This is a genomic window from Liquorilactobacillus mali KCTC 3596 = DSM 20444 (genome assembly GCF_000260415.1).
Taxonomy (GTDB): Bacteria; Bacillota; Bacilli; order Lactobacillales; family Lactobacillaceae; genus Liquorilactobacillus; species Liquorilactobacillus mali.
This window is the reverse complement of sequence record NZ_BACP01000031.1, coordinates 57672-101109: the sequence shown is the minus strand read 5'-3', so window position 1 is coordinate 101109 and position 43438 is coordinate 57672. Positions and strand designations below refer to the sequence as shown.

Below are 43438 nucleotides of genomic sequence, written 5' to 3'. Positions count from 1 at the left end.
AGTCAAAATTTTGACCTAGCTTTTTTTATTTATCCAAATGGCTGAGGTAATTAACATTGATTAAATTATTATAACTAACATTGCAACTCTATTGAAATCAGTATAAAATAACAGAGTGATTTAGGAAAAGGTAGGAAAACAAATGGTAAATAGGTCACTTGACGAATCGGGGTATTCTAATACCAAGGGTGAGAAGATTTTAGAGAAGAAAAATGAAACTGCGAAGGCAAAAATGTTACGTGGTTCCGCATGGATGACAATGGGGAGTATTTTCTCTAGAATATTAGGAGCGCTTTATATCATTCCGTGGTATGCATGGTTTGGAAAAGAAAATTTAGCGGCCAATAATTTATATACGCAAGGCTATACCGTGTATAGTGTCTTCTTGATGATTTCAATTGCAGGTATTCCATCTGCCGTTTCTAAGCAAATATCCAATTATAATGGACAAAATGAATATGCTTTAGGTCAAAGGCTTTATAAGAAATTATTATTGATTATGTTGGGGCTGGGAATCATCTCTGCTATTGTAATGTGGTTTGTTGCTCCGTTTTTATCACAGAACGATAAGAATGTTATTCCGGTGTATCGTTCACTTGCAATTGCACTGACAATTATCCCAACAATGAGTTTAACCAGAGGATTCTTTCAAGGATATCAGGATATGTTTCCATCCGCTATGTCGCAGTTAGTTGAACAAATTGCGCGTATTATATACATGTTGGGAACCACTTTCATAATTATGAAGGTTATTCATGGGAAATATGTTTCAGGAGTTGTTCAGTCAACATTTGCAGCTTTTATAGGTGCAGTTGCCGGCTTATTGTTTCTAGCGTGGTTTTATTTTAAGAAGAAAGATGAATTTACAATATTGGCGGAACAAAGTGCAAATAAGCTTGATATCTCTGATGCACAAGTTATTAAGACTTTGTTACTTGAGGCAATACCTTTTGTTGTTATCAGTATTTCAACTACGGTATACAACTTAATTGATCAATTTACCTTTAAGCAAGCAATGTTGCACTTTACTAACTACGGCGTAACCACAATTAACGATCTCTACACAATTTTTGCTGGTAACTCAAATAAATTAATAATGATTATTATTTCGTTAGCATCCGCAATGTCGGCTACAGCAATCCCGTTGCTTGCACAAGCATATTCAAAGCATAATCAGGAAGAGACTGCGACACAGTTAGCTGATGCAATTGAATTATTTTTCTTTGTGATGTTGCCTTGTTCATTAGGTATGGCTGCAGTTGCGAAGCCACTATACGTTGTTTTTTATCAATATAATTTTACCGGGGTCTATGTTTTAAGCTTCTCTGCATATGTAGCACTGCCAATTGGTTTGTTTATGGTCTTAGCCTCTCTATTACAGGGTGTTTACCAGAATGTAAAGGCAATTAAGTTTTTCTTAATTGGATTAGTAATTAAGATCGTATTACAGGTTCCGTTGATACTTCTTTTCCATCCATTTGGTCCGTTAATGGCAACGGGAATAGGCATGGCAGTTTCAAGTTGTTTGATGCTTAGATACTTTTATTACAACCTACAGGTTAATATGGGCAAAATTATCAAAAGATTTGATCAATTATTGCTTTTCTCAATGATTGTGTTTGCTGTTGCACTGGGAGTAATCCAATTAAGTGATCTCTTCTTAAATCTGCAATATCGGGTAACTGCATTTATAGTACTAATTGTTGCTGTGATTGCTGGCGGATTGGTCTATGTATATTTAACATTGAAAACAAGAGTAGCCGATAAGATAGTAGGAGATCGAGCTGCCGCACTTAGATCGAAGTTGAGGATAAAATGAGACTCGATAAATTTATTGCTGATGCGAACGGATTGACACGTTCGCAGGCAAAAAAACTAATCAAGGATGGATCGGTTAGTGTAAATCAAAAAAATATTAAACAAACAAAATATCAAGTCGATGCAAAATCGGATGTTGTACAGCTGGAAGGTACAACGGTGATATATCAGAAATACAGTTACTATATGATGAATAAACCTAAGAATGTAGTTTCAGCTACTAGTGATGATTCCGAGAAAACTGTGGTTGATTTGATTGCGGAAACTAAAAGAAAAGGTTTATTTCCAGTTGGCAGACTAGATAAAGATACAACTGGGCTACTGCTTTTAACGAATGATGGTGAGCTGGCACATAAACTATTATCACCTAAAAAGCACGTTACAAAAATATATCGGGCTTTGATTGCTGGTGAGGTTACAGAAAAGACGATTCAAATCTTTGCAAAAGGAATTACATTAAGAGATGGTGAAACAACAAAACCGGCAATATTAAAGATATTAGCCACTAATAGTAAGAAAAAAGAAACAAAAGTAGAAATAAGTATTACTGAAGGCAAGTATCATCAGATTAAGCGGATGTTTGGTGCAGTTTCAATGAAGGTTCAAGAATTAAAGAGAGTTCAAATGGGTAATTTGAAGCTTGACGAAAAAGTTAATCTTGGGGAATATCGTGAATTGACATCTGAAGAATTGAGTAATTTAGTTAAGAAAATTGATTAATTTTCTTAAAAAAGAATGTATTGATGAAACGAATCAAAGTAACTTAAAGCTTAGGCACAAAGAAAATTAAGAATTGGATTGTAAATCAAAAAGGAAGACAAGTCGAGAGTTAACTTTTGACCTGTCTTCCTCTATTTATTTCGGATAAAATATAACTCAAGTCTTTTTCTTTAACACGAATTATTCACCGAGGTACGCGTTACATTCGTAATTTCGCGTGTTAGTACTCAAACTTTGCTAATTTATGTCGTACTGCCTATTTTTGAGAATCTTCATTTAATCATGGTGCAACCGAAAGTTTCATAAACGACTGAATTTCTGTAATGATATTGGTAGGTAAAACAACATATTTTGTTGTACTAATTTTGTCAGCAATCGCACTGTGGGCATAGACAGCTGCATCTACGACATAGTCATAGTTTTTTAATTTGAATTGTGCAAGAAATCCTGCAATCATGCCTGCAAGTGTATCACCCATACCACCAGTTGCCATATATGGTCCACCAATTGCTAGTTGTGAAATTGAGCCATCTCTATGGTAGATTGTCGTGTGATACTTTTTTAGAACAACAGTGGATTGTAGTTTTTGCTGATACAACGTATTTTTAATATCATCTTGCTCAGAAATCTTAATATTACTTAAACGCTGCCATTCCATTTGATGTGGAGTAAGAATCGGATGCAATTCTTTAAGAAACGGTAAGAATTCATGATGTTCAGCAATCATTGTAATCGCTGAACCGTCAATGATTAATTGTTGTTCTGGGATTGCATGTTGTAGTACAATCTGTAAAATTTTCAAAGAATCCTCATTAGTTCCAAGACCAGGTCCAACAAGGATCACATCTGCATTGGTTAGTGCATCAATCAGCTTATACTCAGAATCAAACGGAATGAACATTGCTTCTGGAACAATGGTATGAAGAGCTGTTAAGTTATCAACTGATGTAGCACAAGTGGATAATCCGGCACCACAGTGGATGACTGCAGAGGTTGCTAAGATTATTGCACCACCAAATTGACTATTGCCGCCAACAGTTAGTACACGACCATAATTACCCTTGTGACTTTCGGATGGTCTGGTAGTAATAATCTGATTCAAGATATTTTTACTAAGTACATGCATATAGGAATCCTCCTTAGAAAGAAAGTTCTACCTTATTATACAGCAAATCATTTTTATGTTTGTAGTATTTAATAATAATATCTGGATATCATGTGATAAACTTGTTGAATAGGACGCATTAAGGAGGAGAAGTAATGCAAATTGATTGGCAAAAAGAAATTGATCAAAGAAAAGATGCATTGTTAGCGGATTTGACTACAATGTTAAAAATTGAAAGTGTAAGAGATGAAAAGCTTGGGTCAAAAAATGCACCTTTTGGACCTGGGCCACGAGAAGCACTAGACAAGTTTTTAGAAATTGGAAAACGTGATGGCTTTGAAGTACTTGATGTAGACGGAATTGCGGGGCATCTTGAATACGGTACTGGTGCCGAAACAATGGGTATTTTAGCTCATGTCGATGTAATGCCGGCAGGAAAAGGTTGGAATACTAATCCCTTTGAACCGGTAATCAAGGATGGAAAGTTGTTTGCGAGAGGTTCTTCAGATGATAAAGGACCTGGAATGGCTGCATACTATGGATTAAAAATTATCAAAGAATTAGGGTTGCCAATAAGTAAAAAAGTTCGCTTGATTATCGGAACAGATGAAGAAAGCGGCTGGAGATGTATGACCCATTATTTTGGGAAAATGCCACTTCCTGATTTTGGCTTTTCCCCAGATGCCTTTTTTCCTTTAATCAACGGTGAAAAAGGAAATGTTAGTTTTAATGTTGATTTCCAAGGTGGAAATGGTACAGGAGCCAAACTGTTGGATTTTTCTGCAGGTTTGCGTGAAAATATGGTGCCACGTGATGCAGTAGCACATATTAGCGGCATAGAGTTTAAAAAAGTTAAAGAACTACTTGATAGATTTGCAAATAACAAGCCAATTGAAGCCAAGACTGTAGAACAAGATGAAAGAATTGAAATATCAGTTGTTGGAAAGGCAGCTCATGCTCAAGAACCAAAAAATGGTGAAAATGCAGGGACATATCTTGCATTGTTTCTAAAGCAGGTCGAATTAGGGGCAGGTGCTAAACAATTTATTGACTTTGCTGCTGACTACCTGCATGAAGATTCAAGAATGGATAATTTTGATTTACATTTCTCTGATGAAATTATGGGTGATTTGACCATGAATGCAGGTATTTTTAGCTTTGCTGCTGCCCAAGGAGGACGTGTAACTCTGAACTTCCGTTTTCCCAAAGGAATTGGTGCAAGTCAGATTGAGGAAGCATTGACTAGGGTAGCAAAAGGGGTGAATGCACAAGTTAACACGACTGGTAAAATGCAAGAGCCACACTATGTTTCACCTGAAGATCCATTAGTTAAAACTTTGTTGGATGTTTACGAACGTCAAACAGGCAATGAGGGGTATGGAATGGTCGTTGGTGGCGGGACCTATGGTCGCTTGCTGAAGCGAGGAGTTGCCTTTGGTGCGATGTTTCCTGGAACACCAGACACAATGCACCAGGCGAATGAATATATGTTAGTTGAAGATATCTTAAAAGCGGCTGCAATATATGCCGAAGCAATCTATGAATTAATAAAATAAGAAATATTAGCTGAATTGACCTTCACTAAATGTAAATTTTCTTATTTTCTGTCAGAAAATAAGGGATAGATCAAGTAGTGGGGGTTTTTATGTTTTACGACCTTTGAATTACCATGAAATAAGGGGTAAACTTAGGTTATGAAAAGGGGGATTTGGCATGCAAAAAGAATTTATGCATGAAATTGAAGCAAATATTTTGGATGAAGACGATACTACGAAGACTTTTTCTGTACCTAGCAAAAGAGAAAATTTACTAATCAGAGTAGATAAAGAAGTTATTTCTAAGTTGGAAAATGATTCAAAGTTTGAAAGAATGTTAAAAAACTTGCTTAAAATGAGTTCGAAAAATACGAAGAAGGAAGTAATAAACATAAACAAGCGTAATTATCGAATTTTTCTTTAATAATTATGCAAGTCCTTTGATTTATACTAGAGGACGACTATGATTAAAGTAAGTTAATTGTAGTTACAAAGGAGGATACCAATGTTTTTGACAACCGGAGAAATAAATCGAGCTTACATGATCGTAGGAATTGTTAACGCCACGGCAAAAAGAACTTTAACGCCAGACGAAATTGATGATGTTGATAATTTTGATGACTTATATGAGAAAGTTAAGACAAAGTTGATTGAACGAACAGTTGCTAGGGATGGTGATGGAATTATTGCCGTGCATTTTAACCCAGAAATAGTTAGCATGGGTGTTGGCCCCAAATACATGGTTCTGCACGGTTATGGGACAGCGATTAGTTTTCCTAAAAAATGATTTTAGATGAGTTGATTCTAACGAACCGTTAAGATATCACAAGTTGCGTACTTGGTCACATAAGCATAGACAGAACCTGTTAAAGCTCTGTGCAGTTGATTGAATTGTGGTTGACCAAGAACAATTAGATCATCACGATATTCTTCAAGAAAGTTCTCACAAATTATTTTTCGTGGATCCCCAAAACGGATGTGTGAGTGAACTTGATACATGGACGAACCTTCAGCCAAGATTTCTTGGACGAGGTTCGCCATTTTTTTTTCATAAATTTCCTTTAGTTGTCTTTTTTGTTGAGACGACATTTCAGGTTGAAAATTACCAAAAGCAAGTATCGTACTGTCAATAACATAGAGAATATCAAGCTGAATATTATGATTACGTGTATAATTTGCAGTTTTTTTAAGTGCATTCATTGAGTTATTACTCCATGATATTGGGCATAAGATTCGTTGATAATTACTAGACATCAAAAGCACTTCCTTTACATAACATTCAATCTGAATATAAGCATATCACATTTGAAGAAATATGGTATCTTTACTTCGGAATATGAAGTTACAAATATAAATGCAAAGAATTATTTTTTTATTTTTTGCCATATAAACATTATTACTTCTATCCTAGTTACACGCATCAATGATAATCATAAAATGTAGGTAGATTAAAAAGTATGCAAAAAGCAAGAAAGAAATGAAAAAACACAATTAATGTTTTATGAAAGTCACTGTGAAACAAGGCAAAAGAGCCGAGCAATTTAAGACTAACATCATGTTATGTATGATTTAGTGTATCTCAATGGGTACATGGAAAATACGGCTTCAACTAAAGTGCAATGAATAGCGATGAACAATCACCGTTAGAGAGTTTACGTGCAAGTATAATTCCCTCGGATGTTAGTGTCCCTGGAGTAAAGTTAACAAATCTATCTTCAATCCTATTAGGACAGCGGGTGATGAAATTTGCTTGGAATAGAAGCAATTCGATGTTACCAAGTTCTTGTTTTGAAACATTCTTTTTAGCTGCGTAAGTAATAACTACACGCTCATTTAGACTAGCATTACCCATATCAGAATATGTAAGGAAAAAAATTAACAAATCACTTATGAAACTATAATTCAACACTTTATCCACCCCAAGATTAAGAAAACTAAAATAAAAGCATACTGTACAAACTGTATAAAATATTAGTTAATAAAAATTAAAAAAGCATGCTTAAAACGTCTATAAATAAAAACCACGGCACGTTTCATTCTAGTATACGTGTTTAGTATTTGTCCATTATTTAGACTTAAAGAGTAGACTAAATTAGAAAGTTTGTGCTAGCCTAAATATGTACAGTAATGAATTTTTTAGGAGATGAGATTGTGTCTATGAAGAAAGTTTTACTTACGACTTTAGCAGCATCAGCTGCATATTTGAAGTATCAGAGTGTAAGACAAAAGCGTAGTGTGCAAAGTTTAATGGTTGAACAGGGGTTAAAGAGTTTTTTGCATGGACGTGATCCAAGAAAAGCTTTGAATTTTGCAAGATTTAATCATGTTAATTCTGGAACATATAGTATTCCCAATAAAGTTCAAAATTACCTTGACTTTAAATGGTTAGATATCGAAATGCAAGTTTTAAAGAGAGACAGCATTGTCACACCAGAAAAGAAAGTTATTTTTTACTTGCATGGTGGATCTTACTGGTACCAGCCATTCGATTTACAGTACCGTTTTATAGCCAGATTGGCTGACCGAGTCGGGGCGAGTGTTGTTATGCCTATCTATCCCAAGGCCCCAGCACATGATGCTAATGATGCTTTATCAATGGTCATGAAAAGCTATCAAGAATTACTTGCTACCAATGGTGTTGAAGCAGAAAATATCATCTTGTTTGGTGATTCTGCAGGTGGTGGGTTAGCCGTTTCGTTAGTTGAACAATTGAGAAATGCTCAAATTGATCTTCCAAAACAAGTTATATTGCTTTCACCATGGTTAGATGTTTCCTTGGAAAATTCAGAAATTAAAAAAATTGCAAAGAAGGATCCACTTTTAAAATTGGAGGAATTACGATTTGAGGGAGAATATTATGCTGGAAGTGAAAGCTTAAAGAATCCAATTGTTAGTCCTATTTACGGTGACTTAGCAGATTTGCCGCCAATAACCATTTTTGGTGGAACAAATGATATTTTATATCCTGATATGAAGTTGTTTACAGAAAAGGCAAAGCAAAATGTAAGATTGATAACATATGAAGGAATGTTCCATGTATTCCCATTTTTCCCACTGCCAGAATCGAAGAGGGCGTACGAGCAAATTCTTGATATTATCGTGTCTCTTTAATTAAATTAAGTGTTTACTCAAAATTAAATGGAAAAGTTTTGGAACACTTCAGCGTTTACATGGTAAATCAAAAGGAGTTTAAGCCGCATGTTGGCTTAAACTCCTTTTGATTTACGTTAACTTATTTTATTACTAACTCTAGTTGCTGGAACTTGAACTTGAGCTACTTGATAAGTAACTTGAAAGAATGTCCTTCAAGTCGCTATCCTTGATTGATACATTTCCTTTTTTAAGAACCTTACCAATAACCTTTTGTAAAAGCGTGGAATTGTTCATATCGCTAGCAATAATTTGTGTCTTAAGTTCGCTAATATGTGAACTCATCTTACCCTTAGCAGGTCTCTTAATTGATTTAATAACGTGGTAACCGTAGCTTGTCTTAACAGGTGTTGTTGTATATTCGCCTTGTTTCAAAGCAAAAGCAGCTTTTTTAAAGGCAGAAGCTAAAGAAGTATCGGTGTTATCAAATGCAGATAACTTGCCACCCTTACTCTTTGTGGCAGTATCAGTTGAATACTTCTTAGCAAGTTTTGTGAAGCTCTCACCAGCTTGTAATTTCTTGATGATTTCTTCAGCCGTAGACTTTTTAGATACTAAGATATGTGCAACTGTAGTTTTAGGTTGATAACTCTTCCACTGTTTCTTCAATTGCTTTTCAGTAATAGTTGTATGATCTTTTACAGCTTCACGAAGCAACAAATTTGAACGAAGTTGTTTTTTAAAGCTAGACTTTGTCAAGCTATTCTCTGAAAGTACTGTAGAAAATGAAGAACCATATTCACTCGCATACGTATTATATTGAGCATTAACTTGTTTGGTTGTAACCTTACTACCGTATTGTTTCTCAAGAACCTTGTCAAGAATCATCTGTTGTAAAATTTGTTTACCTGATGATGTTTTTTTCATACTGTCATAATATGCACTTTCGGTAATTTTACCGCCAGAAGTAGTCGCAACTGTCTTAGAACAAGCAGCCAAGCTGACAGTCATAAGAATACCTGCTAGTGCGAGAAGCCATTTTTTCATTATAAAATACACATCCATTCGTTTATTTTGCTTGTATTAAGATACAAATCAACGATACTAACTATAACACAATAGTTAATGATGTTGAAAGAAAAGATAAAACTTACAAAAAAATTCATTATTTATTCACTTTGTTTTATGACTAGCAACTACTTCATATTTTTTTCCTGAATTTGAGAAATCTTATCAAGATTATTCTGGATTTTGAATTGATATTCAGATACAAGTGAAGCTATTTCATCAATTGTCTGCTGTGAATTAGGCAATTCATTTTTAAGTTTTTCAACATTTTTTGTCAGCTTACCATACGCCTTTTTAACATTATTGGCTGATTCATATAGCTCTTTTGCTTTTTCGTTATTGGGCAGAACAGTTTTTCGTCGAGACAAATATGCAATTGCTGAGACAATTCCAATTGCTCCTAAACAAACTAAGGTTTTTTTTCCGCTCATAGATTATTCCTCCATATTTTCATGAATGCGATCAGCAATTTCTTGTAATTCATCCGAAGAATATTTTTCTGAATTATCTTTAAAAGTCATTGCAAATGAATCAGTATCAGCAAATCTTGGGATGAAATGGAAATGTGAATGGAAGACAGATTGATATGCAATTGCCCCATTATTATTCACGATATTAAGTCCTAAGATTTTTGGATTGCTTTTCTTAATGGCTCGAGCAATTACGGGTATTTTTGGCAAAATTGTTTGAGCCAGTGAATCATCATATTCAAAAATATTAGCAACATGCTTTTTTGGTACGAGTAGAGTATGGCCTGGCGTTGTTTGCGAAATGTCTAGAAATACTTTAATATCATCATCTTCATACACGGAAACACTTGGAATTGTACCATCAATTATTTTACAAAAAATGCAATCGTTCATTATAAAAGAACCTTCTTTCAACTAATATTTATTTTAGTATACAATAACACACCTTTATGATGGAAATTTTAAAATAATTTGAAATTAGCAGTTTATGTTATAATTTTCAATAATTGAAGTGAAAGGAATTATAAATCTATGACTTTAAAAATAAATGGACTCGTGGGCGGATATTCGCGAATACCAGTGCTGAAGGATATATCATTTGAGGTTAATTCGGGCCAGTTGGTTGGACTAATAGGATTGAATGGTGCTGGAAAGTCAACGACGATTAATCATATTATTGGATTACTTGAGCCACAAAAAGGAAATATTACAATTGATGATATCAAGTTAAAAGATGATCCCAAAGCATACAAAGGAAAGTTGGCTTATATGCCGGAAATGCCAGTTTTATATCAAGAACTGACATTAAAAGAACATTTAGAATTGACTATTATGGCTTACAATTTGGATCGAGCAGATACTTGGAAAAGGGCAAACGAGTTGTTGAAAACTTTTCGTCTGGATAATAAGTTGGATTGGTTTCCTGCGAACTTTTCAAAGGGAATGCGGCAAAAGGTTATGATTGTGTGTGCTTTTATGACAAAAGCACAAGTTTATGTTATCGATGAACCATTCTTAGGACTAGATCCATTGGCAACTCGAGATTTGTTGAACTTGGTGGATACTGAGAAAAAAAGGGGAGCGGCCATTTTAATGTCTACACATGTTCTCAGTACTGCACAAGAATATTGTGATTACTTTGTCTTACTTCATCAGGGCAAGATTAGAGCCCAAGGCGATCTTGAGGAACTAAGAAGTATTTTCAACGACAAGCAAGCATCGTTGACCGATATTTATCTTGGAATGACGCAGGATGGGCATGCTAATGAATGAGATTTGGAATAGAAGATTAAAAAAATATCAAAGTATGCTATTGCGCTATTCAAAATATATTTTGAATGATCATTTTGTCTTAGCTTTGCTATTCTTTGCTGGCGGCATAGGACTTGCATACTCGAATTTTGTGAAGAATTTGCCGCAAAAGGCTTTTTGGTGGGAACAACCGATTCTTATCATAATTCTTTTCCTGTTGCTGTATGTTGGTAAGTTAGCAAGTTTACTGGAGGAAGCAGATAAAATCTTTCTTTTACCCAAGGATTACCAGATGAAGGATTATCTTAAGCTGGTCTTGAAACATTCTACGTTAGTATCCTGTGCCACACAGTTAATATGCATGCTAGTGTTAGCACCGTTTATTCTGCGAGGCTTGCATTGGAGTTTTGGGATGTGGGGCATTCTTCTGGTAGTACAATGCTTGCTGAAGTTGAGTTGCTTGATTCTTGTGGCGACAAGTGCCTATGACACCAAGGCAAAGCAGGTTTTACAACAGTTTTGTTTTCGACTGACTTTGTTAATAGTGTTAGCAGTTGGTCTGTACCTAAATTTAATACTTAGCTTGCTCTTATCATTGATTTTGGTAGTAGTAACTAATTATTTTTTCAACAAGGCATCTCAGCAACATGTTTTCAAATGGAACGATGTTGTTGTATATGAAAAGGGAAGATTAATGACTTTGTACCGTTTTATAAATATGTTCACTGATGTGCCACAGATAGTTGGTCAAACTAAGCGTCGTAAAATTTTTGATTTTTTATTACGTGGTACATCTGGAAATATTTACCTTTTCTTGTATAGCAGAAGTTTTATTAGACAAAGCAGTTTTAGTGGACTATTTTTACGTCTATTATTTTTAGCAAGCATTATTATTTTTTTCTCACCGAATTACCTATTTAGCTTGTTGATAGCTTGCTTGTTTCTTTATCTAATAGGAATTCAATTGTTTGGTTTATATCTTACTTTCGAAGATAATGTTTTTACCCATATTTATCCAGTTGATGAAAGTCAACAGAGCTTTGCATTCAGAAAATTGCTGCGTAAAATCTTGCTGCTTGCATGGATAATATTGAATGTTATAGCTGTAGCAAAGCCACTTTTCAAGGTAGAATATTTGCTGATTCCAGTTATTTCGCTGGGTGAGATATATTTAATAACGGGTATTTTTTTGAGAAATTATATCAAAAAAAATACTTGACACTTGTGACATGAATTTGTATCCTTGTTTAAGAATTATGGACTTGTAGAGGAGACTTGCCAATATGGATTTCAGATTGGATGACGGTTGGCAGATTCATCCGCTCGGGGGTAATACTGGGACTGCTTATATGGGCGTTAAGGAGCAGGAAAAGTTATTTATTAAGAGAAATACTTCACCTTTTCTTGCAGCACTGTCATTGGAAGAAATCACACCAAGGCTGGTATGGACAAAGCACATTTCGACCGGTGATACGCTGACTGCACAAGAATGGTTAAATGGAAGATGTCTTTCTAAGGAAGAGATGGGACAGAAAAATGTTGCATGTTTGTTGGCCAGGGTTCATCGGTCTAAAATTCTTAGGAAGATGTTGCGTCAAGTAGGTGGAAGATATGTGTTTCCTGAAGAAATGCTCAGCAGCTATTTTCGAGGTTTGAGTTTGGAACTACGAACGCATCCCTTGCTTAAACAAGTTGCAAACCGGTTGCGGATGCATCAGCCAAAGCTAGATCATAGAGAATTTAAGGTTTCACATGGTGATTTGAATCATAAAAATTGGTTATTGTCAGATAGTGACAGATTATATTTAGTTGATTGGGAATCGGCAAGATTAGCAGACAGTGCACTGGATATTAGCATGTTAATGTGTCAATATGTCCCACGCGCGGAATGGAAACAATGGTTAACCGAGAAGTATGGAATTTCAATCACAGTAGGATTGAAACAAAGAATTAGTTGGTATTACATGGTTAATTTGCTTCTTTCTATAAAGAATGAGCATCAGCGTGGTCGTTTTTTTGAAATGAACCGAGACATATTACAATTGGCAGACTTTTTTGAGAAACAAGGCTTTATTTAAGTCAAAATAAAGAACAGCCATAAATAGATGGTGAACATGTTTATACGAAATAAATAAGGGAGCTGGTTCAAAGTATAACTTTTGACCCAGCCCCTTTATTTGAACGGTTGATTCTGTTCAGCTTGAAAGGAATGAAGAAATGCGTTTAAGAAATAAACCATGGGCAAAGCCGCTTATTGATAGCAACCCTGAGTTGATAGTAACTAAACCAGTAGAATATCGTGGTAAATGGGAAACAAGATTTGAGAAGAAAGCCCCACTATTTATCGAAATTGGAATGGGTAAGGGTGGCTTTATAATGGAATTAGCGAGCAGGCACCCTGAAAACAACTATATTGGAATTGAGATCCAGACAACCGTTGCTGCGATTGTTCTGCGAAAACAGATAGAGGCGAAGTTGCCAAATTTACAATTAGTCTGTGCTAACGGTAGTGGTCTGAGCGAATATTTTGAAGAAAATGAAGTAAACGGAATTTATTTGAATTTTTCTGATCCATGGCCTAAAACAAGGCAAGAGAAAAGAAGATTGACTTATAAGTCATTTTTAAAGCAATATCAGAATGTATTGAATGCTAAGGGAAGTTTAGAATTCAAGACTGATAATCGAGGCTTGTTTGAATATTCTTTAGTCAGTCTGAATAATTACGGAATGATATTCAATCAAATCTTTTTAGATTTGCACAAAGATGAAGAGGCAATGATTGATAACGTAATGACTGAGTATGAAGATAAATTCAGTAAAAAAGGACAACCAATTTATAAAATTTCTGCTAGTTTCAAAAATTAACAAAAATCTTTTGGTTGTCCTAAAATAAGGGAGATACAGATTATAGATCAATTCTTTTCAGATTGAGGATGCTTCCGGTTTTAGCATCAGCCTGAAATTCATAACGAACAATCTGATTATCTTCGAATCGCGAAATCCCACCTTGATAGATATCTGTCGTCAAGGCGAATTTTCGAATTTTTATGGGGTTAACAGATATCCAAGAATCTTGAACAGGCGTTTCATTTTGAAACGAGTTTTTGATGTTGTTTAAAATCTGTTGGGGAGTGAGTTGTTCATTCTTTTTAAGAATGTTGCTGGCCTGTATGCCACCAACAAAACCAGTTAGCACACCAAACATCAACGGTAGAAACTTATTAAAAGTATTTGTCATAGCTAAACTCCTTACCAAATTTCTTATGATAAGTAATTATATCACCAATAAGAATATTTAAACCACTAATTGCTTAACAAAATTAAAACAAATCGCTTTTTTTTGAGAATAAATAGTCTATAATGATGTTATCTGAAGAATATTAAGGTAATTGAGGAGGAATGAAAAATGGAACAATTTGGAAAAATGAATTTGGAAACATTAACGAACAAGCTTAAAAAGGGTTCTTATGTCCTATTTTTTTCTGCTGACTGGTGTTCAGACTGTAATTTTATTAAGCCGGCTCTTCCTACGATTGAAGCAGAATATCCAGATTACAAATTTATTCACATTGATCGCGACGAAAACATTGATCTTTGTCAGGAAATGATGGTTATGGGAATTCCTAGCTTTATCGTTTATAAAAACGGTGAAGAGATCGCAAGATTTGTCAATAAAGATCGTAAAACAAAAGAAGAAGTTGAAACATTTTTAAATGAAGTCGCATAATTTTAAATGATGATGGGACTGTGTACTTACGCAGTTCTTTTTTTGTGTAAAGGAGAAAAGGTATGTTAATCGCGAGCTATAATAAGGCACAGATTGGGGACATTCTTATAGTAATGCTTCATGAGGATGCACCTAGTCAGACAGTAGAAAAAAAAGATTCAATCGTTGAAATAAGCGATTCAAGTAATGGTACTAAACTTGGCTATAATTTTTTGGGAGTGGGAGAAAAGCTTGGGCTTACTGAGGCAGGTCAAGTCAAACTTAGTAATGAACAGGTAAATTTGTTGAATGGAATGCTCCAAAAGGCTGGATTTGAAGCTATTCTTGAGATTGATGAAACACCAAAGTTTGTAGTTGGACTAGTTGAAGAAATGACCGAACATCCAGACTCAGACCATTTGCATATCACGAAAACCAATATTGGCAGTGAAACTCTGCAAATTGTTTGCGGTGCACCTAATATTGCACAAAATCAGTTAGTGGTAGTTGCACGAGTTGGGGCCATGATGCCAAATGGCGAAGTAATCTGGCCGGGCAAGCTTCGCGGCGTTGAGAGTGATGGAATGATTTGTTCAGCCCGTGAATTACACTTACCAAATGCACCAAAAAAACGAGGGATTCTCGTTCTCCCAGCAGGTAAATTCCATCAAGGACAACCATTCTCAATTGATTAAATTTTTGCTGATTGAAATAAATGTATGGTAATATGCTCTCATGAGGGTATTGACATTTTAAAGATTAGATATAGTAATAGTTGTCTTTAGCTCATGCGAACTGAAGACAACTTTTTTTTAGAACAAAGTATTGTAAAAGTAAGGAAGAATAGCAATGCAACATTACGATGGACCAGCCTTTTATAGAAAACAAAATAAAAAAGTGAAGCCAAAAGTGCAAGAAGAGCTGCCAAAAAGTGCTGATAAAATAAATAATAAAAAAAGCCAAGTTTTTCATCCTTCATATGTGCCACCTTCTTTTGGCACCTGGCAGTATCCTGCAAAAAAAAGAAAGCAAAAATATCAAAATCTATTTGAGCGGCTGCAAAAAAAGGCAAATGACTATCTGCTTTTTGACGAGAGTGAGACTGTTGAGAAAAGTAAAATAAAGATTATCGCGGAGAGTGAATTTGATGCGCTGAATCAGAAAAGGGAAACAAGCAAAACGCATGTATCAAAAGAGGCATCAGCACTTGAAAGTAAGCCAACAACTGTTGATAATTTCGACAAAGATGAGAAGGACCATGTAGATAGTGCCATGGATAATGTCTTAAATAGACAGTATTTGTCTGAAAATAAGCCAGTTCAGGAAAAACCAGTCCAGGAAAAATCAGTTCAAGAAAAGTCTGAAGAAACTATCAAAGATAATGGAGAACCGGACATAGTTAAAAGTACATCTATCTCTGAAGAAAATGAGTTGAACAAAGCTGCGAGTGATGAAATAAAAGAGAAGCAAATTAACTTAAATGACAGAAAAAAATCACAGGGAATTGGTGATAAACAGGATACAAGTACAGAAATAACAGAAAAGTTTGATTTGATTGATGATGTACCAGCGGGCATTCAGAAAGATGATACAGAAAAATCCATAGTAAATGTTAGAGAAAAGCTGGAAGGAGCTATGGTCGTCAGTGGATATGAATTTCCAGACATGAATTTACTTCCAAAACCGGTTCAAGTAAATGATGATGTCCAAGATGAGTGGGTACTGGAACAAATCGATACACTCAATGAGACACTGGAAGCTTTTCATGTTGATGCAACGGTCAAGGATTGGACCATTGGACCTGCTGTTACACAATTTGAATTAACACTTGGAAGAGGTGTTAAGGTCAATAAGATTACTAACTTGATTGATGATCTAAAGTTAGCATTAGCGGCTAAAGATATTCGAATTGAGGCACCAATTCCTGGACGAAGTAGTGTGGGGATTGAAATTCCAAATTTAAAGCCAAGACCGGTGATGTTGTCCGAAGTTTTAAATGCTACCGCTTTTGCAAGTAAAAGCTCACCACTGACGGTGGCACTAGGAGTTAATCTGTCTGGAGAATCTATTGTGACTGATTTAAGAAAGATGCCCCACGGATTAATAGCAGGTGCGACTGGTTCTGGAAAATCGGTTTTTATAAATAGTATCCTGATTTCTTTACTGTATAAAGCTACACCGCAGCAAGTCAAGCTATTATTAATTGACCCTAAGGCTGTTGAAATGGCACCTTACCATGATATTCCACATCTTTTGGCACCAGTCATTTCTGATCCGGTTGCTGCGTCGGCAGCATTAAAATGGGTAGTTGAAGAAATGGAAGAAAGATATCAAAAACTGGCCGCCGCAGGTGTTAGAAATATTGAAGGATTCAATAAAAAAGTGATTGAACATGAGGATTATGGACTGCAAATGCCGTATATTGTGATAATTATTGATGAACTGGCTGATTTAATGATGATAGCTTCATCAGAGGTGCAAGACTATATTGCCAGAATTACACAAAAAGCCCGAGCAGCAGGGATTCACCTGCTAATTGCAACTCAACGTCCAAGTGTCGATGTGATAACTGGAACAATTAAAAATAATATTCCAACAAGGGTAGCCTTTATGGTTTCCAGCCAGATTGATTCAAGAACTATCATTGATACAGCTGGAGCAGAACGACTTCTTGGAAGAGGGGATATGCTATACCTTGGCAATGGGGCAAGTCAGCCTATAAGGCTACAAGGAACTTATGTCCAAAATGAAGTAGAGAAAATCACGGATTTTGTACGTACTCAAGGACAGCCTCAGTACGCTTTTGATCCAGATGGGTTAAAAAAACAAAACATTCAAAATAAACAAGAAGATGAAATTTTGCCTGAAGTTCTCGACTGCCTTGTAAATGAAGATAGTATTTCCACATCAAAGTTGCAACGAATATTTGCAATTGGTTATAATAGAGCTGCCAATATTATTGATACATTGGAGGAGCGAAGATACATCTCTCCAGCAAGAGGATCTAAACCAAGAGACGTCTACCTTACACAGGAAGGATTAGACAAGCTTAGGGAAAATAATGATTATTGAAAAGAAATCACGCCTGTTTTGTGGTAAACTAAAGCGGTGGTTTTATTTAATTAAAGAAAAGAGAGGACAATAATATGGATACAGAAACCACCTATTATTTTGTAGGAATCAAGGGAACGGGAATGAGTTCGTTAGCCTTACTTTTACATGATAAAGGATTAAAAGTTATTGGTTCTGATATTGAAAAATATACTTTTACACAACGAGGACTAGAATTAGCGGGAATAAAAATATTGCCCTTTGATGAAAAAAATATTCGAAAAGGTTTGACAATTATTCAAGGCAATGCTTTTGGTGATGATCATCCTGAAATTAAAAAGGCCAAGGAAATTGGTATTGAAGTTATTACATATCCTGATTTTTTGGAGAAAATCGTAGAAAATACAACAAGTATCGGAATTGCAGGGGCACACGGAAAGACAAGTACTACAGGATTATTAGCACATGTCTTGGGTGGAGTTGCACCAACTAGTTATTTAATTGGTGACGGTTCTGGCAAGGGCGTACCTGATGCACGTTTCTTTGTTTTTGAAGCTGATGAGTATCGTCGCCATTTTGTTGCGTATCATCCCGATTATGTGGTTATGACCAACGTAGATTTTGATCATCCTGATTATTTCACAGGAATTGAAGATGTTTTTGATGCTTTTGAAACTTTGGCTAAGCAGACCAAAAAGGGAATCTTCGCCTGGGGAGAAGACAAATATTTAAGGAATCTAAAGGCGGATGTTCCAGTTCATTACTATGGAACTTCTGCAGATAATGAGTTCAGAGCAACGAATATCAAGCGTGCAACAACAGGTTCGACTTTTGATGTATATCATTACGATGAATATTTAGGTACTTACGAGATTCCGATTTTTGGTGAGCACAATGTGTTAAACAGTCTTGCTGTGATTGCAGTATCCTATTTTGAAAAGGTGTCACAAGATGAAGTTAAACGTGAGTTATTAACTTATCAGGGCGTGAAGAGACGCTTCACTGAGAAATTTGTTGCGGATATGACAATCATTGATGACTATGCTCATCATCCTTCAGAAATCAAGGCAACAATTGATGCTGCACGTCAAAAATATCCAAATAAGAAAATTATTGCGGTTTTTCAGCCACACACGTTCAGCAGGACAATTGCTTTGATGGACGATTTTGCAACTAGTCTAAATCTTGCTGATAAAGTATACTTGACTGAAATCTTCAGCTCAATTCGCGAACATGGAGGAAATGTTTCAAGTACTGATCTAGGCAATAGGATTACAAAAGGTGGAGAAGTTTTGAAGGTTGATAATATGTCTCCATTACTTGATTTTCATGATGCTGTTGTCGTATTTATGGGTGCTGGTGATATTCAAAAATATGAATATGCTTATGAAAAGTTATTAAGTAGCTTAAGTCTCAAAAATAATTAGAATTGTAAAAAACATTTTTATTATAAACAATGCTGGAGCAGGGTCAAAAGTTAATTTTTGCCTTGGCTCCTTTATTTATTCCAAATAAATGTGTTCCATAAGTCAAGCTTCTCCGCTTAAACTTAAAGCACTCGTACTAACTATGTCTGTGTTCGAAATTTTGTCGTAGTAATCAAAGTTTACTAATCTTAACCATATTTCATTTTTATTTTTATATCAGATGGATTGAGGCAATTCAAAGTATATGCTAGAATACTCTTAAGACTATATGGAGGTGTCGATATTAATGTCAGAAGATACTCATAGGCAGGGGAAAACGATTGATGATTTGAATGAAGGAGATTCGTTGACGGTTAATGAGAGTGTTTCGGATCGAGATATTTTGTTGTATTTAGGGATGACTAATGACAATAATCCGCTGTACATTCAGGATGAATATGCAAGAAGTATGGATTATAAGGCGGCAATAGTTCCACCAGTTTTATTGACAGGGATTATTACAAGGTCAGTATCAAAGTTACTTCCAGGTCCTGGGAGTCAGGTAGTCAATTTGTCAGTCAATTTTATTTTGCCGGTGTATCATGAAGAAGATGTGACCTTTACTTTTGAGGTCATAAAGGTAGACGACATGAAAGAAGTAGTCACGCTGGCCGTGACAGGTGTTAATGATGATAATTGTCGGATTGTTGATGCGGTCGTGATGGTTAGACCACCTGCTAAGGTAGCGCTGCTGGGGAACGATGAGAATGAAAGTGCAGAGGTGAGTGTATAATGGAGAATGGAAGAAAATTAGTAAGTAATACTGGTGTCAACGGATTTCTAACAAAAATGTATGGTTTTATGGCTGGTGCAGTTGCAATTTCTGCATTGGTTGCGTATCTAGTTTCGGATGTTTTCTACAACGAAGTTGCCACTTATATGGCTGAGCATCAGTTCATGATGTTTGTCTTGTTTGGTTTGCAGCTATTGATTGCTGTAGGAATGTCCTTTAAAGCTGATAGGTCACCAGTTGCTTCAAGTTTTGGCCTTGTAGCTTTTGCTGTGATTCAGGGAGTCTTTTTTGGGCTCATAGTTTCTTTGTACACGGCAAGTGATGTTACAATGGCTTTTGTAGGAGCTGCTGCAGTATTTGTTTCGATGGCTGTAATTGGAACAACCACTAAGAAAGATCTGTCAAGGATTGGAACACACGCATTAGCAGCCTTGATTGCTTTGGTTATTGTTTCAGTTATTAACATTTTTTTACAGAGTACAATGATTACATTTGTTTTCTCATTTGTTGGAGTGATTATTTTTACTGCTTTAACTGCTTGGGATGCTCAAAAATTCAGAACTTTGTATTTGCAAACGAGGGGCCAGGTTTCTGGAACTAATTTAGCATTAATGGGTGCTTTGCAGCTTTACTTAGATTTTGTTAACCTCTTTATTAGTCTCTTGAATATTTTTACAGGTTTTAATAACAAGTAAGATAATATCGTATTTAAAAAACTTCGCTGGGAGAAGAATCTTAGCGAAGCTTTTTTTTGTAGAACGGAGTCGTCGATTTCTATTAATGGTTACGATAGTTTGTTAAAATAAGAGATGACGATAATATATCAAAGGAGCTAATTGAATGAATAAACAAAAGAAATTATTGCTCGTTGATGGTAATAGTGTTTCATTTCGTGCTTTTTTTGCACTCCATCAATCACTTGAAAGATTTGTGAATCATAACGGTCTACATACCACCGCTATTTATGGTTTTAAAAACATGCTGGATAAAATCATCGAAAAAGTCCAACCTAGTCATATTTTGGTAGCATTTGACGCAGGCAAAAAGACATTTAGGACTAAAAAATTCGATGAATATAAAGGGGGACGCTCTAAAACACCAAGTGAACTTTCTGAGCAATTCCCATATATAAGAAATTTATTAACTGCTTATGGAATTAAAAGTTATGAATTAGCAAATTTTGAGGCAGATGATATTATTGGTACCTTGGCGAATGAAGCGGAAAATCAAGGCTTCAAGGTTACGGTTGTGACGGGAGATCGTGATTTGACACAACTTACAACTGATAAGACAACAGTGGCAGTTACACAAAAGGGTGTTACAGAAGTTGAAGAATACACCCCAGCACATGTATTTGAGAAACTTGGAATTAGACCCGATCAAATTATTGATATGAAGGGATTAGTTGGAGATAATTCGGATAACTATCCTGGAGTAACAAAAGTTGGTGAGAAAACTGCGATTAAGTTACTAAAGCAATTTGAAACAATCGAAGGAATTTACGAGAATTTAGATAGTATTAAGGCTTCTAAGATGAAAGAACATTTAATTGAGGATCGTGAACTGGCTTTCTTATGCAAGGATTTGGCAAGAATATTAAGAAATGCTCCTATTGAGGTTACGGTTGATGATGCAAAATGGTCAGGACCAGTGGAAGAAGAATTAAGATCATTCTACGAAGAAATGGATTTCAAGAGCTTCCTTGCCAAAATGAGTTCCCCCAGTAGCGATAATAATTTGCAGACAAAACAAAACAAGACTCCTAAGTTAGAGTATCAGAAGTTGGATAAGCAAAATAGCAACAGCTTAGTCTTTGAAAAAAACACAACTGTTTCTTTCTATCTGGAGATGAGTGGTGAGAATTATCATCAAGCGCAATTCGCTGGTTTTGCTCTTAAAATAGGGTCGAAGATATATGTTAGTCGTGATGTAGAACTTTTGAAGAAAGCAAACATCAAGGAATTGCTGGAAAATAAAGCCGTAAAAATCGATTTATTTGACGGTAAACGAACTTTTGTTGGACTTAAGCGACTAGATATTGACCTTGCGAGTGTCGATTTTGATATGTTGCTTGTATCATATTTATTAGACTCAAGTGACAATAATAATGACTTTGGTAAATTAGCACATCAGCATGACTATTTTGATGTTGCAAGTGATGAGGAAGTATATGGCAAAGGAGCAAAATACCAAATTCCTGCAGAAGATGACGTTTTTTTTGAACATTTGGCTGGAAAAGTTCAGGCAATCGAACAGCTGAAGGAAAGCTTAATGAAAAAACTTTACGAAAATAAACAGGAAGAACTTTATTTTGAAATCGAACGTCCTCTTTCTTTGGTTTTAGGAGAAATGGAAGTTGCTGGAATCAGATTGGATAAAAGCAGACTTGAAGAAATGAGCAGTAAGTTGAAGGAAAGATTAACGGAATTGGAGCAGGCAATCCACACTGAAGCTGGGGAAGATTTTAATATTAATTCACCCAAACAGTTAGGCGTAATTTTATTTGAAAAATTGAAATTGCCTGTGATTAAGAAGACAAAGACTGGGTATTCGACTGCAGTAGGAGTGTTGGAAGAGCTAAGAGGAATGGCTCCGATTATCGATAATATTTTGAAATACCGTCAAATTGCAAAGATTCAGTCAACCTATGTTGAAGGTTTGCTGAAAGTTGTTTCGCAAAAAGATGGTAAGGTCCATACTAGATATACTCAGACACTCACGGCGACAGGGAGATTGTCATCTGTGGACCCTAATCTGCAAAATATTCCTGTGAGATTAGAAGAAGGGCGACAAATCAGAAAAGCATTTGTCCCCGAAAAAGCTGGCTGGGAGATTTTTTCATCAGATTATTCGCAAATCGAATTGCGGGTTCTGGCACATATCTCTCATGATAAAAATATGCAAGCTGCCTTTAATGAAGGAGCCGATATCCATGCAAATACTGCAATGCAAATATTCGGATTGGATTCAGCTTCTGAAGTCACAAGCAATATGCGAAGACAGGCGAAGGCCGTTAACTTTGGAATTGTGTACGGAATAAGTGATTATGGGCTGGCACAAAATATCGGAATTACGCGTAAACAAGCAAAGAGTTTCATAACACGTTATTTTGAGATTTTTCCTGGAGTAAAGCAATATATGGATGAGATCGTGGAGAAAGCCCATGAACAAGGATACGTTGAAACATTGTTTAAGAGGCGAAGATATTTACCCGAAATTAAGAGTAAAAACTTTAATTTGCGTTCCTTTGCTGAAAGAACTGCCATGAATACTCCAATTCAGGGTAGTGCTGCAGATATTATCAAGGTTGCTATGATAAATATGCAAAAAATGCTTAGAAGAGAAAAGTTTGAAGCAAAAATGTTGTTGCAAGTGCATGATGAGTTAATTTTTGAAGTACCGGACAAAGAAATTGCAGCACTGGAAAAATTTGTACCAAAAGTAATGGATCAAGCAGTTTCCTTGGAAGTTCCACTTAAAGTTGAAAGTGCACATGGAAAAACATGGTTTGATGCAAAATAAGGATTTGAGAAGGAGATAAAAATGCCAGAGTTACCTGAAGTGGAGACTGTACGCCAAGGATTGCGCCAATTAGTGCTGAATAAAAAAATTCGAAATGTAATCGTTCTTTATCCTAAGATAATAAATGGAGATACTAATATTTTTATTGAAACGCTTGAGGGATTGACAATCAAAGAAATTAAGCGACGCGGAAAGTACTTAATTTTTAATTTTAATGAAGATATCTCTATGGTTTCTCATTTGCGAATGGAAGGAAAGTATTTTGTGAGACAAGCTGGTGACGAGGTGGAGAAGCACACCCATATTATTTTCGAATTCACGGATGGCAAGCAGCTTAGATATAATGATGTTCGTAAATTTGGGAGGATGGAATTAGTCAAAACAGATAAGGTTGCTGATTTAAAATGTCTAAAGAAATTGGGACCAGAACCGACAAAAAGCGATTTTAGTGTGGAAGATTTTGCAGATAAATTGAAAAAGAAAAATAAGATGATTAAGCCTGCATTGCTTGACCAAAATTTGGTCGCTGGTTTGGGCAACATCTATGTGGATGAGGTTTTGTGGATGAGCAAAATAAATCCAGAGACGATTGCCAGTCACCTGAGCAAAAATGAAATTGAAGCTTTGCATGATGCAATTATTACCGAATTAGCAAAAGCAGTGAAAGCTGGAGGAACAACTATTAGGAGTTATACTAATGCATTTGAAAATTCCGGATTGTTTCAATTTGAGTTGAATGCATATGGTAGAACAGGTGAACCCTGTCGCAGATGTGGTACATTAATAAAAAAAATAGTTGTTGCTCAAAGAGGGACTCATTATTGCCCAAGTTGTCAGAAGGTGGAATAGATGACATACATTCTGGGATTAACTGGAGGAATTGCATCTGGCAAATCAACAGTCAGCCGCTTTTTAAGAGAAAAAGGTGCAAGAATTATTGATGGAGATGTTGTTGCACGTGAAGTCGTTCAAAAAAATAGTGTTGGTTTAAATGAAATCGTGAAAATTTTTGGAGAAAATTACTTAACAAGCACAGGCGAATTAAATCGCAAGAAACTAGGCTCGCTGGTGTTTAATAATAAAAATAAATTAAAGCAATTAACTGATATTACGGGACCGTTAATTCATAAGCAGATTGAAAATTTGGTTGCTGAAGCTAAAAAGACAAATTGCAGATTGTTGGTATTAGATATTCCATTACTTTTTGAAGGAAATTATCAAAAATATTGTGACAGTGTCATGTGTGTTTGGATCCCAAAAAAGTTGCAGATAGAGCGCTTGATGGCAAGAAATGGATATACTGAGAAACAAGCACAGCAACGAATCTTGAGTCAAATGTCAAATGATGAGAGATGTTCTTTAGCCGATGTTTTAATTGATAATTCTAAACAAGTTGAAGAAACACTTGAGCAAGTGCTAAAATGGCTAGAGACAATGGATTTAGTGTAACTATATACTAAAGGTATAAAATAATGAGGTGAAAAATATGAGATGTCCCAAGTGCCATCATAATGGTTCGCGAGTAGTTGATAGTCGTCCGGCAGATGATGGTCATGTAATTAGAAGACGCCGTGAGTGTGAAGCTTGTGGCTTTAGATTTACAACATTTGAGCGCATTGAGGTTACTCCTCTCCTAGTAATCAAGAAGGATGGGACACGCGATGAATTTAATCGTGAAAAGATTATACGGGGGATTATTAGAGCGGCCGAAAAGAGACCAGTTGGCATGGATCAGATTACGCAAATTGTTGATGATGTTGAAAATAAGGTGCGCTCACTTGGAGAAAGTGAAGTTTCCAGTCAGCTAATCGGAGAATATGTGATGGGAATGCTGGCAGATGTCGATGAAATATCTTATATCCGTTTTGCAAGTGTTTATAGACAGTTTAAGGATATGCGTGTATTCCTAAAAGAACTGCAAGAAATGATGGCACGGGATAAAAAGAATCTTTCAAGTGAAGACGACGAAAAGAATGAATAAGAAGGGTGTGAGTGCAGATGGTTGTTGAGGAGAGGGACTTTACACCTAAAGATGGATTCGTAGTATACACAGGGCAAAAAATATACGAATCCCAATTGGAAGTAGCTTTAAAACTTTATCAACCATTGATTGGAACAGTAGGCTTTAGTCTGTACGCTCTCTTGCGGACAATGGTGCAGTCTGATTTGCATCTCTCGAACCGGAAAATGCATAGTGAATTATTTGATTTACTTGGTGTAGGCACACAGACTTTTTACGAGGCTAGGTGCAAGCTGGAAGCAATCGGATTGCTTAGGACGTTTGAGCAAAGCGATGAACTTGGCAAATTAGTAATTTATGAGATTCAAGAGCCGCAAAGGCCTGAGAATTTTTTTGCGGATGATTTGTTGCGAAGCTTGTTGCTTGAAACTGTTGGTGAAAGAATCTTTAAAGAGCTCCAAGCTTATTTTTTCTTTTCGCCGATTGAAAAGAAAAAAGCGGTTGAGACTACTAAACATTTTCTTGAGGTATTCACAGTGCAGCCACAAACATTGAATGAAGGTAAAAACCTGCTGGAACCCGAGCAGACAGGATTACCTGGGAATAAGAGTAAACAAATTTCTAACTTGGATGAAGACTTCCTAAAACAGCTTATTGAACATTCCTTCGTTGACAGCAAACAAGTTTTTGATAATTATCAGAGGATAGCAGCAGCAAATGCAGTCTATGGGCTGGATGAGCTGGTATTAGTAAAATTGCTTGAAGAGGCTGCAAATGTTGCAACAAATCAAGTTGATTTTGATTTATTTTGGAAATTGGTTCATGAGAAATTTTCAAAGCAAGATTCAAACCCGACACTAATTGTTAATTCGGCTGCTGATACACCTAAGAAATTAACAAATAAAAAGCAGAAAATAATAAAGAGCGAAGATCAAGAACTGTTGGATGCAAGTAAGGCATATGCCCCTGCAGAATTCTTGCAGGAGTTGAAACGAGAGAAGGGCTCATTTGTAACCGGTTCTGAAAGAAACATCATTGAATGGGTTGTACAAAAGAATCTCTTCCAGGCTGATATAATAAATATTTTAATTCATTATATGATAGTTGACCGTAGTATGGCGACTTTAAATCGGGCCTTTTTTGAGGCAGTAATTGCTGATTGGAGTCAAAAAAAGATTAGTACACCGGAAGAAGCAATGCTCCAGGTGCGGAATTTCAATGCGCCTAAAAAACAAAATTCAGCGTATGTGAAAACTCAAAGATACACAGGTAACAAGAAAGTTGTACAAAAAGAGAAACTACCGGACTGGGCCAAAAGCGAATATGTCTCAGAAGATAAGTCGGTCTTGAGCAAAGAAGAACAAGAAAAGTTAAAAAAAAGATTGAGCAGATTTAAGAAAAAAATCGATTAAAAAGGAGGTGGGAAGATGAAGGATGTTGGTGAAGAAATGGCACATCAGCTTCGCAATAGGAACTGGGTAAAGAACTACAAAGAGTTAATTGATGATGCTTTTGCAGATGAGGAAGTCAAGGATTTTGTGAAGGAGAATCAATTGTCTCAGGCGGAATTAGCGCGTAGCGCCAGTAAGGTCTATGAATTTGTCAGCATAAAAAGACAGATTAAAAATGGAGAAGTCACACCTGCTCCAGGTTATCAACCACAATTGATTCTGAGTAACCACTTAATAGATGTTGCGTATGTTCCGAGTGAAGAATTGATGAAGAGTCAAAAGCAAGCGGAAATCAGGGCACGAGTCAGAACACTCAATATGCCAAAGGCAATTAGAACCGCTCAGTTGGCAGACTTTGATATAACTGGCCGCGAAGAGATTGCTCAAGCAGCAGCCGATTTTATTGATACTTATACTGCTAATCCGCAAAAATTTATTCAAGGAATGTATTTGCAAGGAAGTTTTGGTGTTGGTAAAACGTATCTTTTAGGTGCAATCGCAAATGGGCTTGCAGAAGAGGGATTTCGCTCAACAATGCTTCATTTTCCATCTTTTGCTGTTGAAGTCAAAGGTGCGATTGGTTCGAACAATGTTATTGGAAAAATTGATAGCATAAAGAAAGCACCTGTTTTGATGTTGGATGATATCGGAGCTGATCAATTGTCGAGCTGGCTAAGAGATGATGTTTTGGGAATTATTCTGCAATATCGTATGCAAGAGGAGTTACCAACTTTCTTTAGTTCAAATCTTTCACTGCAAGATTTATTGGAACAATATTTAACAGTCAATAATCGTGGAGAAGCTGAGCCGCTTAAAGCTCGCAGAATAATGGAACGCATTGTATTTTTGAGTAAAGAGTATACGATGATTGGCAGGAACAGACGACATTCATAAATTATAATTTAAGGCTTGAATGATTTATGCAATCGTGGTTTAATAGTGGTTGAGTAATATATCGGAGGACGAAAGGTTGTTCAAGTCAGGGATGAGTGGCAATAACTGCAAGCTACTCAGCAGAACAATTTACCACCTCTATGATGAATTTATTCCAATATTGATTATTGGAACGGGTCGGACCTGTTAAAAACGATTTGAGAGATTTTTGATATCTGAATTTGGGTGGAACCACGCTAATTGCGTCCCTAGTATACTTTTTAAAGTATGCTAGGGACTTTTTATTTTGCAAATAATTTTAAAGGAGAGATGGATTATGGTTAAAGTTAAGTTCCCTGATGGGGCTATTAAAGAATTTGAAAATGGGGCAACTGTTGAGACCGTTGCTCAATCAATAAGCACGAGTCTTGCCAAAAAAGCAGTTGCTGGTCGTTATAATGGCCAATTGATTGATTTTAACGCACCATTAGAGGCCGATGGAGAAATTGAAATTATCACAAAGGATTCTGAAGATGGATTGAAGGTTTTATGGCAGACAGCTTCCCTATTGTTGGGTGCATCACTATCCGATCTATATTCAGAAATGAAATTTGGTGAAGGTAGCGTTAGTGAACACGGCTTTTTCCTTGACACAGATAACGCAGCTGGTCAAGTTGCTGAAACTGAATTTGAAAAAATTACACAAAAGATGCAAGAAATTGTGAAATCTGGGGCAAAGGTCGAACGCTTGGTAGTTGATGAAAAAGAAGCATTGGCATTAGTAGATGGCGACGCCTATCGCATGGAACTTGTTAAGGAAGCCGTTGTTTCTGGCAAGGTTATTTTACACAAATTAGGTAATTTTGTAGATGTTTCCGCAGGTGCATATTTGGAAAAGGTTAGCTCAATTAAGATTTTTAAACTACTTTCAGTGGCTGGTGCATACTGGAAGGGTGCTTCAAGCAATCCAATGCTTCAACGTATTTATGGAACTGCTTTTTATAAACAAAAGGAATTGGATGCCGAGTTACAAAGAAGACAAGAAGCACGTGAACGTGACCACCGTGTAATTGGAAATGACTTGGACTTGTTCTTTGTTGATCCTAAGGCTGGTGCAGGCTTGCCATATTGGATGCCTAATGGTGCCACAATTCGCCGTACAATTGAACGCTACATTATTGATAAAGAAGTATCTCGTGGCTATGAGCATGTGTATACACCAGTTCTTGCTAACCTAGATTTGTACAAGCAATCGGGACATTGGGACCATTATCGTGAGGATATGTTCCCTCCAATGGATATGGGTGATGGTGAGTTATTAGAATTACGGCCAATGAACTGTCCTTCACATATTCAAATATATAACCATCATATTCGTTCATATCGTGATCTTCCTTTGAGAATTGCCGAATTAGGAATGATGCACCGTTATGAGAAATCTGGTGCACTTACAGGATTATCACGTGTTCGTGAAATGACATTGAATGACGGACATACATTTGTTACACCTGACCAAATTGAAGAGGAATTTAAAAACACCTTGCAATTGATGGTTTCAGTATATGCTGATTTTGATATTACCGACTATCGTTTCCGTTTAAGCTACCGTGATCCTAAAAATACGCATAAGTACTTTGATGATGATGAAATGTGGGAAAAATCACAAAAAATGCTTAAATCTGCAATGGATGACTTGGGTCTAGATTACTTTGAAGCAGAAGGTGAAGCTGCCTTTTATGGTCCTAAGCTTGATGTTCAGACGAAGACAGCTTTAGGCGGTGAGGAGACTTTGTCTACGATTCAATTAGATTTCTTATTGCCTGAGAAATTCGATTTGCATTACATCGGTGCAGATGGTGAAGAACATCGTCCTGTTATGATTCATCGCGGAATTGTTTCAACAATGGAGCGATTTACAGCTTATTTGACAGAAATGTATAAAGGAGCATTCCCAACTTGGTTGTCACCAAAACAAGTTACAATTATTCCTGTCAAAAATGAATTACACTTGGCATACTGTGAAGAGTTGCGTGCTCGTTTGGCAGCTGCCAATGTACGTGTATCAATCGATGATCGCAATGAGAAAATGGGTTACAAAGTACGTCAGGCTCAGGTTACAAAAGTACCTTATATCCTTGTTGTGGGTGATCAAGAGGTTGCTTCCAATGAAGTTGCAGTGCGTCGTTATGGCGAGAAAAAGACGGTTAATGTGACAAAGGATGAATTTGTTAATGAAATTTTGGCAGATATTGCTAGTTACAGTCGTACAAATTAATGTTTGACTTTAATTTGGTAACAATGTATAGTTAAAGAGTTGAGAAAAAGCAGAAGCAACCCGCTTCTCGCCTAGCGAACTAATAGTTCACGGGCAGATGATTATTTATTTCGAATTGATGAAGTGAAGATTAGTCCGGGTAGCTTTTTGTAAGCTATCCGGTTTTTTCTGCGTTTTCTCTGATATTAAACGGAGGTGAAGCATCATAGCAGTAGATAAGATGGTAAATGAAGGCATACGTGCAAGTGAATTGCGCTTAATTGCCAGTGATGGTTCCCAACTTGGGGTTAAAACCAAACAAGAAGCACTAACGTTAGCTGAACAATCTAGTCTGGATCTCGTTTTAGTTGCTCCAAAGGCGAAACCACCTGTTGCCAGAATTATGGATTATGGTAAATATCGGTTTGAACTGCAAAAGAAACAACGTGAAGCAAGAAAGAATCAAAAGGTCATCAATGTTAAAGAAGTTCGTTTGAGTCCAACTATTGACACAAATGACTTTAACACCAAATTGAATAATGCGCTTAAGTTCCTTGGAAAGGGAGATAAGGTAAAGGTATCAATCCGCTTTAAGGGACGCGCAATTACTCATAAAGAAATCGGTTATGATGTTTTGAATCGATTTGCAAAAGCAGTTGAAGAAGTTGCAACTGTAGAATCGAGAGCAAAAATGGATGGACGCAGCATGTTCATGATGCTGGCACCTAAAGCCGAAAAATAGGTTTTAATATAGTAGGAGGAAGAAAGTATTATGCCAAAACAAAAAACACATCGTGCATCAGCAAAACGTTTCAAGCGTACAGGGGATGGCGGATTAAAGCGCTCAAATGCTTTTACAAGTCACCGTTTCCACGGAAAGACAAAGAAACAACGTCGTCAATTACGCAAGGCATCAATGGTATCTAGCTCAGATATGAAGCGTATCAAGCAGATGCTTTCACAAATGAATTAATTAAAATAAAATTGATGATGAGGTCTTGAAGAAAAGACCATTTCGAGGGTGTACTAAAGATAAGCACCTCGAATATATAAGGGAGGAATTATCATGCCACGTGTTAAAGGTGGAACAGTTACGCGTCAACGTCGTAAAAGAATGATTAAATTAGCAAAAGGGTACCGCGGTTCAAAACATATTCAATTTAAGGTAGCTAAACAACAAGTTATGAAGTCATACTTGTATGCTTTCCGTGATCGTCGTAAGACGAAGACAAACTTCCGTAAGTTATGGATTGCTCGTATCAATGCAGCTGCTCGTATGAATGGTATTAGCTACAGCAAATTAATGCATGGTTTGAAGCTTGCTGAGATTGAAGTTAATCGTAAGATGTTAGCTGACCTTGCAATTAGTGATAATGCAGCATTTACAGCACTTGTTGAAGAAGCAAAGCAAGCATTAGCGAAATAATTTGCAGATATGTAAGAGAGCGTGATATAAGCTGGTAGATTAGAGCGCTAACTACGCGAAATTTTACCTCATGAAACACGTTTATACGTACATTATCAATAAAGGGGCTGCTGGTCATAACTTTTGACCCAGCCCCTTTATTTTACATTGAGAAATTTATTAATAAACGTAATTTTTTTGCTTTAAGTAGGGTTCATAGAATATAATTAACAAGCAAAAGGATTAATATAGGAGTGAACCAAATGCTGACTCGTTTCAAACCAACTTGGATGATTACCTCAATATACGAGATAACTCCAGATGAAATTAAGGAAATGGGCATTAAAGTAATCTTAACTGACCTAGACAATACACTGATTGCATGGAATAATCCAGATGGTACTCCTAAGTTGCGCGAGTGGCTTGAGATCATGAGTAATGAAAAGATCCCAGTCGTTGTTGTTTCCAATAATAATAAAAAGCGTGTTGCGCAAGCAGTTGAACCGCTAGGGCTGCCTTTTATTGCACGTGCGATGAAACCACTAACTAAGGGAATCAATGAAGCTAAGAAGAAATTAGATCTGGAAGACAGTCAGATTGTCCTAGTTGGTGACCAATTACTTACAGATGTCGCAGCAGCAAATGCAGCTAAAATAAGAAGCATCTGGGTCAAACCACTTGTTGAGACGGATGCATGGAATACAAAACTAAATCGGTTCTTAGAGAAAATAATTAAGAAAAGACTACAGAAAAAGAATATTATAAAAAAAGTTTGGGGGCATTCACTGAATGACTGATGAAACTGAGGCACTATACTGTATTGGATGTGGCTCATTAATTCAAAGCAACGATCCTGATGGGCTAGGTTATGTACCTGCTTCTGCTTTGAAGAAACAAGTTGAAACTAAGGAATTATATTGTAAGAGGTGTTTTAGATTACGCCATTATAATGAAGTTTCAGATGTTAATTTAACAGATGATGATTTCTTGAAGATTTTGACACAAATTGGAGATACGGATGCATTGATTGTAAATGTGATTGATATCTTTGATTTCAGTGGGTCAATTATTCCTGGGATTCAACGCTATGTTGGTAAAAATCCAATCCTGATGGTTGGTAATAAGGAAGATTTGCTGCCCAAGTCACTTAAGCGTACAAAGCTAAAGGATTGGATTAGACAAAGTGCCAATTTAGTTGGGCTTAGACCAGCAGACGTGGCCTTGGTAAGTGCGGGAAAGAATCACGGAATAGCAACACTCCTTTCCTTAATCGAGAAGTATCGTGAAGGACGTGATGTATATGTCGTAGGGGTGACCAATGTTGGTAAGTCAACCTTGATTAATCAGATTATCAAACAGCAGACAGGAATAAATGAGTTAATTACTACATCCCGCTTTCCAGGAACAACTCTTGATAAGATAGAGATACCATTGGATGATGAACATTTTTTAATTGATACTCCAGGAATTATTCACCAACATCAAATGGCACATTTTCTTAGCGGTAAGGAACTTAATGTTGCTTCACCACAAAAAGAAATAAAGCCACGGGTGTATCAGTTGAACGCGGGACAGACACTCTTTCTTGGCGGCTTAGCCCGCTTTGATTATATTACTGGTGAAAAGGATGGAATTGTTGTTTATACAGATAATAATTTGATGTTGCACCGAACAAAATTAGAAAATGCAGATACGTTGTATGAGAAACATGTTGGAGAACTGCTTCAGCCACCTTCTGAAGAAACATTGACAAAGCTACCCAAGTTGGTCAGATTTGAGTTTAAAACTGTCCAAAAAAGTGATTTGGTTTTTTCAGGGCTCGGCTGGATTACTGTTTCAGCAGGTGCTGTAGTTGCCGGATGGGCACCAAAGGGTGTATCTGTAACTATTAGACGCGCAATGATTTAAGGAGAAATAAATGAACTTATTAAGCGGAAAACAAAAGAAATTTTTAAAGGCCAAGGCACATAATATGAGACCTATTTTTCAAGTTGGTAAAGAAGGAGTTTCGGATAAATGGGTTGAACAAATTAAAAATGCCTTGGACAAACGTGAATTGATAAAGATTAATGTATTGCAAGGTTCAGATTTTGAAGCGAGTGAGGTTTCTGACTATTTAACAGAGAATACGGATATTATTGTTGTTCAAGTTATTGGCCACGTACTCGTTTTATATCGGCAATCATCCAAGATAGAAAATCGCGAAATTTCGGCTGAATTACAAAATTTTTAATATGAGATATAATAGGGAGTGTCAATAGATGAATGTTAATACACTCGTTAAATCAGTTGTTCAGACTAAACCGATAGTTGAGCCAAATGAGAGTGGCAAGAAAAAACGAGTAGGTATATTAGGAGGTACTTTCAACCCACCACATACGGGTCATCTGATAATTGCTGAGCAAGTTGCGAGTCAACTTGATTTGGATGAGATGCTTTTCATGCCAGATGCCTTGCCGCCACATGTCGATCATAAAGATGCGATAGCAGCCGATGATAGAAAAAAGATGGTTGAGTTAAGCATTGCAGGAAATCCGCTTTTTGATCTGGAGACTGCTGAGTTGGAACGTGGCGGAATAAGTTATACATTTGATACTATAGTTGAGTTAAAGAGAAAGCATCCTGATTATGAATATTATTTTGTCATCGGTGGAGATATGGTTGACTACCTTCCAAAATGGTACAGAATTGGCGAACTGGTAAAATTAGTTCATTTTGTGGGAGTTGCCAGAACAGGATTTCCGAAAGAAAGCAAGTATCCTGTTATGTGGGTGGATGTACCACTGATTGAAATTAGTTCAACGCAAATTCGTTGGAATATCCAGCATAATTGTTCAATAAAATATTTGGTTCCTAAAGATGTAGAGCATTACATTAAGGAGGAAGGTCTCTATCTTGAGTGAGCAAGAGTATAGTCGTAAATATTTTCCAGGTACAAGAACTGAATTGTTAGCTAAAGTTAAAAATAGTGTTAGTAACAAACGTTATCAGCATATATTAGGTGTTGAACAGGCAGCTGTTAGAATTGCTAAGCTTAATAAATTTAATATTGAAAAAGCAAGCATAGCGGCCTTGGTGCATGATTACGCAAAAGAACGCAGTGCGGAAGAATTTAAGAAAGTTATAACGGACAAGAACCTTGACGCCGACTTATTGAATTGGAATAATTATCTTTGGCACGGAGTTGTAGGCGCTGAGATTATTAAAGATGAGTTGCATATTGAAAACGAAGAAATCTTGAATGCAGTAAGGAGACATACTGTAGGTGCTGAAAATATGACTATTCTTGATAAAATCGTTTATGTCGCTGATTATGTTGAGAATGGCAGGGTATTTCCAGATGTCAATATTGCACGAACATTAGCTTATAGTAATTTGGATGACGCTGTTGCATTTGAGACTAAACATACATTGGAGTATCTGATTTCTACCAATGGTGTAGTGTATCCGGATGCAATTTTAACTTATAATAAATGGGTAGTTAAATAAAAGGAGAATTTAATGGATAGTAAAGAAATATTAAAAGTTGTTGTTGAGGCTGCTGACAGCAAACGCGCCGAAGATATAGTTGCATTGGATGTCAGCAAAATAAGTTATTTGGCTGATTATTTTGTAATAATGCAAGCAGATTCTGAGCGACAAGTTAAGGCAATCGTTGATAATATCGAAGAAGAAGTTGAAAAAGCTGGAATTGATATTAAACAAATTGAAGGAAAAAGTAGTGGTAATTGGATTTTAATTGATCTAAGGGACGTTGTTGTTCATGTGTTCAAGTCAGAAACAAGAGGCTTTTATAACCTTGAAAAACTTTGGGCTGATGCACCAATGGTCGAAGTCAAGGATTGGATTACGGAATAATGATCTACTCAACATTTGCACAAATCTATGATGAGTTAATGGATCCTGAGATCTATGATAATTGGGCGAAACTAGTTGATACAGTTACGGATAAACAACATAAGAAATTACTTGATTTGGCATGTGGTGCAGGCAGATTGGCAGTGATACTTGCTAAGGATGAATATCAAGTAACAGGTGTTGATTTGTCAGAAGAAATGTTGTCACTTGCGGAGGTTAGAGCCCGTGAAGAACAAGTTAAATTAGAACTTCTAAGCGCAAACATGACTGACTTGAGTGAATTAGAAAATTTTGATATTGTGACTTGTGGGTTGGATTCACTGTGCTATCTTGCTGATAAAGATGAACTGCTGCAGACCTTTCAGGAAGTTGCGGGTCATCTAAATGGAGATGGGGTATTTATTTTTGATGTAATCTCGCCGCATCAGACTGATGTTGTTTATCCAGGTTATATGTATAATTATACGACACAGGAGCAAGCTTTTTTATGGGAGAGTTTTGCAGGTGAAGTTCCACATAGTGTTATACATGATTTAACCTTTTTTGTTGCAAATAAGGATAGAACAAGCTATCAGCGTTATGAAGAAACTCATTATGAACGAACTTACGATTTAAATGTTTACTTAGAGCTTCTTGCTAAGGCTGGATTTAATAAAGTCAAAGCGACTGCTGATTATGGTAATGGAGAAATCGATGAAGAAACAACTCGTTTTTTCTTTGTTTGTCATAAGGCATAGGGAGGTACATGAATGGATATTGTGGGGATAGTTGCGGAGTATAATCCGTTTCACAATGGACATCTATATCAAATTAGTGAAGTGAAAAAAAGATTTCCGAATGCTGTCATAGTTGTTGTGATGAGCGGTAATTTTCTTGAACGGGGAGAACCGGCGCTTCTTGATAAATGGATGAGAGCGAAAGAGGCAATCTTAAATGGTGTTAATTTGGTTGTTGAGTTGCCGGTAGCCTTTTGCGTCCAACCAGCAGATCTTTTTGCATTTGGAGCGATAAGAATTCTTAAAGAACTGGGTGTGCAGAAGCTAGTCTTTGGTGTTGAAAATGTAGACTATGATTTTGACAAGATGGCTCAATTAACCAAAAAGGTACATGGAGATTTTTCAACTTACAATGAGTCCTATGCAAAGGCGTATCAGAGAGCTATTACGGAAAGAACGGGAGTGGATGTTTCTAAGCCCAATAATCTTTTAGGCTTGGCATATGCAAAAGCAAATCTGGAACTAGGTTCTTTTTTAGAATTGATACCAATTCAAAGAAAGAAAGCAGAGCATCATGATCAACAGCTACCAGTTGATTCACGAATTGCCAGCGCTTCGGCAATAAGAAGTGCAGTCTTGAGCAACAAGGAATTAGTTGTTAATTTTGTACCTAATTCAACAGTTGAGGATCTGCAACAGTCCAAAAAGGCAAGTTGGACGGATTTTTGGCCGCTGCTTAAATATCAGATTCTGACGAGCAAGGTACAGGAGTTAAGAGAAATATATGGAATGACAGAAGGGCTTGAGTTTAGACTTAAGGACAAACTAGAGAGAATGGGACCTGCAGTGGCTTTTACTGACTGGATAGATGAGGTTAAATCAAAGCGTTTTACGTATACTCACTTGACAAGATTAGCGACGATGATTTTACTTCAGGCAAAGAAGGATGAAGTCGCACAAGTCGTACGAAGCCCATACATCAGAATACTTGGATTTGATGATTTAGGCCAAAAACAACTGAATAATGTGAAGAAGAAAATGACATTTCCAGTTATTTCTCGAGTTTCACAAAAGATTGCTGCGAATCCGCTTGATTTGGACTACCGAGCAGGTTTGGTATATAGTCAGTGTAGTGGTCAGAGACAGGATTTTGGTCGAAAGCCATTTCAAGGTTAGTTGATGCTGTCAAGGAAAAACCATTGACAATGTATTTTTTGACAGGTATAATCAGGGTTGTTGCATTAGGAGGAAGTATTGAATGAAGTGGTCTTTGAATGAGCTAGGACAGATTGGTTCAACGCCTTTTCACTTCGAGGAGGTAGTCAACGTAGCCGATTCAATTGTTAAACGAAATAGCGAGATCACTGCTATTTCTCCAGCACAAGTAAGTGGCTTTTTCGTGGTGGATAGTTTAGGTCTCCTTGGTTCATTCAAGGTAAGCGTCAAGGTGACACTGCCTTCTACTAGATCTCTCAAGGTGGTAGAAATTCCGCTTGATTTTGAAGTAAGTGAATATTATGTGAGCCATAGGACACATGATTTATCTAGATTTGATGCCAAGGATGTCGTAATTATTTTGGAAGATGATATTTTGGACCTCAACCAAGCAGTTGAGGATAATATTCTGTTGCAGATTCCAACAAGAATTTTGACAGCTGAGGAAGAAGCTAGTGAAGACTTGCCTCAAGGTAAGGGTTGGGAAGTTTCTGAAGATGGTCGTAATAATCAAAAACAAAGGGATAAGGATACTATCGATCCGCGGTTAGCAAAACTAAAAGACTTTTTTGATAAAAAAAACTAGGACTTTAGCAGTTGCAAAATTGTTGAATTAAAAGTACAATTCTTTTTGTTGATTAATTTTATTAATTGAAGGAGGTGGCTGTTAAGATGGCAGTACCAGCACGTAAAACATCAAAAGCTCGTAAGAGATTACGTCGCACACATTACAAGTTGCAAACACCAGGTATGAGTGCTTGCCCTAACTGTGGCGAATTAAGAAAGTCTCATCATGTATGCCCAAGTTGTGGGTTCTACGGTGATAAGGAAGTTGTAAAAGTTGATTAATAACTGAGATGAGGGACCATGGCCCTTGTTTCATTTTTTAATGAATGATGCATCCCAAGCTGAATGAGCGAGGGATGTTTTTTTTGTAAAATATGTTTTATCTCTAGAGTCATGAAGACAAGATATGGTAGAATTTAGCAGTGTAGGGAAGGAAAGTAAGCGGATGAAAGTTCATAACGTAAATCTCAAAATAAGTGCTGTCAGACCAGAACAGTATCCAGATGAAGGATATCCCGAAGTTGCTTTGGTAGGTAGATCTAATGTCGGCAAATCATCCTTGATTAATCGTTTGATTAATAGGAAGAGCTATGCAAGAACATCAAGTCAACCAGGGAAAACACAAACATTGAATTTCTATGATGTAGAATCAATGCTTTATTTAGTTGATGTACCCGGCTATGGATATGCGAAGGTCTCTAAAGCTGAGCGTGAAAAATGGGGCAGAATGATTGAAACATACTTAGTTCAACGTGAACCTTTAAGAGGAGTCGTTTCCTTGATTGATGGGCGTCATGAGCCAACAGAATTGGATGTACAAATGGTCGAATTTCTGCAATACTATAATTTACCAGTTTTGTTAGTAGCTACAAAGATTGATAAGATACCAAGAAGTAAGTGGAATAAGGTTGAAAAAGACATCAAGAAAAAGATAAAGCTCAATGATGAAGATAAACTGGTACTCTTCTCTGCTACCCAAAAAATCGGTGATGATATCGTTTGGGATTGGATAGAAGAAAAAATAAATGGTTAGAAGGGATTGGAAATAGATGGAATTTAATGAATATCAAGAAGCTGCTACAAGAACGCTATACGGTAATGAGCAGGTACTTACAAATTGTGCCCTTGGGCTTGCCGGAGAGAGCGGTCAAGTGATAGATCTCATAAAAAATTATACATTTAAGGGTAAAGAACTAAATCGTGAAGAAATGATTCATGAAATGGGAGATGTGCTATGGTATCTGTCACAAATTGCTGCATGGGCAGATATTCCTTTTGATGAAATTGCCAAGGACAATATTGAAACACTTAATAAGCGATATCCACACGGATTTGCACAGGATAGTTAAGAAGAAGTAAAGCCGATATTAAAAATTAAAATAGGGATGATTTTAGTGAAACCACATACATTAAAAACTGGAGATAAGGTTGCTATTGTGAGCCTGTCTAGTGGTGTTTTGGGTGAAGATTTTGTAAAACATCAAAAAGAACTAGGGGAAAAGAGGCTCCGTAATTTTGGTTTGGAACCCGTCTATATGACTAATGCATTGATGGGTATAGAGTACTTGCAGAATCATCCAGAAGCACGTGCTGCTGATTTGAAAGAAGCCTTTTTACGTACGGACATTCAAGGAATATTTTGCGTGATAGGTGGAGATGACACTTATAGGTTGTTGCCATATTTACTTGATGATCAGGAATTTGTTACTGCAGTACATGATCATCCAAAGTTGTTTTCTGGTTTTTCTGACACGACGATTAATCATCTAATGTTTTACAAGTTAGGATTGCAGACATTTTATGGACCCAACTTTCTAAATGATTTGGCGGAACTGGACGAAAATTTACTGCCATATACTGCAAACACAATTAGTAGTTATTTTAAAAATACCCCTAATTTGAAAATTGTTTCAAGTGATACATGGTATGAAGAGCGAACTACCTTTTCACCCGAAGAAATTGGAACTGCGCGAATTAGTCATCCAGAGAAGCGAGGATATGAGACTTTAAATGGTGGTGGAATCGTAACTGGAAGACTGCTTGGTGGTTGCATAGATAGTCTAAATGATATTTTGACAAGCTCAAGGTACACAGATGAAAGAGAAATTTGTTTTAAATATGGGATATTTCCTGAGCTAAAGCAATGGGAAGATAAACTTCTCTTTATTGAAACTAGTGAAGAAAGACCTGCTCCAGATGAATATGAAGCAATGCTAAGTAACTTGGAACAACGCGGAATATTTGGTGTAATTAAGGCTATAATCGTGGGTAAACCACAAAATAATGTGTACTATCAGGAATATCGGGAAAAGTTGAAGAACATCGCAGCAAAATATCGTTTACCGGTTCTAATGAATGTTAATTTTGGACATGCATATCCTAGAACTGTAATACCTTATGGATGCATGGCGAAAATTGATTTTGATAAGAAATCATTTGAGATTACTGAACCATTATTTCAAGAATAGATGTATGAAATGTGTTGTTTTAGTTTTATGTATAAGAAAAGAGGCTTACCACAAGCAAAGATAATTCTTTGCGGCAGGCCTCTTTTTGATTCACACAAAATGTATTCTATAAATCTAAGCAAACTATTAATTTTTCTTGTTTTTTTCGTCAGCCTTTTTTTCTTTATCTTTTGGTCTCTGCTTTGTTCTAGGCTGTTTGGGGTCAACTGCGAATTTACCGAAGAGTTCATCGAGCTTTGTCTGGCTATTTATCGTAAGTCCCATAATTAAATCTCCCTTACTTATTATTACTAATAGAGTATCAGTTTGTAGGTAAAAATTCAATTAGAACACAGTATGTATATTTTATAGTTTATACACTTTATTTATGAATAAAAATGTTTATTTGACAATTTTATTGAATAATAATTCTTTTTGCTGTATACTTTACGTCGTTGAGTCAGAAAAGGTAAGGGAGAAGTTTAATGAAAAGTAAAAAGATTTGGATTACTTTGGTAATTTTAATTATGATGTTGTTGGTACCTCTGGGAAAAGTAAATGCCGCAAGTGATGGCTATTTACAGAAGATTAAGGATAAGGGAACACTTGTAGTTGGAACAAGTGCGGATTATCCACCTTATGAATTTACAGTAAAACAAAGTGGGAAAACAACTTACGTGGGTTTGGACATTGAGATTGCAAAGAAGTTTGCAAAAGATCTGGGTGTGAAATTAGAAATTAAAAATATGAATTTTGATTCATTACTTGTTGCGCTCGAAACACACAAAGTTGATGCAGTTATTTCAGGGATGAATCCGACTCCTGAAAGACAAAAGAGTGTTGACTTCTCAAATGTTTATTATAGAGGAAAGCAATATATGCTGATCAATAAAAAGGATGCAGCGCTCTATAAAAATATTCATAGCTTTAAGAATAAGACCATTGGTGCTCAAGCAGGTTCATTACAATATGACCTTGTTAAAAAACAGATGAAGAATAATCAAGTAAAGGGTTTGGCTAAACTTAATGATTTGGTGATTGCTCTTGAATCAGGAAAAGTCAATGCTGTTGCGATGGAGGAAGCAACTGCCAAAGCATTTGCACAAAACAATACTTCATTGAAAGTTATTAATCCTGAATTTAATGTTGATTCTAGCCAGACAGGTTCTGCAATGGCATTTCCCAAGGGTGCAACCAGTCTAGTCCAAGCAGCCAATAAAACAATTGCTCAAATTAAAAAGAAAAATCTGATAAATAAGCAGTACATACCTTTAGCAGGGAAATATATGACTAATAATTCAAAGAAAAACTCAATGTGGAATTATTGGACTTATTTCGCAAAGGGAATTGAATATACGTTGATAATAACGGTTGTCTCAGTTTTCTTTGGATTCATATTAGGGGTATTATTAGCACTCTTGCGTTTATCTAAGAGTAAGCTGGGTAAAGCAATTGCAACTGCATATATTGAATTTGTCAGAGGAACACCTTTGATGGTTCAAGTAATGTTTGTTTATTTTGGAATAGGGGCCGTTATTCAATCATTACCAGCATTGCTTGCAGGTATAATTGCTGTTTCACTAAATTCAGCAGCTTATGTTGCTGAAGTTATTCGTTCAGGAATCGAATCAATACCTGCCGGACAAACAGAAGCGGCCAGAAGCTTAGGAATGTCACAAACGTTAACTTACAGATATGTCATTATTCCGCAGGCATTGAAGAACATTTGGCCAGCATTAGGAAATGAATTCATTACACTTATTAAAGAGAGTTCGATTGTTTCCATTATTGGTGTTGGTGATTTGATGTATCAGATGCAGTTAGTACAGTCTGCAACATATAAGGGTGTAATCCCTATCTTTATCACAATGGTCATTTATTTCGTAATGACGTTTGGGCTTTCAAAGGTCTTAGGTTATTTTGAAGGGAGAATGAAACATGCCTAACATGATTGAAATTAAAAACCTCGAAAAGTCATTTGGTGATAATCAGGTTTTGAAAAATATTACTGAAGTTGTAAAAAAAGGGCAAGTTATCTGCGTGATTGGGCCTTCCGGCTCGGGGAAAAGTACTTTTCTAAGATGTTTGAATGTGCTGGAAAAGCCTTCGGCAGGACAAATAATTTTTGAGGGGCAGGAGCTAACAAATATTTCCGAGGTTGAGTTAAACAAGCTCAGAGAGCGTATGGGAATGGTTTTTCAAAGCTTTAATCTTTTTCCAAACATGGATGTGATAAACAACGTCAAACTTGCTCCTTTGAAGGTTAAAAAGGATGTGGAAGAAGAAGCAAGCCAAAAAGCAGGGCAGCTATTAGAACAAGTTGGTTTGGCAGATAAGGCTGAGCAATTTCCACTGAGTCTTTCAGGAGGACAGCAGCAACGTGTCGCAATTGCACGCGCACTTGCAATGGATCCAGAAGTTATGCTTTTTGATGAACCAACCTCGGCTTTAGATCCCGAGATGGTTGGTGAGGTTTTGAAAGTAATGAAAGATCTTGCTGAATCGGGAATGACAATGATTGTTGTAACACATGAAATGGGATTCGCAAAGGAAGTTGCGGATCAGATATGGTTCATGGATGAGGGCTATATTCAAGAAAAGGGAGCACCAGACGAATTTTTTGCAAATCCGAAGACAAGTCGTGCCAAAGAGTTTTTGTCAAAAATATTATAAATATGTGGACGGAAAGATAAAAGTTAGGTCTTTTGATAAGTTTAACTTACGGAACACGTTTATTCAGAATAGATAAGGAAGTTGGTTCAAAATATAACTTTTGAGCTAGCCTCCTTTTTTGGTTGTTGCTAAGTTTTATCCAAAACTAAATGAGCAAGATTGAAGATTATAATTGGAAGTCTTTTCCTACAAACTTGATTAATGCTGTAATATAATATTAACAGGAGTTTGCTCGGTAGACGGAGGTGTAAATTGAGGTGGCAACACAGCACATTGAAAATAAATTAAAATTGTTACCAGATCTGCCAGGATGTTACCTAATGAAGGATATCAATAGTAAAATCATTTATGTTGGTAAAGCAAAAAACTTAAAGAATAGGGTACGTTCTTATTTTAAAAGTATGCATGAAGGCAAGACTGCAAAATTAGTTTCAGAAATAAGAGATTTTGAAACAATTATTACTTCGACAGATAAAGAAGCTTT

At 36.4% G+C, this 43438-nt stretch carries 50 protein-coding genes and 1 other annotated feature (1 of these 51 running past the window's edge); of the genes, 42 read left to right on the top strand and 8 right to left on the bottom strand.

The features are described 5' to 3' along the window. The first annotated feature begins 142 nt into the window (after positions 1-142). Positions 143-1819: a putative polysaccharide biosynthesis protein gene (locus GSM_RS05480; protein ID WP_003690422.1), complete on the top strand. Its 1677-nt coding sequence runs from the start codon at positions 143-145 to the stop codon at positions 1817-1819. Then, entirely contained in the window at positions 1816-2538 is a 723-nt protein-coding gene (locus GSM_RS05475) for a pseudouridine synthase (RefSeq protein WP_003690424.1), read from the top strand. The genes GSM_RS05480 and GSM_RS05475 overlap by 4 nt, the downstream gene beginning before the upstream one ends. 280 nt (positions 2539-2818) lie before the next feature. Here GSM_RS05475 and GSM_RS05470 read toward each other — a convergent pair whose 3' ends face one another. Next, complete coding sequence (locus GSM_RS05470) at positions 2819-3664, bottom strand: NAD(P)H-hydrate dehydratase (protein WP_003690427.1); 846 nt, start codon at positions 3662-3664, stop codon at positions 2819-2821. Between the two features lie 134 nt (positions 3665-3798). On the opposite strand from GSM_RS05470, the gene pepV reads away from it, so the two are divergent. From pepV to GSM_RS05455, 3 genes are all read left to right on the top strand, one after another. Then, complete coding sequence (gene pepV, locus GSM_RS05465) at positions 3799-5199, top strand: dipeptidase PepV (protein ID WP_003690428.1); 1401 nt, start codon at positions 3799-3801, stop codon at positions 5197-5199. Positions 5200-5356: 157 nt separating this feature from the next. Then, positions 5357-5602 (top strand): hypothetical protein, encoded by a 246-nt coding sequence (locus GSM_RS05460; RefSeq protein WP_003690430.1) that lies wholly within the window; start codon positions 5357-5359, stop codon positions 5600-5602. Positions 5603-5683: 81 nt separating this feature from the next. Continuing rightward, complete coding sequence (locus GSM_RS05455) at positions 5684-5965, top strand: hypothetical protein (protein ID WP_003690432.1); 282 nt, start codon at positions 5684-5686, stop codon at positions 5963-5965. Between the two features lie 17 nt (positions 5966-5982). Here the strand turns inward: GSM_RS05455 and GSM_RS05450 are convergent, their stop codons facing one another. Together GSM_RS05450 and GSM_RS05445 are read right to left on the bottom strand one after the other, a co-directional pair. Then, positions 5983-6432, bottom strand: a complete 450-nt coding sequence (locus GSM_RS05450; protein ID WP_076621432.1) for a universal stress protein — start codon at positions 6430-6432, stop codon at positions 5983-5985. 355 nt (positions 6433-6787) lie between these two features. After that, positions 6788-7087 (bottom strand): hypothetical protein, encoded by a 300-nt coding sequence (locus GSM_RS05445; RefSeq protein WP_235720347.1) that lies wholly within the window; start codon positions 7085-7087, stop codon positions 6788-6790. A gap of 248 nt (positions 7088-7335) precedes the next feature. Here GSM_RS05445 and GSM_RS05440 point away from each other — a divergent pair, with 248 nt between their 5' ends. Then, on the top strand, positions 7336-8289 hold the full coding sequence (locus GSM_RS05440) for an alpha/beta hydrolase (protein WP_003690437.1): 954 nt from the start codon (positions 7336-7338) through the stop codon (positions 8287-8289). Positions 8290-8427: 138 nt separating this feature from the next. On the opposite strand, the gene GSM_RS05435 is transcribed toward GSM_RS05440, so the two are convergent. The 3 genes from GSM_RS05435 to GSM_RS05425 all read right to left on the bottom strand — a co-directional run bounded on the left by GSM_RS05435 (position 8428) and on the right by GSM_RS05425 (position 10199). Next, a complete protein-coding gene (locus GSM_RS05435; protein ID WP_003690439.1) occupies positions 8428-9315 on the bottom strand; it encodes a peptidylprolyl isomerase PrsA in 888 nt (295 codons plus the stop codon). A 149-nt stretch (positions 9316-9464) separates the two neighbouring features. Further along, positions 9465-9767 (bottom strand): hypothetical protein, encoded by a 303-nt coding sequence (locus GSM_RS05430; protein WP_003690440.1) that lies wholly within the window; start codon positions 9765-9767, stop codon positions 9465-9467. 3 nt (positions 9768-9770) lie between these two features. Next, positions 9771-10199, bottom strand: a complete 429-nt coding sequence (locus tag GSM_RS05425; protein WP_003690442.1) for an HIT family protein — start codon at positions 10197-10199, stop codon at positions 9771-9773. Positions 10200-10337: 138 nt separating this feature from the next. On the opposite strand from GSM_RS05425, the gene GSM_RS05420 reads away from it, so the two are divergent. The 4 genes from GSM_RS05420 (at position 10338) to trmB (ending at position 13922) form a co-directional block, all read left to right on the top strand. Next, positions 10338-11078 carry an ABC transporter ATP-binding protein gene (locus tag GSM_RS05420; RefSeq protein WP_003690444.1) on the top strand — a complete coding sequence of 247 codons (741 nt, stop codon included), beginning with the start codon at positions 10338-10340 and terminating at the stop codon, positions 11076-11078. After that, positions 11071-12276, top strand: coding sequence for an ABC transporter permease (locus GSM_RS05415; protein WP_003690446.1), 1206 nt, complete (start codon positions 11071-11073; stop codon positions 12274-12276). Before GSM_RS05420 ends, GSM_RS05415 begins: the two co-directional genes overlap by 8 nt. A 64-nt stretch (positions 12277-12340) precedes the next feature. After that, on the top strand, positions 12341-13135 hold the full coding sequence (locus GSM_RS05410) for a phosphotransferase family protein (protein ID WP_003690448.1): 795 nt from the start codon (positions 12341-12343) through the stop codon (positions 13133-13135). 139 nt (positions 13136-13274) lie between these two features. Beyond that, the gene (gene trmB / locus GSM_RS05405; protein ID WP_003690450.1) at positions 13275-13922 is read left to right on the top strand and encodes a tRNA (guanosine(46)-N7)-methyltransferase TrmB; all 648 of its coding nucleotides are present in this window, start codon (positions 13275-13277) and stop codon (positions 13920-13922) included. A 40-nt stretch (positions 13923-13962) separates the two neighbouring features. Here the strand turns inward: trmB and GSM_RS05400 are convergent, their stop codons facing one another. Then, complete coding sequence (locus GSM_RS05400) at positions 13963-14295, bottom strand: hypothetical protein (RefSeq protein WP_003690452.1); 333 nt, start codon at positions 14293-14295, stop codon at positions 13963-13965. Between the two features lie 168 nt (positions 14296-14463). On the opposite strand from GSM_RS05400, the gene GSM_RS05395 reads away from it, so the two are divergent. From GSM_RS05395 to GSM_RS05255, 29 genes are all read left to right on the top strand, one after another. Continuing rightward, positions 14464-14784, top strand: a complete 321-nt coding sequence (locus GSM_RS05395; RefSeq protein WP_003690454.1) for a thioredoxin family protein — start codon at positions 14464-14466, stop codon at positions 14782-14784. Between the two features lie 62 nt (positions 14785-14846). Next, positions 14847-15458 carry a YtpR family tRNA-binding protein gene (ytpR, locus tag GSM_RS05390; RefSeq protein WP_003690456.1) on the top strand — a complete coding sequence of 204 codons (612 nt, stop codon included), beginning with the start codon at positions 14847-14849 and terminating at the stop codon, positions 15456-15458. A gap of 154 nt (positions 15459-15612) precedes the next feature. Beyond that, the gene (locus tag GSM_RS05385) at positions 15613-17835 is read left to right on the top strand and encodes a DNA translocase FtsK (protein WP_003690457.1); all 2223 of its coding nucleotides are present in this window, start codon (positions 15613-15615) and stop codon (positions 17833-17835) included. A 74-nt stretch (positions 17836-17909) separates the two neighbouring features. Then, a complete protein-coding gene (gene murC, locus GSM_RS05380) occupies positions 17910-19241 on the top strand; it encodes a UDP-N-acetylmuramate--L-alanine ligase (RefSeq protein WP_003690469.1) in 1332 nt (443 codons plus the stop codon). 286 nt (positions 19242-19527) lie between these two features. Further along, complete coding sequence (locus tag GSM_RS05375) at positions 19528-20013, top strand: MaoC/PaaZ C-terminal domain-containing protein (protein WP_003690471.1); 486 nt, start codon at positions 19528-19530, stop codon at positions 20011-20013. Further along, positions 20013-20708: a Bax inhibitor-1/YccA family protein gene (locus GSM_RS05370; RefSeq protein ID WP_003690473.1), complete on the top strand. Its 696-nt coding sequence runs from the start codon at positions 20013-20015 to the stop codon at positions 20706-20708. The genes GSM_RS05375 and GSM_RS05370 overlap by 1 nt, the downstream gene beginning before the upstream one ends. Before the next feature lie 145 nt (positions 20709-20853). Next, positions 20854-23535, top strand: a complete 2682-nt coding sequence (gene polA / locus GSM_RS05365; RefSeq protein ID WP_003690474.1) for a DNA polymerase I — start codon at positions 20854-20856, stop codon at positions 23533-23535. Positions 23536-23556: 21 nt separating this feature from the next. Beyond that, a complete protein-coding gene (mutM, locus tag GSM_RS05360; protein WP_003690477.1) occupies positions 23557-24384 on the top strand; it encodes a DNA-formamidopyrimidine glycosylase in 828 nt (275 codons plus the stop codon). Further along, the gene (gene coaE, locus GSM_RS05355; protein ID WP_003690479.1) at positions 24385-24984 is read left to right on the top strand and encodes a dephospho-CoA kinase; all 600 of its coding nucleotides are present in this window, start codon (positions 24385-24387) and stop codon (positions 24982-24984) included. A gap of 37 nt (positions 24985-25021) precedes the next feature. After that, on the top strand, positions 25022-25516 hold the full coding sequence (gene nrdR / locus GSM_RS05350; RefSeq protein ID WP_003690481.1) for a transcriptional regulator NrdR: 495 nt from the start codon (positions 25022-25024) through the stop codon (positions 25514-25516). A 17-nt stretch (positions 25517-25533) separates the two neighbouring features. Further along, positions 25534-26907, top strand: coding sequence for a DnaD domain protein (locus tag GSM_RS05345; RefSeq protein WP_003690482.1), 1374 nt, complete (start codon positions 25534-25536; stop codon positions 26905-26907). A gap of 15 nt (positions 26908-26922) precedes the next feature. Further along, entirely contained in the window at positions 26923-27840 is a 918-nt protein-coding gene (gene dnaI / locus GSM_RS05340) for a primosomal protein DnaI (protein ID WP_003690484.1), read from the top strand. Positions 27841-28156: 316 nt separating this feature from the next. Then, positions 28157-30094, top strand: coding sequence for a threonine--tRNA ligase (thrS, locus tag GSM_RS05335; RefSeq protein WP_003690487.1), 1938 nt, complete (start codon positions 28157-28159; stop codon positions 30092-30094). 41 nt (positions 30095-30135) lie between these two features. Continuing rightward, positions 30136-30270, top strand: a sequence feature (ribosomal protein L20 leader region). Between the two features lie 44 nt (positions 30271-30314). Next, a complete protein-coding gene (gene infC / locus GSM_RS05330; RefSeq protein ID WP_003690490.1) occupies positions 30315-30815 on the top strand; it encodes a translation initiation factor IF-3 in 501 nt (166 codons plus the stop codon). Positions 30816-30845: 30 nt separating this feature from the next. Then, positions 30846-31046 (top strand): 50S ribosomal protein L35, encoded by a 201-nt coding sequence (gene rpmI, locus GSM_RS05325; RefSeq protein ID WP_003690491.1) that lies wholly within the window; start codon positions 30846-30848, stop codon positions 31044-31046. 93 nt (positions 31047-31139) lie between these two features. Continuing rightward, complete coding sequence (gene rplT, locus GSM_RS05320) at positions 31140-31499, top strand: 50S ribosomal protein L20 (RefSeq protein ID WP_003690493.1); 360 nt, start codon at positions 31140-31142, stop codon at positions 31497-31499. A gap of 242 nt (positions 31500-31741) precedes the next feature. Continuing rightward, on the top strand, positions 31742-32275 hold the full coding sequence (locus GSM_RS05315; RefSeq protein WP_003690495.1) for a YqeG family HAD IIIA-type phosphatase: 534 nt from the start codon (positions 31742-31744) through the stop codon (positions 32273-32275). After that, positions 32268-33386, top strand: coding sequence for a ribosome biogenesis GTPase YqeH (yqeH, locus tag GSM_RS05310; protein WP_010077884.1), 1119 nt, complete (start codon positions 32268-32270; stop codon positions 33384-33386). The genes GSM_RS05315 and yqeH overlap by 8 nt, the downstream gene beginning before the upstream one ends. Before the next feature lie 10 nt (positions 33387-33396). Continuing rightward, on the top strand, positions 33397-33711 hold the full coding sequence (yhbY, locus tag GSM_RS05305) for a ribosome assembly RNA-binding protein YhbY (RefSeq protein WP_010077883.1): 315 nt from the start codon (positions 33397-33399) through the stop codon (positions 33709-33711). 28 nt (positions 33712-33739) lie between these two features. Next, complete coding sequence (locus tag GSM_RS05300) at positions 33740-34381, top strand: nicotinate-nucleotide adenylyltransferase (RefSeq protein WP_010077882.1); 642 nt, start codon at positions 33740-33742, stop codon at positions 34379-34381. Beyond that, entirely contained in the window at positions 34374-34967 is a 594-nt protein-coding gene (gene yqeK, locus GSM_RS05295; RefSeq protein ID WP_010077881.1) for a bis(5'-nucleosyl)-tetraphosphatase (symmetrical) YqeK, read from the top strand. The genes GSM_RS05300 and yqeK overlap by 8 nt, the downstream gene beginning before the upstream one ends. 12 nt (positions 34968-34979) lie before the next feature. Beyond that, entirely contained in the window at positions 34980-35336 is a 357-nt protein-coding gene (gene rsfS / locus GSM_RS05290; protein ID WP_010077880.1) for a ribosome silencing factor, read from the top strand. Further along, positions 35336-36073, top strand: coding sequence for a class I SAM-dependent DNA methyltransferase (locus tag GSM_RS05285; protein ID WP_010077879.1), 738 nt, complete (start codon positions 35336-35338; stop codon positions 36071-36073). The genes rsfS and GSM_RS05285 overlap by 1 nt, the downstream gene beginning before the upstream one ends. A gap of 12 nt (positions 36074-36085) precedes the next feature. Then, positions 36086-37228 (top strand): nucleotidyltransferase, encoded by a 1143-nt coding sequence (locus GSM_RS05280; protein WP_010077878.1) that lies wholly within the window; start codon positions 36086-36088, stop codon positions 37226-37228. Between the two features lie 82 nt (positions 37229-37310). Further along, complete coding sequence (locus GSM_RS05275; protein WP_010077877.1) at positions 37311-37853, top strand: YceD family protein; 543 nt, start codon at positions 37311-37313, stop codon at positions 37851-37853. Positions 37854-37939: 86 nt separating this feature from the next. Beyond that, on the top strand, positions 37940-38116 hold the full coding sequence (rpmF, locus tag GSM_RS05270; protein ID WP_010077876.1) for a 50S ribosomal protein L32: 177 nt from the start codon (positions 37940-37942) through the stop codon (positions 38114-38116). 163 nt (positions 38117-38279) lie between these two features. After that, positions 38280-38867, top strand: coding sequence for a ribosome biogenesis GTP-binding protein YihA/YsxC (gene yihA, locus GSM_RS05265; RefSeq protein ID WP_010077875.1), 588 nt, complete (start codon positions 38280-38282; stop codon positions 38865-38867). Positions 38868-38883: 16 nt separating this feature from the next. Next, a complete protein-coding gene (locus tag GSM_RS05260) occupies positions 38884-39183 on the top strand; it encodes a nucleoside triphosphate pyrophosphohydrolase family protein (RefSeq protein ID WP_010077874.1) in 300 nt (99 codons plus the stop codon). Between the two features lie 36 nt (positions 39184-39219). Then, complete coding sequence (locus tag GSM_RS05255) at positions 39220-40302, top strand: S66 family peptidase (RefSeq protein ID WP_040538228.1); 1083 nt, start codon at positions 39220-39222, stop codon at positions 40300-40302. Positions 40303-40428: 126 nt separating this feature from the next. Here the strand turns inward: GSM_RS05255 and GSM_RS15270 are convergent, their stop codons facing one another. Next, positions 40429-40566: an SPJ_0845 family protein gene (locus GSM_RS15270; protein ID WP_169790341.1), complete on the bottom strand. Its 138-nt coding sequence runs from the start codon at positions 40564-40566 to the stop codon at positions 40429-40431. Between the two features lie 242 nt (positions 40567-40808). Between GSM_RS15270 and GSM_RS05245 the strand changes: the two genes are divergently transcribed. From GSM_RS05245 to uvrC, 3 genes are all read left to right on the top strand, one after another. Beyond that, entirely contained in the window at positions 40809-42227 is a 1419-nt protein-coding gene (locus GSM_RS05245; protein ID WP_419181908.1) for an ABC transporter substrate-binding protein/permease, read from the top strand. After that, positions 42220-42954, top strand: coding sequence for an amino acid ABC transporter ATP-binding protein (locus GSM_RS05240; RefSeq protein WP_029327372.1), 735 nt, complete (start codon positions 42220-42222; stop codon positions 42952-42954). Before GSM_RS05245 ends, GSM_RS05240 begins: the two co-directional genes overlap by 8 nt. 257 nt (positions 42955-43211) lie before the next feature. Then, a protein-coding gene (uvrC, locus tag GSM_RS05235; RefSeq protein WP_010077870.1) for an excinuclease ABC subunit UvrC crosses the window boundary here: on the top strand, positions 43212-43438 show its beginning. Its footprint extends 1543 nt past the window's final position; only the first 227 of its 1770 coding nucleotides appear in the window; the start codon lies at positions 43212-43214; its stop codon lies beyond the right edge, outside the window.

What these genes read in the sequence shown, in the direction of transcription:
- GSM_RS05410 (WP_003690448.1), top strand. Translation starts at nt 12,341, where the DNA reads ATGGATTTCAGATTGGATGACGGTTGGCAGATTCATCCGCTCGGGGGT.
- GSM_RS05375 (WP_003690471.1), top strand. Translation starts at nt 19,528, where the DNA reads ATGTCAGAAGATACTCATAGGCAGGGGAAAACGATTGATGATTTGAAT.
- GSM_RS05425 (WP_003690442.1), bottom strand. Translation starts at nt 10,199, where the DNA reads ATGAACGATTGCATTTTTTGTAAAATAATTGATGGTACAATTCCAAGT.
- GSM_RS05275 (WP_010077877.1), top strand. Translation starts at nt 37,311, where the DNA reads ATGAAGTGGTCTTTGAATGAGCTAGGACAGATTGGTTCAACGCCTTTT.
- polA (WP_003690474.1), top strand. Translation starts at nt 20,854, where the DNA reads ATGAATAAACAAAAGAAATTATTGCTCGTTGATGGTAATAGTGTTTCA.
- murC (WP_003690469.1), top strand. Translation starts at nt 17,910, where the DNA reads ATGGATACAGAAACCACCTATTATTTTGTAGGAATCAAGGGAACGGGA.
- GSM_RS15270 (WP_169790341.1), bottom strand. Translation starts at nt 40,566, where the DNA reads ATGGGACTTACGATAAATAGCCAGACAAAGCTCGATGAACTCTTCGGT.
- GSM_RS05385 (WP_003690457.1), top strand. Translation starts at nt 15,613, where the DNA reads ATGCAACATTACGATGGACCAGCCTTTTATAGAAAACAAAATAAAAAA.
- GSM_RS05430 (WP_003690440.1), bottom strand. Translation starts at nt 9,767, where the DNA reads ATGAGCGGAAAAAAAACCTTAGTTTGTTTAGGAGCAATTGGAATTGTC.
- GSM_RS05280 (WP_010077878.1), top strand. Translation starts at nt 36,086, where the DNA reads ATGGATATTGTGGGGATAGTTGCGGAGTATAATCCGTTTCACAATGGA.
- GSM_RS05300 (WP_010077882.1), top strand. Translation starts at nt 33,740, where the DNA reads ATGAATGTTAATACACTCGTTAAATCAGTTGTTCAGACTAAACCGATA.
- GSM_RS05415 (WP_003690446.1), top strand. Translation starts at nt 11,071, where the DNA reads ATGAATGAGATTTGGAATAGAAGATTAAAAAAATATCAAAGTATGCTA.
- GSM_RS05450 (WP_076621432.1), bottom strand. Translation starts at nt 6,432, where the DNA reads ATGTCTAGTAATTATCAACGAATCTTATGCCCAATATCATGGAGTAAT.
- yihA (WP_010077875.1), top strand. Translation starts at nt 38,280, where the DNA reads ATGAAAGTTCATAACGTAAATCTCAAAATAAGTGCTGTCAGACCAGAA.
- coaE (WP_003690479.1), top strand. Translation starts at nt 24,385, where the DNA reads ATGACATACATTCTGGGATTAACTGGAGGAATTGCATCTGGCAAATCA.
- GSM_RS05435 (WP_003690439.1), bottom strand. Translation starts at nt 9,315, where the DNA reads ATGAAAAAATGGCTTCTCGCACTAGCAGGTATTCTTATGACTGTCAGC.
- GSM_RS05245 (WP_419181908.1), top strand. Translation starts at nt 40,809, where the DNA reads ATGATGTTGTTGGTACCTCTGGGAAAAGTAAATGCCGCAAGTGATGGC.
- nrdR (WP_003690481.1), top strand. Translation starts at nt 25,022, where the DNA reads ATGAGATGTCCCAAGTGCCATCATAATGGTTCGCGAGTAGTTGATAGT.
- GSM_RS05370 (WP_003690473.1), top strand. Translation starts at nt 20,013, where the DNA reads ATGGAGAATGGAAGAAAATTAGTAAGTAATACTGGTGTCAACGGATTT.
- rpmI (WP_003690491.1), top strand. Translation starts at nt 30,846, where the DNA reads ATGCCAAAACAAAAAACACATCGTGCATCAGCAAAACGTTTCAAGCGT.
- rpmF (WP_010077876.1), top strand. Translation starts at nt 37,940, where the DNA reads ATGGCAGTACCAGCACGTAAAACATCAAAAGCTCGTAAGAGATTACGT.
- GSM_RS05240 (WP_029327372.1), top strand. Translation starts at nt 42,220, where the DNA reads ATGCCTAACATGATTGAAATTAAAAACCTCGAAAAGTCATTTGGTGAT.
- GSM_RS05470 (WP_003690427.1), bottom strand. Translation starts at nt 3,664, where the DNA reads ATGCATGTACTTAGTAAAAATATCTTGAATCAGATTATTACTACCAGA.
- GSM_RS05315 (WP_003690495.1), top strand. Translation starts at nt 31,742, where the DNA reads ATGCTGACTCGTTTCAAACCAACTTGGATGATTACCTCAATATACGAG.
- ytpR (WP_003690456.1), top strand. Translation starts at nt 14,847, where the DNA reads ATGTTAATCGCGAGCTATAATAAGGCACAGATTGGGGACATTCTTATA.
- infC (WP_003690490.1), top strand. Translation starts at nt 30,315, where the DNA reads ATGGTAAATGAAGGCATACGTGCAAGTGAATTGCGCTTAATTGCCAGT.
- GSM_RS05285 (WP_010077879.1), top strand. Translation starts at nt 35,336, where the DNA reads ATGATCTACTCAACATTTGCACAAATCTATGATGAGTTAATGGATCCT.
- yqeH (WP_010077884.1), top strand. Translation starts at nt 32,268, where the DNA reads ATGACTGATGAAACTGAGGCACTATACTGTATTGGATGTGGCTCATTA.
- thrS (WP_003690487.1), top strand. Translation starts at nt 28,157, where the DNA reads ATGGTTAAAGTTAAGTTCCCTGATGGGGCTATTAAAGAATTTGAAAAT.
- GSM_RS05480 (WP_003690422.1), top strand. Translation starts at nt 143, where the DNA reads ATGGTAAATAGGTCACTTGACGAATCGGGGTATTCTAATACCAAGGGT.
- trmB (WP_003690450.1), top strand. Translation starts at nt 13,275, where the DNA reads ATGCGTTTAAGAAATAAACCATGGGCAAAGCCGCTTATTGATAGCAAC.
- GSM_RS05420 (WP_003690444.1), top strand. Translation starts at nt 10,338, where the DNA reads ATGACTTTAAAAATAAATGGACTCGTGGGCGGATATTCGCGAATACCA.
- yhbY (WP_010077883.1), top strand. Translation starts at nt 33,397, where the DNA reads ATGAACTTATTAAGCGGAAAACAAAAGAAATTTTTAAAGGCCAAGGCA.
- GSM_RS05395 (WP_003690454.1), top strand. Translation starts at nt 14,464, where the DNA reads ATGGAACAATTTGGAAAAATGAATTTGGAAACATTAACGAACAAGCTT.
- rplT (WP_003690493.1), top strand. Translation starts at nt 31,140, where the DNA reads ATGCCACGTGTTAAAGGTGGAACAGTTACGCGTCAACGTCGTAAAAGA.
- mutM (WP_003690477.1), top strand. Translation starts at nt 23,557, where the DNA reads ATGCCAGAGTTACCTGAAGTGGAGACTGTACGCCAAGGATTGCGCCAA.
- GSM_RS05475 (WP_003690424.1), top strand. Translation starts at nt 1,816, where the DNA reads ATGAGACTCGATAAATTTATTGCTGATGCGAACGGATTGACACGTTCG.
- GSM_RS05460 (WP_003690430.1), top strand. Translation starts at nt 5,357, where the DNA reads ATGCAAAAAGAATTTATGCATGAAATTGAAGCAAATATTTTGGATGAA.
- dnaI (WP_003690484.1), top strand. Translation starts at nt 26,923, where the DNA reads ATGAAGGATGTTGGTGAAGAAATGGCACATCAGCTTCGCAATAGGAAC.
- pepV (WP_003690428.1), top strand. Translation starts at nt 3,799, where the DNA reads ATGCAAATTGATTGGCAAAAAGAAATTGATCAAAGAAAAGATGCATTG.
- GSM_RS05260 (WP_010077874.1), top strand. Translation starts at nt 38,884, where the DNA reads ATGGAATTTAATGAATATCAAGAAGCTGCTACAAGAACGCTATACGGT.
- GSM_RS05440 (WP_003690437.1), top strand. Translation starts at nt 7,336, where the DNA reads ATGAAGAAAGTTTTACTTACGACTTTAGCAGCATCAGCTGCATATTTG.
- rsfS (WP_010077880.1), top strand. Translation starts at nt 34,980, where the DNA reads ATGGATAGTAAAGAAATATTAAAAGTTGTTGTTGAGGCTGCTGACAGC.
- GSM_RS05255 (WP_040538228.1), top strand. Translation starts at nt 39,220, where the DNA reads ATGATTTTAGTGAAACCACATACATTAAAAACTGGAGATAAGGTTGCT.
- GSM_RS05455 (WP_003690432.1), top strand. Translation starts at nt 5,684, where the DNA reads ATGTTTTTGACAACCGGAGAAATAAATCGAGCTTACATGATCGTAGGA.
- GSM_RS05345 (WP_003690482.1), top strand. Translation starts at nt 25,534, where the DNA reads ATGGTTGTTGAGGAGAGGGACTTTACACCTAAAGATGGATTCGTAGTA.
- GSM_RS05400 (WP_003690452.1), bottom strand. Translation starts at nt 14,295, where the DNA reads ATGACAAATACTTTTAATAAGTTTCTACCGTTGATGTTTGGTGTGCTA.